Source organism: Aquibacillus albus (assembly GCF_016908325.1).
Taxonomy (GTDB): Bacteria; Bacillota; Bacilli; order Bacillales; family Amphibacillaceae; genus Aquibacillus_A; species Aquibacillus_A albus.
Genome location: NZ_JAFBDR010000027.1, coordinates 1 through 56,006 on the forward strand (window position 1 = coordinate 1; position 56,006 = coordinate 56,006).

Genomic DNA, 56,006 nt, shown 5'->3' on the forward strand with positions numbered 1-56,006 from the left:
GTTCCCATGCCGAACACAGTAGTTAAGCTCTCCAGCGCCAATGGTAGTTGGGGCTTTGCCCCTGCGAGAGTAGGACGTCGCCAGGCAATATGAAAAATAACCCAGTGAAGCTTTTGCTTTTCTGGGTTATTTTTTTGTTTACATTAATAAATCATACCTCTTAAATTAGCGACAATACTTGTCAGGTAAATAAGTACAACCAAATTTTTAACTGTACAAACAAGAAATATGTAGCTTTTTCATAGAATAAAATAAAGCTATTTTAAAAGTTTTATGTATAGTTTTCGTTAGATTAGGAGAAACTAAGCTAACGGAGGTGGAGAAAAAATGGAGTCGATGGAATTGAAGGAAATTTGTGGAATTTGTAATGAAGATAAAGATAAAGGAATTCATTTATATAATCTATTTATTTGTAGTGACTGTGAACAAAAAATTGTACAGACAGAGCCTAAGGAAGAAAAATATAAGCACTATGTAAATAAACTTAAACGGGTTAATCAACCAACTTTATACTCATAAAGGTTGTTCATTAAGTCATTATATATAGTAATAATGGATGTTGTTGAATATAAAACCCCTTTATCGTTTCCCCCTAGCGATAAGGGGGATATTTTTATTAATCAATAAGAGTTTAATATTAGCGACAAAAATCGTGGAGCTAGCCAAGTTTTCTCACAATCATGTATGATTAGATTCATAACATTTAAGATAAGTAAAAGGTAGGCCAGTATATATGAAAAAAGTTAATGAAGCCCCTCTGTTTGCGAAGCTACAACAGTTTGCACAGGCAAAGCCAATATCCTTTCATGTCCCAGGCCATAAAAGTGGGATGGTGTTTCCTGACATAGGGAGAAAATACTTTGAACCTATTTTACCGATCGATCTTACAGAATTAACTGGTTTGGATGATTTGCATGCATCTTCCGGTGTTATTGATGAAGCACAGAACCTGGCATCAAAATGGTTTGGATCAAACAATACATATTTTTTAGTTGGAGGGAGCACGGTTGGTAATTTGGCTATGATTTTAGCTAGGTGTTCGGCAGGTGATAAAGTTCTTGTTCAGCGTAATAGTCATAAATCTATCATGAATGGATTAGAGCTAAGTGGAGCAAAGCCGATATTTTTAACACCTGAATTTGAGGAGAGGGTTAACCGATATATAGCACCTAGTGTTGACACGGTAAAAAAAGCGGTGAAGTCTAATCCGGATAGTAAGGCACTTATCCTAACATACCCTGATTATTATGGAAGAGCTTATCCGATTAAAGAAATGATTGATATTGCCCATTCCTATCATATTCCAGTATTAGTGGATGAAGCGCATGGTGTTCATTTTTCTCTAGATGGGAATTTTCCACCATCAGCTTTAAAACTTGGAGCAGACGTCGTTGTTCAATCCGCACATAAGATGGCTCCAGCTATGACGATGGCTTCCTATTTACATATCAAATCATCCATTGTGCAAACAAACCACATCGAATTTTACTTACAAACGCTTCAATCTAGTAGTCCTTCTTATCCATTACTAGCAAGTCTTGATTTGGCGAGATATTATTTGGAAGGCCTAACAAAAGCGGATATTATGAAAGTTGAGAATAGTGCTAGGGAATTAAGACACTATCTAAATAACTGCAGTCTCTGGGATGTTCTACATCCTGAAATGGGAATAGATGACCCTTTAAAAATAACGCTTCAAGTAAAACAAAATGCAGATGTATCAACAATTGTTGCTTTTTTAGAAAGTGAAGGTGTATATCCAGAGTTATGGTCAGACAAACAAATTTTGTTTGTTCATGGACTAGCTCCCTTGCATGATTTTGATCGTATAAATCATATAGTAGAAATAATAAACCAACAATTAAAATTAAAGGCTAGAAGTGCTACAATAGATAGTGAGAATCAGTTATTTATAGAAAAAATTAAAAAATTACCTCTTTCCTATGAAGAAATGAAAAGAAGACAGGTTAAGCAAATGAGCTGGGATGTATTAGAAAATCATATAGCAGCCGAGGCAATAATACCTTATCCACCGGGGATACCTATGATCGTTAAGGGGGAGGTAGTGACAAAAAATCATATAAAAATGTTCCACAACTTAATGGAGCAGGGTATTCATTTTCAAAATCCAAAAATTAAGGATGGAATCAAGGTATTTTTACCTTAATCACACTTTACAAATTATTAATTTTATAGCATTTTTTTCTAAAAATGTTTTTAAGGAGAATGAATGGTGACAGGTTATTTTATAACGTTTGAGGGTGGGGAGGGTGCAGGAAAAACCTCCATACTGCAAGCAATTTCAGATAAGCTAAGTAATCAAGGCTTTGAAGTTATTGCAACCCGTGAACCAGGTGGGATTGAAATTGCAGAGAAGATTAGGCAAATAATATTAGATCGATCTCATACTAAAATGGATCCGCGGACAGAGGCTTTACTATATGCTGCAGCCAGACGTCAGCATCTAGTAGAAAAAGTGCTCCCCGCATTAGATCAGGGGAAGGTTGTTTTATGTGATCGTTTTATAGACAGCAGCTTAGCCTATCAAGGATATGCAAGGGAACTAGGAATAGACGAAATATACCATGTAAATGAATTTGCAATTGAAGGATGTATGCCGGATATTACGCTTTTTTTTGATATAATACCAGAAGAAGGATTAAATCGAATTACTGCAAATAAAGAGAGAGAGCAAAATCGCTTGGACTTAGAAAAACTACATTTTCATGAAAAAGTTTACGAAGCCTATCAATTGTTACTTGATAAGTTCCCTGAACGAATATATAAAATTGATGCAAGCTTAAGTTTAGCTGAAGTAGAGGCACTTGCGTATGAAAAAATTAGTACGTTTATTCATGAAAAAAAACAATAATCACCTAAGATGCACTCGTTTGCTATAACATTAATGAAGATAGTTGAATATAATAATAATATAGACCAATGAGGAGGAAGAAAATTGAAACTAATTTTAGCGGTTGTTCAGGACAAGGATAGCAATCGTTTGACTGATGCACTAGGTGAAAAAGAGTTTAAAACAACAAAATTATCGACAACAGGTGGATTCTTAAAAGAAGGAAATACAACGTTAATGATTGGGTGCGAGGATGATGAAGTGGACGATGCCTTGGGAATCATAAAGGAAAACTGCAGTCAAAGAGAACAGATGGTTGCTCCTATTTCACCAATGGGTGGAAACGCAGATTCCTATATTCCGAGACCAATTAATGTTGAAGTTGGAGGAGCTACTGTATTTGTCGTTCCTGTTGATTCTTTCTTTCAATTTTAAGTTAGTAAAGGGGCTAGAAAGATGAAGATAAATCAGGAATTGCGTTCCCAAATGGATATAGCACAAAAACGGCAACTGTTTCCCAAAAGCCCCTTATCATCCTTTGATTCTGTTATGGCTTCGCATACACAAAAAATGAAAGGACAAGCCTTAGAGCAACTTCTTCAACAAATATCGGTGCAAGGAGAAAAGGTAGTAAGACATCGTTCATTTAAGGATTTAGCGCGGTATAAACGAATGGTAAAGGGCTTTGTTGAAGAAGCTGTTAAGCATGGAATGAACTTAAAACACGGGCATAGTTGGAATATGGAACGCAACAATCGAAAACTTACCATTGTTGAACAAATCGATCAACGGTTATTAGAGTTAACTGACTTATTATTAAATCAAGAGAAAAAATCAATTACGGTACTAGATACAATCGGGGAAATTAAGGGATTATTAATTAATTTATACACGTAAAAAGGACGTTTTGATATGAAAACATGGACAGAGTTGTCTACTATTCAACCATTAGTTAGTAAAATGTTAAGGAATAGTATAGAAAGGGATCGTATTTCACATGCCTATCTTTTTCAAGGAGCCAAAGGAACAGGGAAATATGCATTAAGTATATTATTCGCGAAAAGCATCTTCTGTAGAAATAGACAATCAGCTGAGCCTTGTAACCAATGTAAGGAATGTCAACGAATTGAAACAGGTAATCATCCTGATGTTCATCAAATTATACCTGAAGGTCAATCGATCAAAAAGGAACAAATTTTACATCTACAGAAGGAATTTACTTATACTGGATTAGAATCAAACCGTAAAGTGTATATTATTGTTGATGCAGATAAGATGACTACAAATGCTTCTAATCGTCTGCTTAAATTTTTAGAAGAACCGAGTAAATTAACAACTGCAATGTTATTAACAGAGAACAGTCAAGCTATGTTACAAACGATTCGTTCCCGGTGTCAGACAATGGCATTACAACCATTAAACCCAAATAACCTCCAAAAAAAGTTACAACAGGAGGGAATATCTGGATCCAATGCTAAATTATTGGCAACTTTGACAAATAATATTACCGAGGCAATTGAAATAAATAATGATGAGTGGTTTGCTAATGCTAGAAAAATAGTGGTACAATTAATAGAAGTATTCCAAACAAAACCGGATGAAGCATTGCTCTATATTAATAATAGATGGATGCCTCATTTTAAGGATAGAGATCAACTGCATAGAGGATTAGATTTATTAATGGTTTGGTTTAAAGATATTGTTTATCATTCTATTGGAAATGAAGAGGCGATTATTTTTGATAGTGATAAAGAAAAAATAGTGGAAGCATCATTAAAATGGTCGAAGCAGCATGCGACAAATGTGTTATATGCTATTTTGGAAGCCAAACGAAAACTAAATCAAAATGTCCATCCTACTTTAGTAATGGAGCAGCTAACACTTCAAATACAGAGGTGAAATAGATGATAGAAGTAATTGGTGTCCGTTTTAAAAAAGCGGGTAAAATTTATTATTTTGACCCTGGTGATATTACCATTGCTAAAGATGATTACGTTATTGTGGAAACAGTAAGGGGAATCGAATTTGGCAAAGTGGTCATTTCAAATAAAAAAGTGGATGAAGAAGATGTTGTTCTTCCATTAAAGAAAGTGATTCGACTTGCTACTGAAAAAGATAAGTTATCTGTAGCTGAGAATCAAGAGAACGCTAAAGAAGCTTATCGTGTTTGCCAAGAAAAAATTAGAGAACATGATTTAGATATGAACTTAGTTGAAGTAGAATATACGTTTGACCGGAATAAAGTTATTTTTTACTTTACCGCTGAGGGTCGAGTGGATTTTAGAGATTTGGTGAAAGATTTAGCTTCTGTTTTTAAAACAAGGATAGAACTTCGCCAAATTGGTGTCAGAGACGAAGCAAAATTATTAGGAGGAATTGGTCCTTGTGGAAGAATGCTTTGTTGTTCTACATTTTTAGGTGATTTTGAACCAGTGTCTATTAAAATGGCAAAGGATCAAAACTTATCTTTAAATCCAGCAAAAATTTCTGGTCTGTGTGGTCGATTGATGTGTTGTCTAAAATATGAGAATGATGACTATGAGACAGCAAAGAAAGAGCTTCCTGATTTAGGTGAGGAAATGAATACACCATATGGATCAGGTAAAGTGGTTGGCCTAAATATATTAGAACGTATGATTCAAATAGAAATTCCCGAAAAAGAACGGGTAATTGAGTATACGCTGGACGAGCTTATCAATGAGGGAGTTATCAATACGCAAGCCACGGAATAATGGGGTGGGGATTAGCGTGAAAAAAAAAGAAGTATTTGAACAAGTTTCATATATGGAAGAACAGATTGGACAACTTTATCAGCAATTAGGTGATTTGAAAAACCATCTAAGTGAGCTGTTAGAAGAGAATCACAGGCTTGCTGTTGAAAATCATCATCTTAGAAATCGGTTGGAAGGAAGTAATGATGAAAATCAATCGAATTCAGATGGTGGTGCCGATAAGGACGTTACAGTCGGCGAGGGTTATGACAATTTAGCAAGGTTATACGAAGAAGGATTTCATATTTGTAATGTTCATTTCGGCAGCCCTCGGAAAGATGAAGATTGTTTGTTTTGTTTATTATTTTTAAATAAAACGAAATAAATAGAGAAGATTAATTATACGAAGGACTGATTTTCGAGGCTTGTACATTTGTACATGCTCTACAGAGTCAGTCCTTCTTTAATAGGAATTGTTGACGGAAGAGGGAGAATGGATGGTTGATTTAAAAGGCGATGAAAGACTGGATTATTTATTAGCAGAAGAAAATATGCGTATTATTCAAAGCCCTACTGTTTTTGCTTTTTCATTGGATGCAGTTTTACTAGCTGATTTTACTTATGTTCCGATTAAACGAGGGAAAGTTCTTGATCTTTGCACTGGAAATGGTGTTGTTCCGCTGTTAATAAGCAGAAGGTCTAAGGCGAAGATAACGGGTGTTGAAATTCAGGAACGATTATATGATATGGCAGTAAGGAATATACAAATAAATCATTTGGAAGATCAACTAGAAGTGGTGCATGGAGATTTAAAAGAAATGCCAAAGCGGTATGGGAATAATAAATTTGATGTAGTAACGGTAAACCCACCTTATTTTAAAACACCAAATAAAAGAGAGCAAAATCAAAATGATTACTTAACGATTGCACGACATGAAATTTCTTGTACCCTTGAGGATGTTGTCCTAGCGTGTAGTAAATTAGTCCGGTCAGGTGGAAAAGTTTCGATGGTTCATCGACCAGGCCGATTAGTTGAAATTATTACTTTGTTTAAAAAATATAAATTGGAACCTAAACGGATGAGGTTTGTTCATCCAAAAATTGGCAAGGAAGCAAATATGGTGTTAGTGGAAGGTGTCCGGGACGGTGGAGCGGATTTGAAATTGCTACCACCACTTTATGCATTTGATGATAATGGTACTTATTCCAAAGAACTAGAGGAGATATTATATGGAAGAGCAACCTAAATATTATGTGTATATTTTAAAGTGTAAGGATGGTACCTTTTATACAGGATATACAAATAATTTGAATCGAAGAATGGTCATGCATGATAGTGGGAAAGGTGCAAAATATACGAGAGGAAGAGGACCTTTTCAGCTTGTTTATTATCAAACGTTTCCTACGAAAGAGGAAGCAATGCAAGCAGAATATCAAATTAAACAGTTAGGAAGAAAGCAAAAAGAACAATTAGTGCAAACCTATCAAGAAGGGATAAAAAGTTCATGAAGACACAAAGTAGTTTTCAAAAACAAGTGGATACAGTTGGATTATTATATGTAGTCCCTACTCCAATTGGTAACCTGGAGGATATTACAATCCGAGCTTTGAATACACTAAAAGCTGTAGAGATAATTGCAGCTGAGGATACAAGAAATACCAAAAAATTATTACATTACTTTGAAATAGATAAGCAATTGATTAGTTATCATGAGCATAATAAACAAATGCGGGAAAATAAGTTAATCGAATTATTAAAACAAGGAAAAAATATTTCCTTGGTAAGTGATGCAGGCATGCCAGCAATCTCTGATCCTGGTTATGATATTGTGAAGGCGTGTGTCGAGGAAGATATTCCTGTCATTGTTTTACCTGGAGCGAGTGCTGCTCTTTGTGCATTAGTTGGATCAGGTTTACCTACGAATGAGTTTTATTTTTATGGATTTTTACCAAGAAAGAAAAAGGATAAAGAGAACGAACTGGAGCGCTTAAAGACAATCAAGGCAACGCTTTTGTTTTATGAATCTCCGCACCGCATTATAGAAACATTAGAATTTCTTCATACAAAGTTAGGCAATCGGCAAATTGCTTTAGCACGTGAATTGACGAAAAAGTTTGAAGAATATGTGAGAGGCTCCATTTCAGAAGTTTTAAACTGGGCTAGTACGGGTAATATAAAAGGGGAATTTTGTATCATTGTCGATGGAAATAATGGTGATGAATTAGAACAAGATTCTTGGTGGACAAACCTTTCAATCAACCAACATGTTAACCACTATGTAGAAATCAAGGATATGAAAAGTAAAGATGCCATTAAAAAAGTTGCAGAAGAAAGAAACCTTCCGAAAAGGGAAGTCTATCAAACGTATCATATTCACTCAAAAAAATAACCTTCGCAATTGCGAAGGTTATTGATTATTATTTTATACGAGATTGAATTTCATCAACTAAAGCTTTTGCACCTTCTTGACTTAGTACAATTCTACCGTTTGCAAGTGAAAGGTTGTTATCAGAAATTTCACCGGTAATATGGCAAGTCATATTTGGTTTATATTTTTTTAGAATGATACGATCATCGTCTACATAAATTTCTAAGGAATCTTTCTCGTTAATCCCTAATGTACGACGAAGCTCAATCGGAATAACTACGCGGCCCAATTCATCAACCTTACGTACAATCCCTGTGGATTTCATAATGGTCCCCTCCCTCCGTCAAGGTGTCTCGTCAATATTCGACATATCCTATTTGTAGTTTACCATTGTTTGCCATATATGTCAAACGATTTTCTTATTTTTTCACGAATTCAGGAAAGTTATTCGATTTAAACAGTGATTATCGATACAAAATTTGAACTACTTTCCTATGCTTGATTTTTTTGTTTGCGCAAAACGACAATAATCGACATAGATTACGTCTTGAAAGGAAGCTTACCTTGACACTAATAGCGGGAATCGATATAGTTTTACACAATTAGTGAATTAGGTTTGTTTTTGCTTAATAAATGGAAAAATGATAATAAAATCGCTACAATAAATACAGAATATCTTAACTGAAATGATGAAATGAATCCGCTAAAGATGTTTGTTTGATACATAAAGAGGAGGTAAAATATGTCAAAGGAAAAGAAATCGTTTTATATCACAACACCAATCTATTACCCAAGCGGTAATTTACACATTGGTCATGCATATACAACGGTGGCTGGGGATGCAATGGCTAGGTATAAGCGATTAAGAGGCTATGATGTTATGTATTTAACAGGAACCGACGAGCATGGTCAAAAAATACAAAAAAAAGCAGATGAGAAAGGTGTACAACCTCAGGCTTATGTTGATGAGATTGTTAGTGGTATTAAAGATTTATGGGAAAAGCTTGATATCTCGTATGTAGATTTCATTCGAACAACAGAAGATAGACACAAAAAAATCGTTGAAAAAATATTTGCGCAATTACTAGAGCAAGGTGATATTTATTTAGATGAGTATGAAGGTATGTACTGTACATCTTGTGAGTCTTTTTTTACAGAGAGACAATTGGAAAACGGAAACTGTCCAGATTGCGGAGGACCTGTTGAAAAAGTGAAAGAAGAATCATACTTTTTCAAAATGAGTAAATATGTTGATCGACTACTTGAATTTTATGATGAAAATCCTCAATTTATTCAACCAGAAAGTAGAAAGAATGAGATGATTAATAATTTTATTAAACCTGGACTTGAGGATTTGGCAGTATCCCGGACGACATTTGATTGGGGAATTAAAGTACCAGGAAACCCTAAACATGTGATCTATGTGTGGATTGATGCATTGTCCAATTATATCACTGCATTAGGATATGGAACGGAAGAGGATGAGCGTTATCAAAAGTATTGGCCAGCGGATGTTCATTTAATGAGTAAGGAAATTGTAAGATTCCACACGATTTATTGGCCAATTATGTTAATGGCTTTAGATTTGCCACTTCCAAAACAAGTATTTGCCCATGGATGGATTTTAATGAAAGATGGAAAAATGTCGAAATCAAAAGGCAACGTTGTGGATCCTATCTCATTAACGAATCGGTATGGTCTGGATGCACTTCGTTATTATTTACTTCGTGAAGTTCCTTTTGGTTCGGATGGAGTTTTTACACCAGAAGGTTTTGTAGAACGAACAAATTTCGATTTAGCCAACGATTTAGGTAACTTATTAAACCGTACTGTAGCGATGATCGAAAAATATTTTGAAGGAAAAATTCCTGCATTTAAGGCATCTGAGGATGAATTTGATGCTCAATTAGAAGCTCTTGGAAAAGAAACGGTTGCGAAGGTGGAAGATTCTTTAGATAATATGGGATTCTCTGTCGCATTAACAACCATTTGGCAATACATTAGCAGAACAAATAAATATATAGATGAGACGCAGCCATGGATATTGGCAAAAGATGATAGCAATAGGGAACGATTAGGAAATGTAATGGCACATCTTGTTGATTCACTTCGTCGAATTGCAATTCTATTACAACCGTTCTTAACGCAGACACCGGCAAATATTTTTGAACAAATAGGTGTGAAAGATGAAGCGGATAAAACATGGGAAAGCTTAAATAAAATGGGAGTTTCCGAAGGTGCCGTTGTAACAAAAAAGGATCCAATCTTTCCTAGATTAGATGTTGAAGAAGAAGTGAAGACAATAAAAGCAATGATGAAAAATCCAACGCAAGAAGAAAATGACAAGAAAAATTCCGAAGTAGATGAAATAACGTTTGATGATTTTATGAAGCTGGATCTTAGAGTTGCGGAAGTTGTAAAAGCTGAAAAGGTAAAAAAAGCAGATAAATTGTTGAAATTACAGCTGGACCTGGGTAATGAGAAGCGCCAAGTGATTTCCGGTATTGCAGAACATTATCAAGCAGATGATCTTGTAGGTAAAAAGGTGATTTGTGTAACAAATCTAAAGCCAGTAAAACTTAGAGGGGAATTATCACAAGGAATGATTCTATCAGGAGAAGATGAATCAGGAAAGTTAGCATTGGCTACTGTCGAACAAGATTTACCTAATGGATCAACGGTAAGATAATGAATGAAAGCAGGTAACTTATTAGGTCTACTAGTTAGATCTAACATTTACCTGCTTTTCCTTTGAGAGTATCAGATTCAAAGTTTGTACAATTAGTCGAAGTTTGTAGGATACCAGTTTTTTTATAAATTGGCTGTGTTAAAGTTCAGTGTTGATTTTTGGTGAAAAATTATGATGAATCTCAACACTATCCTTTAACAGAGCCTATAAATTAGGAGGGATAATTTTGTTATTTGATACACATGTTCACTTGAATGTAAGTCATTTCAATGAAGATTTAGAGGAAGTTATTAACCGTGCCGGTGATGCCGGGGTAGACTATATGGTTGTTGTAGGCTTTGACCATGAAACAATACCAAAGGCGATAGCACTTGCTGAAAAATATTCCTACATTTATGCAGCAGTTGGATGGCACCCTGTTGACGCTATCGATATGACGGATAAAGAATTAAACTGGATAGAAGAATTGTCCGAGCATCCAAAAGTGGTTGCTTTAGGGGAAATGGGTTTGGATTATTATTGGGACAAGTCCCCAAAGGATGTACAGAAAGAGGTATTTCGCAGACAAATACAGTTGGCAAAAAAAATTAATATGCCGATTATTATCCATAATCGAGAAGCAACAGAAGATATTATCCAGGTGCTACAGGAAGAAAAGGCAGAAACCGTAGGGGGAATCATGCATTGCTACAATGATTCTGCAACGTACGTTCAAACATTTTTAGATATGAATTTTTATATTTCATTGGGAGGTCCGGTTACCTTTAAAAATGCAACGTTACCAAAGGAAGTAGCTCAAATGGTTCCGTTAGAACGATTACTAATAGAGACAGATTGTCCTTTTCTTGCACCACATCCGAATCGAGGAAAAAGAAATGAACCTGCATATGTTAAATTAATTGCTGAAAAAATTGCAGAATTAAGAAATAGTTCCTTTGAGGAAATAAGTCATGCAACAACAAATAATGCCTTTAGATTTTTTGGTATAGAACAGAATTAGGCATCGATCCAGTGCCTTAGTAATATAAATGATAGCAGTATAACGCACTTATACTGTTATTTTTTTTGATTCATAGAAAAGTCAAATAATTATCCGTTAACACTGTAATGTATTTTTAATATAATTGAAATATTTTATTGAAAATGGCAATATCCCCTTTGTTATCAAGGCTTTCTTCTAATTTGGTTGTCCTAGATTACAATTGACAGCCCGAAAAAAATGTATATATAATACAACGACGGATATAAGGAGGCAAAAGAGCATGAAAATCTTTTCAAAGCTATTGTCGGTAATGAAGAAAAAAGTGGTTATATCTGTTGTTACGATTATTGCATTTGCTGCGTTTGTGGGTGTTGTTTCATATGAAATGACAAAAGCACAAGTAACTGTTAATAACAATGGAGAGGTTACTACTATTCGTACGCATGCCAAAACAGTTGGGGAAGTATTAGCTAACTTAAATATTGAGGCAACAGAGCATGATAAGCTTTCACATTCAAAGGATGACGAAATAACTTCTGAAATGGAAATATATTTTGAACAAGCAAAACAAATTACTGTATCGATAGATGGAAATGATCAGGATTATTATTCCACGGCGGAAACTGTGGGAGAATTTTTGAAGGAAAATGATTTTGACCTTAACGAGCATGATGAAATGTCAGTAAAAAAGGATGAAAGTTTGGAGAATGGCCTTGTTATAAACATCAAAAAGGCATTTCAAGTAACTGTGAACGATGGTGGTCAAGAGAAGCAGGTATGGACAACGGGAGGAACTGTTGGAGGTTTATTAAAGGATCAACAAGTAGAGCTGAATGAATTGGACCGACTAGAACCAAATACAGCTGCTAGCCTTTCTAGTGATACAACGATAACAATCACAAGAGTTGAAAAGGTTACTGATATCGTTGAAGAGCAAAAAGATTATTCCGTTATCACTAGAAATGACCATACGCTTGAAAAGGGAAAACGAAAAGTTGTTTCACCTGGAAAAGAAGGTGTTGTCGCCAAACATTATGAGGTTACACTTGAGAATGGGGAAGAAGTATCTCGAGAGTTAATCAAAGAAGAGGTTAAGCAAGATAGTGAAAAGCGGATTGTAGCTGTTGGTACTAAAGTCATTCAAAATACAGCTGCAACTACTGTTTCCCGTGGTGACGATAAGGTTGTTGAAACATTGTACATGGAGGCAACTGCTTATAATTGGAATTGTGCAACCTGTAGTGGTACAGGAAGAACAGCTACTGGTTATAATGTAAAGGCAAATCCAAACGGAGTCATTGCCGTTGACCCAAATGTAATCCCCTTGGGAACAAGGGTTTGGGTTGAGGGCTATGGCTATGCTGTTGCAAGAGATACTGGTGGGGCGATTAAAGGGAATAGAATAGATGTTCACTTACCTACAATGGGTCAAGCGAGAAGCTATGGTCGAAAGAAAGTACAGGTAAAAATACTTGAATAAGAACAATATCTAAAAAACGAGCGTAATGCTCGTTTTTTTGTCTTTAGATTGGCATTCCCATGCGTGCTTTTGTAAAATGACTGGGACTTTTTTTATCACGTTTGTATTTATCGTATTATTGGTGTTCATTCCATTACATCACTCTTCGATTTCTTTCTTCAATTGTTTAGATAAATACTCAATCTTTCTGTTTAATTTAGCTAGTTTTTTCTTTTGTTTTTCTTTAAGTGGGTACTTATTTTTGAGGGTACGTATTTGTTTTTGAATGGACTTGATATCATCATTCATATAAAAAGACTTATATTCTTTTTTACATTCAGGACATTCGATGTAGTATCGTTCTATGTTTTGACCTGAAACTTTAATATCCTCTTTCTTTAGTTCTTTTATCTCAAATTCCTTTTGACATCCTTCCTTACATGTTACCTTCATTCGTGATCACCACCATTATTATTCTTATGCATTTCATCAATATGCAGTGCATAGAAGACATCTTTATTTCTGGTCCTTCATATGGATGGTTCTCTACATCAAGATAAATGTTTGAAGAATATAACAACATGAACATTAGGTCATGCATTTTTGTAAATATAGTTGAAAATTAAAATCCTCTACCATATAGTTAGTAGGAATAGTGTGAATTGGTAAAAATATAAAAAGTGTAATGATGCATTTTACAATAAAACGGAGGATTCATTGATTGAAAATAAAAGAAATAATTGTAGTGGAAGGAAAAGACGATACAGCAAAAATTAAACAAGCTGTTGATGCTGATACAATTGAAACAAATGGTTCTGCAATAAACAAGGAAATTATAAATCAGATTAAGCATGCAAATGAAAAAAGAGGAGTCATCGTTTTTACTGACCCAGACTACCCCGGACAAAGAATAAGACATATTGTATCTAATGCAATCCCAGATTGTAAGCATGCCTTTTTAACAAAGTTAGAGGCTAAAGGGAAATATGATAAAGGGATTGGAATTGAACATGCTTCTGTAGAGGCAATAAAGAAAGCTTTATCAAGTGTGTATGAGTTAGTTACTGAGGTTGAAGGAGAAATAACAAGGGAAGATCTTTTAAGTTATGGTTTGTTAGGTGGGATAAGAGCTAAAGCTAGAAGAGAGAAGTTGGGAATGCGACTGAGAATTGGTTATGCAAATGGAAAACAACTGCTAAAGCGATTAAATATGTTTCAAATAACGAAAGAGACGTTTGAATCTACTATCAAGTCCATCATACAGGAGGAACAAGATGAGTAATAAAGCAATAGCAACGGCTAAGCGTACAAAAGAGATTTTAGAAAAATTCGGGTTTTCTTTTAAAAAAAGCTTAGGTCAAAATTTTTTAATTGATGTAAACATATTGGAAAAAATTATTGGATATGCAGAAATTAATAAAGATACAGCATCAATCGAAATTGGTCCTGGAATGGGAGCTTTAACAGAGCAGTTAGCTATTCATTCTGATAAAGTAGTAGCATTTGAAATTGATCAACGATTAGTACCGATTTTACAAGAAACATTAAGCAATTATCCTAATATTGAAATCATAAACGAAGATGTTTTAAAGGCCGATATTAAGAGTATCATTACCACACATTTTAAAGAGGATCAGGAAGTAAAAATAGTTGCAAATTTACCATACTATATAACAACTCCGATACTAATGAAGCTGTTAATGGATCGATTACCTATCTCTAGCATTACTGTCATGATACAAAAAGAAGTTGCTGACCGCATGGCTGCAAGCCCCAACACCAAAAGCTATGGTTCTTTATCAATTGCCGTTCAATATTATACAAATGCACGTGTCGTGATGAATGTACCGAAAACAGTCTTTATGCCTCAACCAAATGTAGATTCCTCGGTGCTTCATTTAAAGCTAAGAAAAGAACCACCTGTCCAAGTAGAAAATGAAGCGTATTTCTTTGATTTTGTTCAAGCGTGTTTTGGACAGCGGAGGAAGACATTAAGAAATAATTTAGTAAGACATTTTGATTCAATATTAACGAAACAACAAATAGAATCATTATTAACAGAATCAGAAATAGATGGGGGAAGGAGAGGGGAATCGTTAAATATCCATGAATTTGCAACCCTATCAAACACCTTCTATTCTGCAACTGTAAAATAATCGCAAAGAAGTTTGTTCTTAGAAATTGGAACACGTTAGTCATCTCTACATAGGCTATTTTATAACGATAATTATGAATAATGTAGAAAGGCCTATTGTGAGGTGGAAACATGAGTCTGAGCACTGGGGATTTAGTAACTAGAAAATCCTACAAAAATGATATAGTGTTTCGCATTATAAATATTAACAATAATACTGTCTTATTACACGGAGAGGATGTTCGATTAGAAGCAGATGCAAGCCTCGATGATTTAGAGAAATTAGAGGATAGAGAACTAAAGAAAAGAAGGCAAAAAATTAAAGAAAAAGAGGACTATTCTTTCCGTCTATTTCGACAAGATTATCAATTGATGAAGGAAAAAAGGGAGTATGAATCATCAGGTGGCTACCAGCAACCCATGAATTACTTCCAAATTCCTGCTCGTGTCCTGCATTTAGATGGCGATCGTTTGTATTTAAAAAAGTGTATTGATTTATATCAAAGAATTGGACTGCAGGTACATGGTGTTCATTTAAATGAGACAGAAATGCCAACAGAGATTAAAGGGTTAGTTGAAAAAATACAACCTGATATTATTGTGATAACAGGGCATGATGCTTTTTCTCGTAACAAAGGTAATAAAAAAGATATTCGAGCATATCGCCATTCTAAATATTTTGCTGAAACTGTACGAGAAGCTAGAAAAGTAGTTCCCAATCTGGATCAATTAGTTATATTTGCAGGCGCTTGTCAATCTCATTTTGAGTCCTTAGTAAGGGCGGGGGCTAACTTTGCAAGCTCTCCATCAAGGATCAATATTCATGCGTTGGATCCAGTCTACATTGCTGCGAAGATTGCTTATACACCATTTATGGAAAAGGTTGGAGTATATGATGCATTAAGAAATACACTTACTGGTGAAAAAGGGTTAGGTGGAGTGGAAACGAGAGGTTTATTAAGAACTGGTATGCCTTATATCGATCATGATGAATAAAAATTGTGCAGCCGTCTTCACTATTATAGTGAAACGGCTTGTTTTACTTAACAGAAGTTTAAAAGGTTGAGTCGATAAAAGTACAGAAAAATTAGTTTTTATCATAGAAAAATTCATACATAATTTTGAAAAAAATTGAGATAATAACCATTAGTTAATTAAAGTTGTTTTCAAAAAGTCAGCTAAGTTAAAGAAATGCTTTCAATCCCCATTGACGTATGCTTCAGATACAGGAAGGGATAATAATTTGGTGACTTTTTGATCACTCTTTTAATTATTTTTTGTTGACATTAAAAATACTATACTGTTATAATTATATATTTTATTTGACTACAAAACATGTCTGTGGTATAGTAAATATAGTGAGGTGGAGTGTATTGGCAAAAACATTAGTGGAAATCAAACAGGGTTTAGATGGTCAAATTGGGAAGCGCTTGAGGATAAAAGCTAATGGTGGGAGAAGAAAGACGGTAGAGCGTTTTGGAACTTTAGCTGAAACTTATCCTTCTGTGTTTATCGTTGAATTGGATCAACAAGAAAATGCGTTTGAACGTGTTTCTTATAGTTATGCAGATGTTTTAACTGAGACAGTAGAATTAAATTTCATCGACGATATGAGCAAAATGGTTCTTGGGGAGCAGTAAACATTGTTTGCTGCTTTTTTATACCCCCAGAATTTATAGATTATACAGGTTGAAAGTATAAGAAAAGCTTAGGCTCTTCTTCGTTAGTACTTAGTTTCATTTTCATTTTATGAAGAATTAATTAAATTATACACTCTTTTGAAAGCGTATTCAACAAAAATTTCAGCTAAGTTTAGAAAAAATAGTTAATAGTAAATGAACAGCAATAGGAAAGGATAAGAATGTCGTAAAAATAACCAAAGAAAGGGCTGGTCCTGTGGGTAGACGTAGAGGTATTATGTCAGACCAACTGAAAGAGGAAATTGCCAAGGAATTAGGTTTTTACGACACGGTTCAAAATGAAGGTTGGGGCGGAATTCGTGCACGTGATGCCGGTAATATAGTGAAACGTGCAATAGAAATAGCTGAAGAACAATTAAAAAGCGACAAATCCTAAATTTAGGGTTTGTCGCTTTTTTATCATGCGCAAAATGCTTAGGAAGAATAGATGTGTACTCAAAAGCAAAAAAGCTAAGGACCAGAAGCGCTTTGCAAGGTCATTTTTAAACCGATTTGCTCGTTTATGGAAGTTTGCATTATGGGTATGTTAAAATCTATGGGTATATCATTGAAGAAGGTGAACGTTAAAATGTATGTGCTTGAGAAGGCTCCAGCCAAAATTAACCTGTCTTTAGATGTTCTTTTTAAACGACCAGACCATTACCATGAAGTTGAAATGGTAATGACTACGGTTGATCTAGCTGACAGGATTGAACTAGTTGAAATAAAGGAAGACCAAATAATCATTGAATCAGAAAATCGTTTTGTTCCTAATGATGAAAGAAATTTAGCGTATAGAGCGGCAAGCTTAATTAAACATAAGCTAAAGATTAATCAAGGAGTTAAAATAAGCATTGAAAAAAATATTCCAGTAGCTGCTGGTTTAGCAGGTGGGAGCAGTGATGCTGCTGCTACGTTACGTGGTTTAAATAGACTTTGGTCATTAGCCTTAACAACAGAAGAATTGGCTGAATTAGGTGCAAAAATAGGATCAGATGTATCCTTTTGTGTTTATAACTCCACTGCGTTAGCAAAAGGCAGGGGCGAATGTATCACGGAGCTTCCTGCTCCCCCATCTTGTTGGGTGGTATTAGCGAAACCTCAAATGGGTGTTTCTACACAGCATATCTATCAGAAACTGATGCTTGAAAAAATTAACCATCCAAATACCACGGCGATGGTTGAGGCAATAAAGCAGGGTGATTATAAGCAAATGTGTCAAAATATAGGTAATGTTCTAGAATCTGTTACCTTGGGGATTCATCCAGAGGTTAATCAAATAAAAAGGTTAATGGAACAGTCCGGTGCAGATGCAGTATTAATGAGTGGAAGTGGACCAACTGTTTTTTCTATGGTTAAACAGGAAAGTAAAGCATATCGAATATATAACAGTCTTCGCGGGTTTTGTAATGAGGTTTATGTTGTACGCATGCTTGGATATCATCAAGCACTTGATTAAAACCGTATAAAATGATATATTTTACCTAAAATATTCGGTTTTTGAGGTGTAGAGATGAAAAGAAGTGATCGGTTGGTAGCGATGACTAACTATTTAATTGAACATCCAATGGAGTTAGTGTCATTACCTTTTTTTTCAACAACCTATAGTGCTGCTAAGTCATCTGTAAGTGAAGACTTAGCAATCGTTAATAAAATGTTTCAACAGGAAGGCATCGGTTACTTAGAATCTATTTCTGGAGCTGCAGGTGGGGTGAAATATATCCCAACGTACTCAAATGAGAATAGTGAAGTATTTGTAAGCAATCTTTGTAACCGTTTAGAGGATCCAGGTCGGTTACTTCCGGGTGGTTATTTATTTATGAGTGATTTGCTTGGAGATCCTCAAATGGTAAGGAATATTGGGCGATTATTTGCAACAGCTTTTTCAAGCAAGGACATAGATGTAGTCGTTACTGTTGCTACGAAAGGAATTCCTCTTGCTTATGCAGTAGCTTCTTTTCTTAATGTTCCGGTTGTGATTGTCCGTAGAGATCCGAAAGTTACAGAAGGATCTACTGTTAGTATTAACTATGTATCAGGATCTTCTAGAAAAATACAAACCATGGTATTGCCCAAAAGAAGCTTAAATGAAGGGGCAAAAGTTTGTATCATAGATGATTTTATGAAAGCCGGTGGGACGATAAACGGTATAAAAAATCTTCTTAAGGAGTTTAATGCAAAGGTTGCAGGGATCGGGGTATTGGTTGAAGCAGAAGATGAGGAAGAGGATCGAGTAGTTGATCAATATGTGTCTTTAATTAAAATTAATAATGTTGATGTTAAAAATAATCACATTGAAGTGAAAAAAGGCAATTTTTTAAATGAATAAACCTAAATAAAGCCGTAAAAACCACCTTAAAAAATATACCAAACAAAGAAAAAAGCCATAATTAGTTTTATTTTATAAAAAATTCCAACTAATTTACTTAATTTTCGAAAAAAATTCAAAAAAAAGAAGGAATTCACTTTATTTTGTTGAATTTAGTTAATAAGTTCTATTTAGGGAAAAGGTGGTGAGACATAATGGAAGTAACAGACGTGAGATTACGCCGCGTTAATACCGAGGGAAGAATGCGAGCAATTGCTTCTATTACGTTGGATCAGGAGTTTGTCGTCCACGATATTCGTGTCATTGACGGTAATAATGGTTTATTTGTTGCAATGCCTTCGAAAAGAACACCAGATGGTGAGTTTAGAGATATCGCTCACCCGATTAATTCTAATACTCGTGCTAAGATTCAAGATGCAGTATTAGAAGAGTATCACCGAGCTGGAGAAGTGGAAGTAGAATATGAAGAAGCTGGTGCTTCTTAAGTAATTTCAGCAGAGGTCTAATCTTAAAATGATTAGGCTTCTTTTTTTGTTAATCGAACTAATATAATCAAAAACATACACTCACCATAGCAACAACTGCTAAATAGATGTTGCTATTATTTGTGTGTTCGGTTGGTTATTATCGGGTATACTATCTTATTGTGAAGTGTCAGTGTTGAAATAGCCTTGTGTTTAGGATATATTCGTTAATGGATAAAATCTTTTAGGCTTCAATCATTATCTTATTTCCGTAGCAAATATAGCAGATAATTAAAAATATTTAAATAAATACGAATTATTTGGAGCCAGAATAGCACTTGAACGGAGGTTACTTCATGACTAATAGGTATGCTGTTGTATTAGCAGCAGGGCAAGGCACTCGAATGAAGTCCAAATTATATAAAGTTTTGCACCCTGTAATGGGAAAGCCAATGGTACAACATGTTGTCGATCAGCTAAATAGGTTAAAGCTAGAACAAATTATTACAATCGTTGGATTTGGAGCTGAGAAAGTTAAAGAACAATTAGGTAATGATTCCAGTTTTGTCATTCAAGAAGAACAGCTTGGTACTGGGCATGCGGTAATGCAAGCAGAAGAAATTCTTGGCAAGCAAAAAGGGACAACGATTGTTGTTTGCGGAGATACGCCATTACTTACAAATAAAACGTTAGAAGCCTTATTAAATCACCACGACAAAGAAGGTGCGAAGGCTACAATACTTACTGCAAAAGCACCGAACCCAACAGGATACGGTAGAGTCATTCGTAATGAAAATAATCATGTGGAACGAATCGTTGAGCATAAAGATGCAACGGAGAAAGAGTTATTGGTTGATGAGATTAATACCGGAACATACTGCTTTGATAATCAATTTTTATTTCAAGCATTAAAGAAAGTATCGAATGATAATGCACAGGGTGAATATTATCTACCAGATGTCATTCAAATTTTACAAGAAGCAAATGAAAATGTCAGTGCGTATACATCAGGGAGCTTTGATGAAACAATAGGTATTAATGATCGAGTTGCTTTATCACAGGCAGAAAAATTAATGAAGCAACGGATAAATGAGAACCATATGAGAAACGGAGTAACGATTATTGATCCAGACAACACATATATCGGCCCAGATGTAAAAATAGAACAAGATGTTACGATAAACCCGGGATGTGTTATCGATGGTGAAACATATATAAATACAAACGCCATAATCGGACCTCACACAGAAATTAGTAACTGTAAAATAGGTGCAGATGTTGTCATAAGGCAAAGTGTAGTAAAGGATAGCGAAATTGGTAATCGAGTTCAAATTGGACCATTCGCTCACATCCGTCCTGATTCTCATATTGGTGATGAGGTTAAAGTAGGAAATTTTGTAGAAATCAAAAAAGCATCCTTAGATACAAACAGTAAGGTTTCTCATTTAAGTTATATTGGAGATGCTGAGGTTGGAAAACGTGTAAATGTTGGCTGTGGAACGATTACTGTCAATTATGATGGTAAAAATAAGTATGTAACAAGAATAGAAGATGATGCGTTTATCGGTTGTAATTCTAATTTAATTGCCCCTGTTTCAGTTGGAAAGGGAGCCTATGTTGCAGCAGGTTCAACGATAAATAAGGATGTTCCAGATGAAGCCCTGTCTATTGCTCGTGCAAGACAGACGAATAAAGAAGATTATGTGAAGAAATTAAAGTCAAAATAATAGTACACTTATAAGTAATAACCCTTGGCTTGTTCTCACGTTGAAGAATGAATCGAGGTAATCATTTCTGGTGTTGGGGCAGTCCCATTCATAAAGGGTTAGGACCCAAGGACAGCCCCATGAATATGACGCTAAGTGAATTAAATAAAGGTTATGGAGGGTTCACCTGATGTCCACGGGATATAAAGACTCATCATTGAAAGTATTTACATTAAATTCCAACCCAAGTCTTGCTGAAGAAATAGTGGCAAATATTGGTATAGAATTAGGAAAATGCTCTGTTACATCCTTTAGTGATGGAGAAATTCAAATTAATATCGAGGAAAGCATTAGAGGCTGTGACGTCTATGTTGTTCAATCTACATCAGAGCCAGTAAACCAACATATGATGGAACTATTAATCATGATAGATGCACTAAAACGAGCATCTGCTAAATCAATAAACATCGTTATGCCATACTACGGCTATGCAAGACAAGATCGGAAAGCACGAGCTAGAGAACCAATTACTGCGAAGTTAGTAGCAGATTTGCTACAAACTGCTGGAGCTAACCGAGTAATTTCACTCGATTTACACGCTCCTCAAATTCAAGGATTCTTTAATATTCCGGTTGATCAATTGGTTGGTGTTCCGATATTATCGGATTATTGGAGCGATAAAGGCTTTGAGGATATCGTAGTCGTATCCCCCGACCATGGTGGCGTTACACGGGCTCGTCAATTGGCTGACCGTCTAAAGGCGCCAATTGCAATTATTGACAAACGTAGACCTCGACCAAATGTAGCAGAGGTAATGAACATAGTAGGGAATATTGAAGGGAAAACGGCAATTTTGATTGACGATATTATTGATACAGCCGGAACAATAACGTTAGGTGCAAACGCATTAATTGAAAATGGAGCAACAGAAGTATATGCTTGTTGTACACATCCCGTTTTATCTGGCCCAGCAATCCAACGTATCAATGATTCTAAAATAAAAGAATTAGTTGTTTTAAATACCATCGCACTAAAAAAAGAAAAGCAAATTGATAAAGTAACCCAATTATCTGTAGCACCACTAATTAGTGAAGCGATTATACGAGTACACGAACTACAATCTGTTAGTATCCTATTTGATTAAAAAATGTTTAAGGTAGCCAGTAAAGGGGAAATATAACAATTAAATTGTTAATTTCAGGAGGTTGATTGTCTTGACAGTAAAACTTAAAGCGGATAAAAGAGAGGATTTAAAAAAATCCTACACAAAAGAAATAAGAGAAGCAGGTCTTATTCCAGCTGTAGTGTATGGTCATAATAAAGATCCTAAAACTATATCTGTGAACAGTTTGGAGTTACTGAAGACGGTTCGTGAAGAGGGTAAAAATGCGATTATTTCATTAGTGGTAGATGGTGAATCCGTTGATGTCATGCTACATGATTATCAAGTAGATCCTTTAAAGGACGAGCTATTACATGCCGATTTCTATGTGGTGAATATGGCACAGGAAATGGATGTTGAGGTTTCCATTCATTTAGAAGGAGAAGCACAGGGTGTCAAAGATGGCGGTATATTACAACAGCCTTTCCACGACTTAGCTGTTAGAGCTAAGCCAGGTAATATTCCTGAGTATATCACAGTCGATGTTTCAAATTTAGAAATTGGAGACAGCATAGAAGTTGCTGACTTAAAGGTAAACAAGGATTATCAAATTTTAGAAGATGAAAATACAACAATTGTAACGATTTCACCTCCTGAGGCAGATACAACAGAAGAAGATGATACGGAAGAAGAAGCTGAGCCAGAAGTAATTAACCAAAAAGAAGAAGAGGAAGAATAATAGTAGAGCTTCTGTCATCCATGTAACCTGAGTATAATAAAGAAATTAGCACATAATATGAGTACGGTCCTCATGTATTCAGGCAGTAAGGGAACTTCTACTAGCTTACCTACTTTTTTTAAACAAGAATTAGAAGATGCAACCGAAAGTGGTTGCGTCTTTTTTCCATGTGGAAATTATAAAATGTCTGGCTTGTGGATAAATGGTGTAGGTTAGCGATGTCCAGCTCCAGCGCCCAGCGACTAGTGAGACTTCCCTCACCTCCGTACGATAAGTCAACATCGGTTCACTTTGTTCACCGTGTTTCCTTTATCTCCTGCGGTTCAGTCCAGTCCATACGTCGCTACCAGGGCGCTTGCGCTTTTGTTCTTTAATGTACATATACAAGAACGAAAAGAATGATAATAACTATTCCCTTTATTTTTTATGTTAAACAAAGTAAAATAATGAAAGTAATGAATTGTAAAGGAAGTTGTGGCTGTTTATGAAGTGTATTGTAGGTTTAGGAAACCCTGGGAAAAAATATGAACAAACGCGTCATAATATCGGTTTTATGATTATTGAAGAACTGGCGCAACGGTTTAATTGGAGTTTAAATAAAAATAAATTTCAAGGCAAATTTTCAGTGGAAATGGTGGAACAGGAAAAGGTTATTTTGCTTGAGCCACAAACATATATGAATTTATCTGGAGAATCTTTAAGACCACTTATTGATTTTTATAATGTTTCCGTTGAAGATATTGTAATCATTTATGATGATTTAGATTTACCTCCAGGAAAAATACGTTTACGACAAAAAGGTGGACATGGTGGACACAATGGAATACGTTCGCTTATTGATCATTTAGGTACAAAAGAGTTTAAGCGGATACGAGTTGGAATAGGTCGACCTACTACTCCTATGCCTGTGCCAAACTATGTCTTGGGCAAGTTTGAAGAAGAAGAAAAGCAAGCAATAAAAGATAGTATTACACGAGCAGCTGATGCTTGTGAATCATGGTTTAAAAAACCTTTTGAAGAAGTTATGAATGAATTTAATCAATAAGCCATAAACTTTAATACCGTATAAAATCCTCCTGAAATGGACAAAATAGAAATAATCTATTGTTGCCATAGGAGGGAAAATCATGGCGATTGTATATAATTGTAAACATTGTAATAGTCTAATTGGTCAGCTTGATCAACAGATGATTGATACGCAGGCACTAGGCTGGAATGATTTATCAGTAGAGGACAGAAATGAAATGATTCAATATAAAGGGAATGGCGATATTCATATTAAAACAATTTGTGAAGATTGCCAAGAATCGTTGGAAAAAAATCCAAACTATCACGAATTAGACTACTTTATACAATAGTGCAATGACAAAAAGCTTTGGTTGCTAGACCAAGGCATTTTTGTACTTGTTGGCTATTTCAATGGTCGAAGTAGGGGGAGGCAAAATGCAAGGGATTAAACATTACTTAAAAGACCAAGATGATATATATTCCATTATTGATGGAGTTTCCTCGGGTTTGACAGAACAGTTAGTGGCAGGCTTATCTGGGTCAGCAAGAGGTTTTTTAGCATCGATTATTAATGAGTCAGTGAATAAACCGATGTTGCTAGTGACACACCAACTAACACAAGCCCAGCAATTGTATGAGGATTTACTGGAAATCACAGAAAGAAAAAATGTTCACCTATACCCAGTAAATGAACTAATAGCTTCAGAAGTAGCAGTAGCAAGCCCAGAGTTGAAAAGTCAGCGAATTGATGCACTTACAAACTGGTTGAATATGGAAAGTGGTATATTAGTTACCCCTGTAGCTGCATTAAAAAGAGTGCTACCACCATTGTCATACTGGGAAAAGTATAGACTAGAGTTCAAGATTGGAGAAGAAATAGAAATTGATTCTTATTTATCTTCATTGATTGAAATGGGTTACGAGCGAGTAGAAATGGTTTCAACACCAGGTGAGTTTAGTGTCCGTGGCGGAATTATAGATATTTATCCAATCACCGAGGATCATCCAATTAGAGTGGAGCTATTTGATGATGAGATTGACTCCATTCGCTATTTTGACTCGGAATCACAACGTTCGTTAGACAAAATGAAGGAAGTTACAATCTCCCCTGCAACAGAGTTATTGTTAACGGAGGAAGATCTTGTTAGAGGTGCACAACAGCTCGAAGGAGAATTAGCTACTTCTTTACGAAAATTAAGTAAAAAGGAAGATAAGGAAAAATTATCAGAAGCTATTGGTCATGACATTGAACGTCTTCATCAGCAAGAACGGTTTCAGGAAATGTATAAATACGGAAGGTACTTCTATGATCAACCTAGTAGTTTGTTAGATTACTTGCCTAAAGATGGACTTGTCATTCTTGATGAAATGAGCAGAATTCATGAAACCGCTTCACGACTGGATGAAGAGGAAGCAGAGTGGTACCAATCTGTTTTAGAAGCAAAACAAATGGTTAGAAATCTATCTATTTCCTATGATTGGCACGATGTATGGACGAAAATGGAACAACCAAGAATATATTTATCTGTATTTATGCGTCACATTCCTAATACAAATCCACAAAATATTGTTAACATGTCATGTCGGGCCATGCAGCAATTTCATGGACAAATGAACCTTTTACAAAGTGAAATGGGTCGCTGGAAAAAAGCAGAGGATTCAATCATCATTTTTGCACCAGATGGGTCCAGAGCGGAAAAAATTCAATCTGTTTTGGAAGATTATGATATGCCTGCTGTTATTGGTGACCAAAACACATCGTTACCAACTAGCAGACCAACGATCATTATTGGTAATGTTAGTAGTGGTTTTGAATTACCAATGCATAAACTAGCAATTTTAACAGAGAGCGAATTATTTAAAACGAAAACAGTTAGACCAAAGCGAAGACAAAAAATATCGAATGCGGAAAGAATTAAAAGTTACCAAGAATTAAAGGTTGGAGATTATGTTGTTCATGAAAACCATGGTATTAGTAAGTATTTAGGAATTGAAACGCTAGAGGTAAATGGACTGCATAAGGATTTCATGGTGCTAAAATATTCTGGTGATGACAAGCTTTTTGTTCCAATTGATCAAATTGATTTAGTGCAAAAATATGTGGGATCTGAAGGGAAAGAGCCAAAACTTTATAAGCTTGGTGGTAGTGAATGGAAAAAGGTTAAAAGAAAAGTTCAGTCATCAGTAGAGGACATTGCGGATGATTTAATTAAACTCTATGCAGAAAGAGAAGCAGCAAAAGGATATGCTTTTGCTGAAGACACATTGATGCAGCAAGAGTTTGAGGATGCTTTTCCATATCAAGAAACGGAAGATCAGATTCGATGTATTGAAGAAATCAAAAAAGATATGGAAAGTTCGCGCCCAATGGATCGTTTATTGTGTGGAGATGTAGGATATGGGAAAACAGAGGTTGCCATACGTGCTGCATTTAAAGCAATTGCAGATGGAAAGCAAGTTGCCATTCTAGTACCAACAACAATTCTTGCTCAGCAACATTATGAAACGATAAGAGAGAGGTTTCAAGACTTCCCAATTAATATAGGTTTATTAAGTCGTTTTCGAACAAGAAAACAGCAGAACGAAACGTTAAAAGGGCTAGAAAAAGGACTTGTAGATATCGTGATCGGTACACATAGACTACTTTCCAAGGATGTTAAGTATAAGAATATAGGACTGCTCGTTGTCGATGAAGAGCAGCGTTTTGGTGTTAAACATAAAGAAAAAATTAAACAGCTAAAAACAGACGTGGATGTTTTAACTTTAACAGCAACACCAATTCCACGAACTTTGCATATGTCGATGTTAGGTGTAAGGGATTTATCGGTTATTGAAACACCTCCGGAGAATAGATTTCCGATTCAGACTTACGTTCTAGAATATAATCCTGTCTTTTTAAGGGAAGCAATTGAAAGGGAAATGGCACGAGGAGGTCAAGTATTTTTCCTCTATAATCGTGTGAATAATATAGAGCGGATGGCTCAAGAAATTTCAGCACTTGTAGAGGATGCTCGTGTAACATTTGCGCACGGACAAATGAATGAAACAGAGTTGGAAAACGTTATGTTCTCTTTTTTAGAAGGAGAATCCGATGTATTAGTTAGTACAACTATTATTGAAACTGGCGTTGATATTCCAAATGTGAATACGTTAATTGTTTATGACGCAGATCGAATGGGACTTAGTCAGCTCTATCAATTAAGAGGTAGAGTTGGGAGGTCTAATCGAGTTGCCTACGCTTACTTTACCTACCAAAAAGATAAGGTATTAACAGAAGTTGCAGAAAAAAGGTTACAAGCTATTAAGGAATTCACTGAATTGGGTTCTGGATTTAAAATAGCAATGCGTGATTTGTCTATACGAGGAGCGGGTAACCTATTAGGTGCACAGCAGCATGGGTTTATTGATTCCGTTGGATTTGACTTGTACTCAAAAATGCTTAAAGATGCTATTGATGCAAGAAAGGTAGGAAAGTCTTACGAAGAAGTGAAGCCAATCGAAGTGGAATTAAATGTCGAATTAGATGCTTACATTCCGGATACTTATATCTCAGATGGTAAACAAAAAATAGACATGTATAAACGATTTCATGCTATTGACTCTGAAGAGGACATTGCTGACTTGCGTGAGGAAATAATCGATCGCTTTGGTGACTATCCCGAAGAAGTGGAAAACTTGTTTCATGTGTCCGTCCTAAAGCTATATGCAAAACAAGAACGAGTAGAATCCATAAGTGAAAAGAAATATAAAATGGAGCTATTAGTAGAAGAAGAAGCCAGTCAAGAACTAGATGGTGCAAAGCTATTTGAGTTTGCTAATCAATATGGACGGATGATTCAGTTAGGAACTGAAAATAGGAAGTTAAAAGTTGTTTTTAATTGGAATAAGGAAACATATCATCATCGGTATGAATTTGTGCAAAAATTTATCCACGCTTTAAAGGATATGAAAAGAGTGCCAGTAGCTTAAGTTTTAGCTAATTGAGGAAAAAAAATAAATTTATGTATAGAACTTTCTGTGTGTTCCATACTAAACCCACAACTGGTTATTTCTGCTTGTATAAAAGGATGGTGGAAAGTTAGCCAGAAAAATCATCACAGAAAGTGAGGATCGCAGAATGAAAGCAACAGGAATAGTACGTCGAATTGATGATTTAGGCAGAGTTGTAATACCTAAAGAAATCAGAAGAACTTTGCGAATCCGTGAAGGTGATCCATTAGAAATATTTGTTGATCGTGAAGGGGAAGTAATTTTAAAGAAGTATTCCCCGATAAGTGAATTAGGTGATTTTGCAAAGGAATATGCTGATGCGCTTTTTGATTCTCTTGGTTACCCGGTTTTTATATGTGATCGTGATGAATTCATCGCTGTAGCGGGTGAATCTAAAAAGGATTACTTAGGAAAAAATATAGGAAAACAAATAGAAAAAGTAATGAATGAACGTTCTGTCATTTCTGAAACAGAAGCAACTACTATTGAAATTGTTGAGGGAGTGGAAGATAAAATTGCTTCCTATGTACTTAGTCCGATTATTGCCAACGGGGATCCTATTGGATGTGTTATGATTATGTCAAAAGAAGATAACAACATAGGAACAGTAGAACAAAAGGCTGTAGAAACAGCTGCTAGCTTTTTAGCAAGACAAATGGAGTAGATTAACGAACGGCTGATTAGGAAGATAACTCTTTCTGGTCAGCTTTTTTCATATGAAAGCCTATCTTATTGGATTGTCGGTGTACAAGTAGTGCTTAATGATATATTGTTTAGGTAACGGAGTTTCTTGTTCGTTTAGGGTTTTTTCTAAATAAAAAATTAGCTTTAAAAGTGTCGGAGGAAAACAATGAATCAGGAGATTGTTGTTGAGAAAGTGTTAAATAATAATGTAATCATAGCAGAGCACCCAATCTATAAAGAAGTAGTGTTAATTGGTAATGGGATCGGTTTCAATCGAAAAAAAGGGGATATCGTTCCTTTGAATAAAGCAGATAAAACCTTTTTGTTGAAGGATGAAAAAGAAAAGGAACAATATGTGGATTTATTAGATCATATTGATAGAGATACGCTAAGCTTCATGAATGAAATTATTATTTTTATTGAGGAAAAAATGGAACAAAGCCTTAGTGAGCATATCCACGTTGCTTTAACAGATCACTTAGCATTTGCTATCAAACGGGGACAACAAGGCATGCAGTTTTCTAATCCGTTTTTTTTAGAGATAGAAACGCTATATCCTCAAGAGTATCGGGTGGCGACGGATGTGGTTGCAAAAGTAGAAGATCGATTAGGTATTTCACTTCCAGAAGGGGAAGTTGGTTTCATCACATTACATATTCATAGTGCAGTGACAGATAAGTCGATCAGTGACATTAATAAACATCATCAGTTGATTTTAAAAATGGTGAAGGTTATTGAAGAAAATTTAGAAGTAGAACTTGATCGTGATCGAGTAAGCTATAATCGACTTGTTCAACATTTGCATAGAGCAATTGACCGAACGTATCAAGGTGAGAAATTGGGTCATCAAAAAAAACTAGCCGATATGTTGAAAATCACTTATCCAATATGCTATAATCTTGCTTGGAAATTAATCAAAGTAATGCAGAAACAATTACATAGGCCAGTAGATGAAACAGAAGCAATCTATTTGACGATTCATCTACAGCGATTAACCAATAAGATTTAGTTACGTGTTACTGATTCGATCAGGCATGAGTATGAAAAAGTTTTTTGGTTACCATAAGGGTGAAGTATATCCTTTGGTACCAAAACTTTATCTACTCATGTCTTTTTTTATTGTCGAAAACAATCAGTTTCATTTATTAAAACTGAGTTTTATAACACATACTAAGTTCATATGGAATGGTAATCTGCATGAAAAAACCTATAAGGAGGATGAGACATATGTCTAATTTATTTGGTACTTTGCAAAAAGTCGGTAAAGCGTTGATGCTTCCAGTTGCACTGTTACCTGCTGCTGGTATTTTGCTTGCTTTTGGTACAAGCTTTGCACAAGACCAATGGATTGATAGATTTCCGATGTTTGGAAATCCTGTTGTTTTAAAAGTGTTACAAGTGATGTCGGAAGCAGGTGGAGTTGTTTTTGATAATCTCCCATTGCTATTTGCAGTTGGTGTTGCAATTGGTTTAGCAGGAGGAGATGGCGTAGCTGGGCTTGCTGCAATTATTGGTTACTTAATTATGAATGTTACAATGGGCGTATTTGGTGAAATAACAGCCGATATGACTGCTGATCCTGCCTATGCATCAGTATTAGGAATTCCTACCTTACAAACAGGTGTATTTGGTGGAATTATTGTCGGGGTATTAGCTTCTTCTATGTATCGAAAATTTTTTAATATTGAATTACCACAATTTCTAGGTTTTTTTGCAGGAAAGCGTTTTGTTCCGATTATTACAGCCTTTTCTGCATTGATTCTAGGTATTATCATGTTCTTTATCTGGCCATTTGCTCAACAAGGGTTAAATGCTGTTTCACACTTTATGTTAGAGACAAATCGAACATTCTCAACCTTTGTCTTTGGAGTAGTTGAACGTGCGTTAATTCCATTTGGTTTACACCATATTTTCTATTCACCGTTTTGGTTTGAGTTTGGACAATATACAAATGCAGCTGGTGAAATTATTCGTGGTGACCAAACAATATTCTTTGAACAGTTAAAAGATGGTGTCGAATTTACGGCAGGTAACTTCATGACAGGTAAATTCCCGTTTATGATGTTTGGTTTGCCAGCAGCAGCACTAGCTATTTATCACACTGCAAAACCTGAGAAAAAGAAAGTTGTTGCGGGTATTATGTTCTCTGCTGCATTAACATCTTTCTTAACAGGTATTACAGAACCAATTGAATTCTCATTTCTATTTGTTGCACCACTATTATTTGCAATTCATACAATCTTTGCCGGATTGTCCTTTATGACTATGTATTTATTAGATGTGAAAATTGGAATGACATTCTCTGGTGGTTTAATTGACTTTATTCTGTTTGGAGTAATGCCAAACCGAACAGAATGGTTCTGGGTAATTGTAGTTGGTTTAGTATTCTCAGTTATTTACTACGTCGGTTTCCGCTGGGCAATATTGAAATTTAACCTAGCAACACCAGGACGTGAAGATGAAGCCGATGATGCAGATGATGATGGTGAAGTAGATGATCGTCCATACGAAATTCTTGCTGCAATGGGTGGAAAAGAAAACATTACAAATCTAGATGCGTGTATTACACGATTACGCGTGAGTGTAGAAGACAAAAATAATGTAGATAAGGGTCGTTTGAAGAAACTCGGTGCTTCTGGTGTCATGGAGGTTGGAAATAACATTCAGGCAATTTTTGGTCCAGTTTCTGATACGATTCGGGGTCAAATGCAAGATATCATCGATGGAAAAGCGCCGCGGGAAAAGCAAGAGGAACCAAAAGAGCAGGAAGCAAATGTAAGTGGAGAATTAAATTTTGTTAGCCCAATATCCGGTGAAATCTTAAATATAGAAGATGTACCAGACCAAGTATTTTCTCAAAAAATGATGGGCGATGGTTTTGCCATTAATCCGGAAGAAGGAAAGATCGTATCCCCAGTAAACGGTAAGATTTTAAACATATTCCCGACGAAGCACGCGATTGGTATTCAAGCGGATAATGGGATGGAGATTTTAATTCATATTGGTATAGATACGGTGAAATTGCAAGGGGAAGGGTTTACTGCAAAAGTTGAAGAGGGAGACGAAGTAAAGCAAGGTCAAGTATTAATGGAAGTGGATCTTGACTATGTTTCCGAACATGCGCCTTCAACGATTACACCAATTATTTTTACAAACTTAGAAGAAGGTCAGTCTGTACAGGTTAAAGCTTCAGGTAAAGTGAACCAAAGTGACGACCATGTAATAGAAGTGAAGTAAGCAAAAGCTTGGAGGTGAAGAGCCTCCAAGCTTTTTGCTGATTTTACGTACAATTTTTTGTAAAGACCGGTCAATTTTTCTATAGTAGATTTTCTGAATAAATAGTAATATATGGTATAATTGCATCAACTTTGACGGTGTTAACTGGAAAGAAAGGCGCTCAATATGGATAATCACTCGACAAAACAGCTGTTTAAGGGAGCAATGTTACTAACTTTAGCCGGTTTATTAAGTAAGATATTAAGTGCAGGATACCGAATTCCGCTCCAGAATATAACGGGGGATCTGGGTTTTTATATTTATCAACAGGTTTATCCCTTTTTAGGATTTGCGATGGTTCTATCCCTATATGGATTTCCTACGGCTATTTCAAAGCTTGTATCTGATCAAAGAGAGCAAGGGAGAGACTTATCTTTTGCACCTGTTTTTAGCTTATTGATCATTATAAATGTAACCTTTTTTTTAATTATGTACATAAATAGTAGTTATATTGCAAGGTGGATGGGCGATCAACAATTAAAAACACCGTTACAAACTGCGTCATTTATTTTTTTAATCGTACCATTTACATCCATGATACGAGGAGTTTTTCAGGGATTAAATAATATGAAGCCAACAGCAATTTCACAAGTTGTTGAGCAATTCATACGGGTTAGTATCATATTGATGACTGCAACTGTTTTTATTAGGCAAGGCAAAGATTTGTATGTTGTTGGTTCGGGTGCTGCGCTAGGCTCGATTCTAGGTTCCATCGTTGCATTCATCGTTTTAGTATATCTATGGTATAAAATAAGGCCAATCAAGAAGCGTGCATTAAAAATAAGGTGGACACCTTATGTAAGGATTTTTCTAGTTTACGGTTTTTTCATGAGTATGAATCATCTGATTTTATTATTGCTGCAATTGGCTGATGCATTTACATTAATCCCAAGCTTAATGAACTACGGTTTTAATAATATAGAAGCAAAGCAGTGGAAGGGTGTGTTTGATCGAGGTCAACCATTAATTCAGTTAGGGACAGTGGTAGGATCTTCTTTGGCACTGGCACTCGTTCCAAGCCTTACAAGAAAAAGATTAGAAAAATATCCAGAGTTATTACAGTCCCATATCCAAAGTTCCCTTAAATTAAGTTTGTTGTTATCGGTGGGAGCGGCAATTGGACTTGTTGGTCTGTTTTCGCATATAAATGTATTGCTTTTTCAAAACGATTACGGCAGCGCTAGTCTTCAGGTATTAATGATAGCGGTAGTATTTTCTTCTCTAGTCATAACTTCCGCAACTATCTTACAAGGCCTTGGTTATATAAAAATAACTGCAATCACTATTGCAATCGGAGTATTTCTAAAATGGATGTTAAATAGTTGGTTAACATCAAATTACGGAATTACTGGTAGTGCCGGTGCATCAGTGATAAGTTTGGTGGCTATTTTATTTTTAAATGTTGTTTGGCTAAAACGAGTTTTGGTTAAAAATAGACTATTGGTTCTTCCATTGTCATCCTTTTCATTGGCAATAGGAGGCCTAGTGATATGGCTATACTTTGTAAACAATTATCTGTTTGATTGGTTAATGATAACAACGAGGGTTGGCTATTTGTTCTTTGTTCTACTCGCTATTTTGGGAGGAGCAACGATTTATATCATTCTTTTTATTCGGCTTAACGGATTTAACAAAGACGAGTTATATGCATTACCTTGTGGGGAATGGTTATCGGCACAAGTTAAAAGGAGGAAGCAGTAATGAGACATACCATAAAAGTGATTGGGCTAGGGGCTGGTGATATCGAACAGCTTCCATTAGGGATCTATCGGACACTGATTGAAGAAAAACACCCTATTTTTGTACGTACGCTAGATCATCCAGTTGTAAAAGCATTACAATCAGAGGATGTCAGTTTTATTTCTTATGATAGTGTGTATCAACAGCATGATCAGTTTGAAGAAGTTTATCAAGCTATTGTTGATGACCTTATTAAAAACGCGAAGGAAAAAGGATCGATCATCTATACAGTTCCGGGACATCCGATGCTGGCGGAAAAAACAGTGCAACTGTTGTTAAATAGAGAAGATATTCATACAGAGGTGATTGGTGGTAAAAGCTTTTTGGATGATGTATTTTCTGCCTTACATATGGATCCGATTGAAGGGTTTCAATTTTTAGATGCGACGAATTTTAAACGAAATGAACTGGAGTATCGTCAACATAAGTTGTTTTGTCAGGTTTATGACTCTATGATTGCTTCGGAGGTTAAACTTACTTTATTAGAAGATTTGGGGCCAGACTTTCCGGTAACGGTATTAGAGGCTGTTGGAAGTGAAGAGGAGAAAAAAGTGACAATTCCACTCGTTGAACTAGATCAAACGGTAGAGTTAAGCAATTTGACAGCCGTATATATACCCCCTGTTACAGAGGACCATTTAAATCATACATTCTTCCGTCTAAGAGAAGTAATAGCAGAGCTAAGAGGTCCTAACGGCTGTCCATGGGATAAGAAACAAACCCATGAATCCTTACGAAAATACCTCATTGAAGAGTCTTATGAGTTTATAGAAGCCGTCAATAATCAAGATGACGATGCAATGATGGAAGAGATAGGCGACGTGTTATTACAAGTGATGTTACATAGTCAGATTGGAGAAGATGAAGGATTTTTTACGATAGACGATGTCATAAAAACGCTTACGAATAAAATGATTCGTAGACACCCTCATGTATTTGGAGAAATACAGGTAGAAAATGAAAAGGAAGTCATGGATAATTGGAATCAAATAAAACAACAAGAAAAAGGGAACAAAGATAAGTCTTTGTTGGATGGTATTCCAAACGAACTTTCGCAACTGTCAATCGCAGAAGAGTTACAAAAAGCAGCAGCCAAGGTTGGATTTGACTGGAGCGATCCAGAACCTATTTGGGATAAAATTAACGAAGAAGCACAGGAAGTTAAAAGTGCTATTCAATTAAATAATCAAAACGAACTAGAAAGTGAAATAGGTGATTTTCTTTTTGCTGTTGTTAATTTGGCTAGATACTATAAAATTAATCCAGAACTTGCTATTCATCGTACGAATTCAAAATTTAGAAGTAGGTTTCAATTTATTGAAACAAAAGTAAAGGAAAACAATTTTAAAATAGAAGATATGACGTTAGAACAACTCGACCACTATTGGAATCAAGCAAAAACGAATGAATAAAAACGAAAAAAGGAGTGATTGTTTTACTATGCGACTGGATAAATTTTTAAAAATCTCGAGATTGATTAAGAGAAGAACCCTTGCCAAGGAAATAGCTGATCAAGGCCGAATAACAATAAATGGAAATAAGGCCAAAGCTGCCTCTAATGTTTCCGTAGGCGATACTTTAACCATTCAATTTGGTCAAAAATTAGTAACGATTGAAATAGCTTCATTAAGGGAAACGGTAAAGAAGGATGAAGCAGCTACTTTATATAAAGTGAAAAGTGAAGAAGCGGTAAATGAGTAAAAAGCGTGTATAACAAAGAAAAAAGAATAGTTCTAATCTTGTCCCTCCCCTCATAGTATATAACGATAAAGGGAGGGCTGTATAATGAACTATTATGAGAGAAATCCTTCTTCGATAAGTGGACAGGCAGAGCATCACGTAACAATGAAAAATAGAAAATTACTAGAAATTACTGGTGTGAAAGAAGTTGATAGCTTTGATAGTGAGGAATTTCTTTTACAAACAGTGATGGGTTATTTGATTGTACGTGGTGAAAATTTGCAAATGAAAAACTTAGATGTTGAAGAAGGTAATGTTTCAATAAAAGGAAAAATTTATGAGCTTTCTTACTTAGACGAGCAGGGGGATAAAGCTAAAGGATTCTTTAGCAAGCTGTTTAAATGACGTTAACTACTCAGTTCCTGACAATTATCTCAATGATTGCTGGAGGCATATACTTAGGTGCTGCAGTCGGAACATTTCGTCGTTTTTCTCGAATCTGGAAAAAGCGCTTGGTTTTTTCTTTCTCAATCGAAATATGCTTTTGGCTGTTACAAACACTTATCTTATTTTATATTCTTTATTTAGTAAATCAGGGAGAGCTTCGTTTTTATATTCTGTTAGCTATCCTATGTGGGTTTGCCATGTATAAAAGTTTATTGGAACGTGTATACCTCCTTTTTTTGGAAAAGGTGATTTCTGCTGTTATATCTATTTATCGTTTTTTTTACCGCTTGGTGCAAGCCGTTATAGTTAAGCCGATTCTGGGCTTGATACGATTAACGATTGCATTACTTTTATGGATTTGGGGTATTGTCCTTTGGATAGGATGGTTAGCGATAAAAATCATTTGGTATCCATTTTCGTTAATTTTTCGTTTAATTTGGCGTCTGATGCCGCAAAATGCGAAAAAATACTTTACCCATTTAGCAGGATTTTATAGTAAAATAAAGAATAAAATAAACAAATGGTGGAAATTTCTTCGAGAGAAAAGGGGGTAGCCGGTCGTTGATGGGACAAGCACGTAAGATTGCAAGAATAGAATCAAACTATATGAAACAGTATGATGCACAAATGAAAAGGCAGGAGAAGAAAAAGAAGCGCTTATTTCGCCGTTTAGTGTTGTTCATGATCGTTGCTATCATTACTTTTGGAAGTATTGCCACCTATCATATGAAGCAACGGGCGGTTTATGCAGAAAAGGAACAGCAGTACGAGCAATTAGAGGAAAAAATGGCTTCCCTAAAAGCAGAGGAAAAAGACTTGAGGCAGGAAGTCGAATTGTTAAAAGATGAGGATTATGTACTACAAATAGCAAAAACAAATTATTTCTTTTCAGATGAAGGCGAAATCATTTTTAAGCTACCTGAAGAAGACCCATCTTATTGACACGCTTTTTATTGCTTATATATAATATATGAGTATGATATCTTTTTCAAAATTTTAAGGAGGAGCATTTTTTTTATGTCAATCGAAGTAGGCAGCAAGTTGGAGGGAAAGGTAACTGGAATCACTAATTTCGGAGCATTTGTTGAATTACCAGGTGGTACAACAGGTTTAGTGCATATTAGTGAAGTTGCCGACAACTATGTAAAAGACATTAATGAACACTTAACAGTTGGTGATAAGGTAACTGTAAAAGTAATTAATGTTGAGAAAGATGGAAAGATAGGATTATCTATTAAAAAGGCGAAAGATAATCCAAATCAAGGACGTCGTAACAATAGTGGGAAAAACAAACGAGATCGTACCGAATCCTTTGAAGCAAAAATGAACAAATTCCTTAAAGACTCTGAGGATCGTTTAGCATCACTTAGAAAAAACACCGAATCTAAACGCGGAGGTCGAGGTGCTAAAAAAGGATAACTTGCTGTCTATCGAATCGTGAATGTAACAAAAGTAGAAATACTGTTAATAATAAGTAAGGCTGATTCCTTTAAAGGAATCAGCCTTTTGTTGTTGCACGTTAAGAAAGTATAAAATAATACTTACATCTTTTTTCCCAATTCTTCTTCTGTGTCGATTATGATAGCGGCGGAGGGAATCGAACCCACGACCTTACGGGTATGAACCGTACGCTCTCGCCAGCTGAGCTACGCCGCCACATTCCAAATAATAGCGATTATGGAAATTACAGATGTTATAATACAATAGCATAGGAAGTGTGTCAATAGCCATAAAAGGGGGAGTTCAATTGATTTGCCTAATTCGCCACGGAGAAACTGATTGGAATTATAATGGAATGCTGCAAGGAAAGACAGATATCCCATTGAATGCAACAGGACGACAGCAAGCGGAGGAATGTCGCGTTTTTTTGGAGGATTCTGAGTGGGATGTTATTGTAACAAGTCCATTAATAAGAGCAAGACAAACTGCAGAAATCATTAACAAAAATTTAAATCTGTCCATCGTAGAAATGGAAGAATTTCAAGAAAGATCATTTGGTGATGCAGAAGGAACAACGAAGGAAGAACGAAATAAAAGGTATCCAGATGGAAACTATCCTGGAATGGAAACGCGTGAATTCGTTACGGCTCGTGTGATGAATGGAATGGAACAAATCATAGAAAAGTTTGGCAATAAAAAAGTATTGTTAGTGGCACATGGGGCTGTTATTAACTCGATTTTGTCTTCCATTTCTAATGGAGAAATCGGTTCAGGTAAGACAACCTTAATTAATGCGTGTATTAGTAATGTCCAATTTTTTGAAGGGCAATGGAAGGTTCATAATTACAATCAAATTAATCATTTAACGAAATATAATCATTAGTTAGGGGGGTAAATGTGGAGTATGTTGATATATTTGACCAACATCGGAACAGGATTGGAAAAGCAACGAGAGAAGAGGTACATAAAGAAGGTTTTTGGCACCAAACATTTCAGTGTTGGGTTGTTATGATTGAACAAGGTAAAATTTATCTCCTATTTCAACACCGACATCCCCAAAAAGATCTGTTCCCAAATTTACTTGATATATCTGCTGCTGGTCACCTGTTATCAGGGGAAACACCGGAAGACGGTGTACGAGAAGTAGAAGAGGAATTAGGTTTGAAAGTGGAGTATTCTGACCTAATTTCGGTCGGTATTTTTTCCGAGCAGCTGGTGGGAGAAGCCTATAAAGATTTTGAGCATTGTCACGTTTTCCTATATGAATTTGAAGGTTCAATCCATAGCTTCGATTTACAGGAAGAAGAAGTAACTGGTCTAGTAAAGATACCATTTTGGGAGTGGAAGGAGCTAATAGAGGGTCGAAAACAACAAATGAGAGTTACGGGGTTTCAAATCAAAGATAATCAAAAAATAGTAAAGGATTTTACCGTTAAGAAACAAGATTTTGTTCCACACCAAGCTGAGTATTACCAAATGATATGTGATGCAGTGGAAGCAGAGTTTGCTAAATAATTGTTTGTGATATTATTTGTTGTTCATTTCCATTTGAGTTAAAAATATGCTAAAAATCAACATTATCCTTTAAAAGAGCCAAATAAATAAAGGCTCTTTTCGTATTCTTCGTTTTTTACTACACAGTTGACACATAATGCGACATAACATTATCGTGACTACTTCCATCCTATATAAGATGAGTGCTAATCTAAGCTGCGGAAAAACACTCGCTTTCCATGGGGAACGCTTCAGCCTCCTCACGAGCAAAAAGCGCTCGCTGCGGGGTCTTCAGACTGTTCCTTTCCCATAGGAGTCTCGCATTTTTCCGCAGCTTAGATTATTATTATGGGGAAAAATGTCTGACTTCTATTTATATATCACTATACATCGGAGGAAATACACGTAAAGTCCCCTAAATTATTTCCTCCCCCCCATTCGCCTAAAAATCAAAGTTAGGGATGAACTATCGACAGGAACCTAAAAGTAAATCTGCTTTTTATGTTGAAAAGGGTGTGCTTGCCTAGAAACTAGTCGAACATTTTTGTACGGCACTTCTGTTGTTTTGACAAAAAAATAAGGACAAGTATGTTTTAATGGTCAACAAGAAGGAGTGGTGTAGAATGATGGGTTCAGCAACAGGGAACGAATCCAAATCATTAGTTGTTCATGACAATAATGTACGGACTTGGAAGAAGAAGCTTGGAGACAAGGTAAAGCTACTTTTCATCGAAAAAGGCTGGCTTATGTTCGTTGTCGGCTTTTTATTAGGACGAGCAGTTGTCCTTTCCTCGTTATCACCATTTGCACTCGCTTTTTTAGCATCTGTGTGGTTTATGCGAAGAGATAAGGCGTTAAAATTAATGCTTGCGACATTCGCAGGCGCATTAACCCTTAACTTTCAACATGGCGGTTATGTGATAACGACAATGATAGTCTTTGTATTTTTAGCATCGTTTGTCAAACATATGAGTCATCAGCAAAAAATTATTCCGATACTTGTGTTTTTTTCAAGTTTTCTCACTCGTTTGCTTACTTACTATGTAACAACTCAGTTAACTTCCTATGAATGGATGCTTGCTGCAGTAGAAGGTGTATTAAGCTCGGTGTTAGTACTTATCTTTATGCAAAGTATTCCATTATTATCACCAAAAAGATATAAACCAACACTAAAAAATGAAGAAATTGTTTGCATGATCATTCTACTTGCTTCTGTATTGACCGGTACAATAGGTTGGGAAATTCAAGGGGCATCTATCGAACAAATTTCATCACGGTACTTAGTGTTGTGGCTCGCTTTCGTAGGAGGAGCTGCTATTGGTTCAACAGTAGGGGTAGTAGCTGGGTTAATTTTAAGTCTCGCAAATGTGGCAAGCTTGTATCAAATGAGTTTACTAGCTTTTTCAGGTCTATTAGGAGGTCTGTTGAAGGATGGCAAAAAAATTGGAGTAGGATTAGGTCTGCTCGTTGGTACGCTTCTCATTGGTATCTATGGAAAAGGGCTAGAAGCTCTACTTCCATCAGTAATGGAATCAATGATTGCTATCATTTTGTTTTTCTGTACGCCAGAAAGCTGGATTAAAACTCTATCTAGGTATATTCCAGGAACGATTGAACATTCAAAAGAGCAAGAACAGTATTTACAAAAGGTTCGTGATGTCACTGCAAATCGTGTAAAACAATTCTCCAATGTCTTTCATGCTTTATCTGACAGTTTCACTTTAGAACAGAAAACGACATTAAAAGAGGAAAATGATAGAGAGACGGATTACTTTCTAAGCAATGTAACGGAAAAAACTTGTCAAAGCTGCTTTAAGAAAGAGTGGTGTTGGGCACAAAATTTTGATAAAACCTATGATATCATGACAAATTTAAAAGGAGATTTAGAAGAGGGTAATCATCCAAATAAAGTGTTACAACGGAATTTTGAAAACCATTGTGTAAAATCAAAAAAAGTACTTGATACGATGAAACAGGAGCTCTCCTTTTTTCAGGCTAATCAAAAGTTAAAGAAACAAGTTAGTGAGAGTAGACAATTTGTTGCAGATCAATTGCTTGGTGTTTCACAGGTAATGGGTGATTTTGCTCAAGAAATATTAAAGGAAAGAGAAAATCATGAGCAACAGGAGGTTGAAATAGTTGCTGCATTAAATCATATGGGAATCGAATTGGAAAAGTTAGATATATATAGCTTGGAAAAAGGCAACATTGATATAGAAATGAATTTATCCTTTTATAACTATCACGGAGAAGGACAAAAATTAATAGCACCAATGCTATCTGATATATTAAAAGAAACAGTAATTGTGAAGGAAGAGGAAGTATCACCAGTTCCAAATGGGTATTGCTATCTATCGTTTGGATCTGCGAAGAAGTTTATTGTTGAAACAGCTGTATCGCATGCTGCAAAAGGTGGTGGTTTAGTTTCTGGTGATAGTTACTCTACGATTGAGCTGGGCGCAGGAAAATATGCGATGGCCATTAGTGATGGAATGGGAAATGGAGAACGAGCACACGAAGAAAGCACAGAAACGTTACGGCTATTACAACAAATCCTGCAATCAGGAATTCAAGAGCAGGTTGCGATTAAGTCCATTAATTCAATTTTATCACTTAGAACAAGTGATGAGATTTTTTCAACATTGGATTTGGCGATGATTGATTTACACAATGCCGCTGTTCGATTTTTAAAGATTGGATCTATTCCTAGTTTTATTAAACGAGGGAACAAAATTATTAAAATAGAAGCTAGTAATCTACCGATTGGAATTATACAAGAGTTTGATGTAGAGGTGGTAAATGAACAGTTAAAAGCTGGCGACTTATTGATTATGATGAGTGACGGTATTTATGAAGGGCCGAAAAATGTGGAGAATGTAGATATGTGGTTGAAGCGGAAAATAAAAGAGGTGGAATCAGAAGACCCACAAGATATGGCTGATCTTATATTAGAGGAGGTAGTTCGTACTAGAGCAGGAGAAATTGAAGATGATATGACGGTATTGGTTGCGAAAATAGAAAAGAACAACCCGAAATGGGCAGCAATTCCTACCTACTCCAAAAAGGCTAATTAGTAACGGTTTATTTCATCTATTAACATATAAAACAGGTATAACTCTTCCTTTTATTGGCGACAATGTTGATAAAGCATATTCGCTTTGAGACGGATGCTCAACGTGATTAGGGATAATAAGAGGAGGAGTTATACCATGAAAAAAGGAACGTTAAAGCAAATTCTATTAATTACAGATGGTTGCTCGAACAAAGGCGAAGACCCATCGGCTGTTGCTACATTAGCTGCCCAACAAGGTATTACCGTAAATGTTATTGGTGTATTAGAGGATAATCAGAGTGAAGATTCCATGGGCTTGCAGGAAGTAGAAGATATTGCCATGTCAGGTGAAGGGGTTAGTCAAATTGTTTATAAAAAAGCATTATCTCAAACGGTTCAAACCGTCACGAAACAAGCAATGACACAAACACTACAAGGTGTTGTTAATCAGGAGTTAAAGCAGATACTGGGACCAAATCAAACACTGGAGGAGCTACCACCAGAACAACGAGGAGAAGTGATGGAGGTAGTGGAAGATTTAGGGGAAACAAGTGATTTAGAGGTGCTTGTATTGGTTGATACTAGTGCAAGCATGCATAATAAACTACCGACTGTTCAAGAGTCTCTGATTGATTTGTCGGTTAGTATGAATGCAAGAATTGGCCGAAATCGTTTTGCTATCTATGCTTTCCCTGGGAAGAAAAAAGCAATTGATAAAGTTCTCGATTGGTCACCAAAACTAGATTCAATCTCCTCCATATTTCCGAGGCTAACCAGTGGAGGAATAACGCCAACAGGCCCTGCAATTAAAGAAGCGATGTATCAATTTGGTAAATCAAGCTTAAAAAGGAGCTTTATGAGAGAAGATGCGCCAGATATCGAAGAAGCAGGGTATTAATTTAAGACCTGGAATCAAGGTTACGGGTAAATGGCACCAAAAAGAATACATCATTAAAAAGAAATTAGGAAGTGGAGCAATTGGTTCTGTTTATTTGTGTGAACAACAGGATGGAAAGCCTGCTGCCTTAAAAATCAGTGAAAAAGGATCCTCCGTAACAATGGAAGTTAATGTACTAAAAACCTTTCAAAAGGTCCAGGGAAATCGCCTTGGACCTTCTTTGTTAGATGTCGATGATTGGATTGATCCACAGGGAAATCGCTATTCCTTTTATATCATGGAGTATTTAAGGGGAAAGCAATTATCAACGTTTGTTTCTAGCCATGGAGAAGAATGGCTAGGCATACTGATGCTACAACTATTAGATGACTTGGAACAACTACATCAAACAGGGTGGGTATTTGGGGATCTAAAAACAGAAAATTTAATTGTTACCTATCCTCCACCACGTATCAGGTGGATAGATGTTGGTGGTACGACACAAATAGGAAGGTCTATTAAAGAGTATACAGATTTTTATGATCGTGGTTATTGGAATATGGGGTCTAGAAGGGCGGAGCCATCCTATGATCTTTTTGCTTTAGCTATGATAATGATTCAATTTTATTACCCAAATCGCTTTGAGCGGGGAACAGATCCTAAAAAAACATTATTCCATAAGTTGCGACAAACCCCACCATTAAAAAAGTATGAACCGAGTATAATAAAAGCACTGAAAGGACAATATACATCCAGCATAGAAATGAAAGCAGAGCTAGCAGCCCTTATCATGAAGCAACCATCGTCTTTTTTACAGACAAAACAAAGAAATCATGCGAATCCTTCTATGACTCAGAAAAAATCACGCAAATATCAGAAAAGGAAGCGTACTAAACATCATTCTGTTTTAGAGGGTGTAGGAATATTCGTCGTCGTTTTATTGTTTTATTTTATCTATCTTATCCTGCAGTAGGGTTATGATATAAAGTCTGTTCCTTCTATTCATTTTTTTGTAGTATAGTAGAAGAATGATAGGATAAAAATCTGCACCTATAACCAAAACGGAGTGGGGAAATGATGGATAAAGAAGTTCTGAAATTTATAAAAAGACATAGCTTATTACATCGGAACGCAACTGTTTTGGTCGGTGTTTCGGGTGGTCCGGATTCGATGGCCCTCCTCCATTTTTTGTATACCATAAAAGAAGAATATAACCTGCGTTTGGTCGCATTATCTATCGATCACGGTTTAAGAGGGAATGAATCGAAGGAAGATGTTCGCTATGTAGAAAAGGTTTGTAATAAGTGGAAAATAGAATTTATTGAAACTTTTCTTGACGTTCAATCGTATAAGGATAAAGAGCGGAAAGGAACACAACTCGCAGCAAGGGAACTACGTTATCAGTTTTTTAAGGAAAAAATGGAAGCGTACCAAGCTGATTACTTGGCATTGGGGCACCATGGAGATGATCAAGTAGAAACGATACTCATGAAGGTGATTCGTGGTGCTAATCCACAAGGTGTAACTGGAATAACTGTAAAGCGCCCTTTTTCAAATGGTTTTCTTGTGAGGCCATTGTTATGTGTGTCGAAACAAATAATTGAAGAATATTGTTCGGAAAATGAAATAGATCCGAGAAGGGATCCATCTAATAAAGAAACTATCTACACTCGAAACTATTTCCGCATTCATATTCTACCGTTGCTAAAACGGCAAAATCCTAGCTTACATAAAACATTTCAACGTTTAAGTGAAGCAGCGTTACATGATCAACGTTATTTAGAAGAACAAGCAAGGCAGCTCATTGATGAAATTGTTCATTTTAATGATGAAAAAGGAGAAGTTAGTTTTGAATGGATACGGTTTGTGGAATATCCATTTGCTTTACAAAGACGCTCCTTTCATCTAATATTGAACTATCTATACGATGAGGTTCCTGATGACTTATATTATGTGCACGAAGATCTGTTTTTTGATTTAATACATAATGAAAAGGCGAATGTAAGTGTGGACATGCCAAAGAACCTAAAAATGGTGAAAGCCTATCAAACCATTTTGTTTTATTTCGAAGATCAATCAAATCAAACCAGTTATCGTAATTGGTTACAAATTCCAGGTAAAGTTGTTCTACCGGACGGAGCATCGATTATTGCCTCTATTACGGATAATCCAGAAGAAGATTCGAAGTTTGTGATGAGTCTTCCATTCAATGACAATATCAAACCACCTTTAATCGTAAGGTCTAGACAAGCTGGTGATAAGTTGAAGGTTAGAGGGTTAAACGGAAGTAAAAAGGTGAAAGATATTTTTATTGATGAAAAAATCCCAAGACAATTAAGAGATAGCTGGCCGTTGGTTGTTGATCAAGAAGGAAATATTCTATGGTTGGTTGGAATAAGAAAAGGTTATTCAAGTAATAATTCTAAGTCAAGGGACTATCTTCGATTACAATATGTAAAGGCAACATAGGAGGACCAGGGATGGATAAAGACATCGAAAAAGTGTTAATTACCAAAGAGGAAATTGAAAAAAAGTGTAAAGAACTAGGTGCAGAATTAACAAGGGAATATGATGGCAAATTTCCATTAGCAATTGGAGTGCTAAAAGGTGCAATGCCTTTTATGTCAGATGTGCTTCGCTATACGGAAACCTATTTAGAAATGGATTTCATGGATGTTTCTAGCTATGGTAATGAAACGAGATCCTCTGGAGAGGTTAAAATTGTAAAAGACCTAGATACGAAGGTTGAAGGCCGTGATTTACTCATTATAGAGGACATTATTGACAGCGGACTGACATTAAGTTATTTGGTTGATCTATTTAAATATAGAAAGGCAAATTCGGTTAAAATCGTAACTTTACTCGACAAGCCGGAAGGACGCACTGTGGATATTAAAGCAGATGTTGCCGGATTTAAAGTACCGAATGAGTTTGTTGTCGGTTATGGTTTAGACTATCAAGAAAAATATCGGAACCTTCCATATATAGGCGTATTAAAGCCTGAAGTTTATAGTGGAAGTTAAAATTATTAATAATTTTCAGTAATTAGTCGTAAAATTGTAACATATCTTAAAAGGGTAACTGTATTAGTTGTAATCGTCCTTTTTAATATGATACTATTTACTATAGTTTTCTCGCTTGGGAGGAGGTAGGCAATGAATCGAATTTTTCGTAACGTAATTTTTTATTTTCTAATATTCCTAGTAGTTATTGGAGTTGTCGGAGTATTTAATGGACAAAATAATCAAGCAGAGCAACTCAAAGTAAACGAATTTTATCAAGCGCTTAGTAATGGTGAAATCGAAGATATGACCTTACAGCCCTCCAATGGGGTATATCGGATTACAGGTGAATTAACCGGGGGAACCTCGTTTATTTCACAAGTACCAGATAACCCAGATGTTGTAGCAAGTATTACTGAAACGGCATCTGATCAAGGAATATTAAGTGTTGAAGAGGAAGAACAACCAAGCGGATGGGTAACCTTTTTAACTACCATGATTCCGTTTGTTATTATATTTATTTTATTCTTCTTTCTTCTTAACCAAGCTCAGGGCGGCGGTAGTCGTGTCATGAACTTTGGTAAAAGTAAAGCTAAAATGTACAGCGAAGACAAGAAGAAGGTACGATTTAAAGATGTAGCAGGGGCGGATGAAGAGAAGCAAGAGCTAGTCGAGGTTGTTGATTTCTTAAAGGATCCACGTAAGTTTGCTGCCATCGGTGCAAAAATCCCTAAAGGGGTCCTATTAGTAGGTCCTCCAGGTACAGGTAAAACCCTTCTTGCACGTGCAGTTGCTGGTGAAGCAGGTGTGCCATTTTTCTCCATTAGTGGTTCCGATTTCGTGGAGATGTTTGTTGGGGTAGGTGCCTCTCGTGTTCGTGATTTATTTGAAAATGCGAAAAAGAATGCACCTTGTATTATTTTTATTGATGAAATTGATGCAGTAGGTAGACAACGTGGCGCTGGTGTTGGTGGGGGTCATGATGAACGTGAACAGACGCTTAACCAGTTGCTAGTTGAAATGGATGGTTTCGGTGAAAATGAAGGTATCATTATTGTAGCAGCAACGAACCGTCCGGATATATTGGACCCTGCATTACTACGTCCTGGACGTTTTGACCGTCAAATTACTGTAGATCGTCCGGATTTAAAGGGACGAGAAGATGTGCTTCAAGTACACGCTCGTGACAAGCCTTTAGCCGATAATGTTGAATTAAAAACGATTGCGATGCGTACACCAGGTTTTTCTGGTGCAGATTTAGAAAACTTGTTGAATGAAGCTGCTCTAGTTGCAGCTAGAGGAGACAAGAAAAAGATTGACATGGATGATGTCGATGAAGCAATAGACAGAGTAATTGCTGGTCCTGCTAAGAAAAGTAGGGTGATTTCCAAAAAGGAAAGAAACATTGTTGCTTATCACGAAAGTGGTCATACGGTCATTGGAATGGCATTAGATGATGCTGATATGGTACATAAGGTAACGATTGTACCTAGAGGTCAAGCTGGTGGATACGCCGTTATGCTTCCAAAAGAAGATCGATATTTTATGACTAAACCGGAATTATATGATAAGATTACTGGCCTGCTAGGTGGACGTGTTGCCGAAGAAATTATCTTTGGTGAAGTTAGTACGGGTGCTCATAATGACTTCCAACGAGCAACAGGAATTGCACGTAAAATGGTTACGGAGTATGGTATGAGTGATAAGATTGGTCCATTACAGTTTGGAAATACAAGTGGTCAAGTATTCTTAGGTCGAGATATGCAAAATGAACAAAATTACAGCGATGCTATTGCGCATGAAATTGATAAAGAAATGCAGAAAATCATAAATGATTGTTATGGGCGAGCCAAGGAAATTCTAACCGATAAGAAGGATAAGTTAGAGCTTATTGCTTCAACATTATTGGAAGTAGAGACCTTGGATGCAAAACAAATCAAATCACTTTTTGAGGATGGAGTAATGCCTGAGCCAAAGGTTGTTGAAGCAGATGAACAGCCTAAAACAGAAGGCACATCGGATAAAGATGTAAAAGTAAACATTCAAACAAGATCAGAGGAAGAAACTTCTGAAGATAACGATCAAAAAGATCAGGATAAAAAAGAATGAGTAAAAGCCTTCTCACATTGTGGGAAGGCTTTTTATAATTAAATATGATATGATGTACGAGAAAATTAAGAGAAATGGTGGAAAAGATATGATATTTGTTTTGGATGTAGGAAATACCAATACTGTGTTAGGTGTTTTTAACCAAGAAGAATTGAAGTACCAATGGCGAATAAATACGGATCGGCATAAAACGGAAGATGAATATGCAATGCTAATCAAATCACTGTTAGAAAATGATGGCTTGTCCTTTAATGATATTGAAGGGATTATCATTTCTTCTGTTGTACCCCCAATCATGTTTGCTTTGGAACGGATGTCTCAAAAATATTTTCATTTGGATCCATTAATTATAGGTGGCAAAATGGTCGATCATTCATTAAAAATGGTTTATCCAAATCCAAGTGAACTAGGGGCGGATAGAATCGTTAATGCAGTGGGGGCTATTGAGGAGTATGGCGTTCCTTTGGTTATTATTGATTTTGGAACCGCTACTACGTATTGTTATATAAATGAACATGAGGAATACGTAGGTGGAGTAATCGCGCCAGGAATTAATATTTCTTTAGAAGCTCTTTATTCCAAGGCAGCAAAGCTACCAAAAATAGAAATCAAAAACCCGGGAAATATACTTGGGGAAACAACAGTAGAAGCCATGCAAGCAGGTGTTTACTTTGGTTATGTAGGTCAAGTGGATGAAATTGTTCGTAGACTTCAGGTGGATGCGGTTCAAACGCCAAAAGTTATTGCAACTGGAGGGTTGGCAACTCTAATATCTAGTGATTCAAAGACGATTGATATCGTTGATCCATCACTAACTTTAAAAGGCTTATATAAAATTTATAAAAAGAATAAAAAATAATGATAACCGGTAAGGAGTGGATGGAGACATCATGAGTGATTATCTTATTAAAGCAACAGCATTTAATGGAACAGTAAGAGCATACGCCATTCAATCAACGGAAACGGTAGAAGAGACAAGAAGGAGACAGGACACATGGGCGACAGCCTCTGCGGCAATTGGACGCACGGTTACTATTGCTGCCATGATGGGCTCGATGCTAAAGGGAAAAGATAAGATAACTGTAAAACTGGAGGGTAATGGCCCAGTTGGTGCAATTATTGCTGATGCAAACGCTGTAGGTGAAGTAAGAGGATATATTTCAAATCCACATGTTGATTTCGATCTAAATGAGAAAGGTAAGCTAGATGTAGCTAGGGCTGTTGGAACACAAGGTAACTTAAGTGTTGTGAAAGATCTTGGTCTAAAGGATCATTTTACAGGACAGGTTCCTATTGTTTCAGGGGAAGTAAGTGAAGACTTTACCTATTATTTTGCAAATTCGGAACAAATACCTTCGGCTGTCGGTGCAGGAGTATTGGTGAATCCTGACCACTCGATTCTTGCTGCAGGCGGCTTTATCGTTCAGGTGATGCCAGGAGCGGACGATGAGACAGTTGATGTAATTGAAACAAGAATTAATGAAATACCTCCAATTTCAAGTCTAATTAGAGAAGGAAACACACCGGAAGAGATTTTAGATCGTTTATTGGGGAAAGACAATTTGAAAATTCTTCAAAAGCAAGAAGTGATATTCTCCTGTCATTGTTCAAAAGAACGGATTGAAAATGCCATCCAAAGTCTTGGCAATGATGAAATTGATTTAATGATTAAAGAAGATAAAGGTGCAGAGGCAACGTGTCATTTCTGTAATGAGGTTTATACGTTGAACGTGGAAGATCTACAGGCTTTAAAATCCGAGTGAGGAGAGGAACTGGGGGATGACTAGGAAGTTTCTGTTTGGAGTAATCATTAGTCTCCTGATAACAAATTTAACAACAATAGGTGTCTGGATGGTAGAAAGAAATCAAGATCTAAGTGAAAATTTTAGTGTTCAGGTTAATAAAAATGAAGCTGTAGCAACGATTAATAATAAGGAAATTTTCTATGACGATTGGATAGGAGCATTAGAGGGTAACTTTGGTGAACAAGTGTTGAAGGATTTAATCAATAAAGAAGTGGTCTTTCAATTAGCAAAGGAGCAAGGAATCGATATTAATCAGAAGTTAATCGATAGAGAATTGTCGTTACTGTTTACAATGGCTGGTGTTTTAACTCATGATGAAATTGAGCCCCAAATAGAAAAGTGGGAGCAACGATTACTTTATCGACTGTATATGGAAGAGTTATTAACCCAGGATATTTCCGTGGATGAAGGTGCTATCAGGAAGTATTATGAAAATCATGGTGGACAGTATGAATTTGACGAATCGATCCAATTATCCCATATTATTGTGAACGATAGAGAAACGGCAATACAAATAACAGATGAGTTAAATGCTGGTGCTTCCTTTGCTGCGCTGGCAAGAGAATACTCGATAGATGAGAACACTAAAAGTGATGGAGGATATTTAGGCTTTTATACTGAAACGACCGAATTTTTACCTTCTGATTACTTCTCAAAAGCAATTGAACTGGAAGAGCATACCTATAGTGAACCTTTTGTAACCAGTAACGGTATTGCCATTCTCTATTTGCATCGCCGTTTACCATCAATCTCCTTTTCTTATGAAGAGCTTAAGCCCCATATGAAGCGAGAATTAGCATTAGAAGAGATTGAAACAGTCATTTCAGCTGATTTGTTGTGGGACAAAGTAGATGTAGATTGGATTTATGGGAATTATTAAAATTTTCCAACTAAATTGGTTGACTTTTTACCTAGTTATAGCGTACATTGGATATAAATCCAATAAAAATACTAGGGATTGGAGTGTGGGGAAAAAATGAAAGTTGCGCAATCAATTGCAGATTTAATTGGTAATACTCCGATAGTGAAATTAAACAGAACAGCAGACGCAGAGGGTGCAGAGATTTATGCTAAATTAGAGTTTATGAATCCAGGCAGCTCTGTAAAAGACCGTATTGCTCTAGCCATGATAGAAGCAGCAGAAAAAGATGGTAAACTAAAAGAAGGCGATACCATTATTGAACCAACTAGTGGGAATACGGGAATCGGGCTAGCATTAGTAGCTGCAATAAAAGGTTATAAAACAATACTAGTCATGCCTGATACGATGAGTATGGAGCGTCGTAACCTATTGCGTGCATATGGTGCAGAGTTAGTTCTAACACCTGGTGCAGAGGGAATGAAGGGCGCAATAAAGAAAGCGACAGAACTTCAAGAAGAGCATGGATATTTCATGCCTCAGCAATTTAATAATGAAGCGAATCCTGAGGTACATGCTCGTACAACAGGTAAGGAAATAGTGGAACAAATGGGTGATCAGTTAGATGCATTTGTTTCTGGAATTGGAACTGGTGGTACTATAACCGGTGCAGGAAAAGTATTAAAAGAACATTATAAGGACATAAAACTTTATGCTGTTGAGCCAGAAGCTTCTGCAATATTGTCTGGAGGAAATCCAGGTCCACATAAAATACAAGGGATTGGAGCAGGTTTTGTTCCTAGCATACTTGATACGGAAATTTACGATGAAGTCATTGCAGTGAGTAATGAAGATGCATTTGCTACAGCTCGTGAAGCAGCGAAAAAGGATGGCCTTCTAGGTGGAATTTCATCAGGTGCTGCCATCTATGCGGCTAAGAAAGTAGCAAAAGAATTAGGCAAAGGGAAAAAGGTATTGGCTGTAATCCCAAGTAATGGAGAACGTTACTTATCTACACCTTTGTATCAGTTTGAAGACTAAAAATAAATGTAAGGTGATAGGGTTGACCTTTATAGAGGTCAGCCCTATTTTTTTCATACATAGAGTTTTTCTTAAGTTCTAATTTTTTTAGCCAATCCATGAAGAAATAAAAGAAATGGTGTAGAATAAGGAATAAATGAACAAAGATGAAGGCGGAGTTTTACATGAACAAATGGTTACGGACCGACGTAAAAAATTACAACTTAAAAGATAGAACACTAATTATGGGTATTTTAAATGTGACACCGGATTCTTTTTCCGATGGTGGTAGTTTTACAGATGTAGAAAAAGCTGTGGAACAAGCAATCTCCATGGAACGTGATGGTGCAGATATTATAGATATTGGGGGAGAATCAACAAGACCAGGTCATGAACCAGTCTCTTTAGATGAAGAGATAAACCGAGTAATTCCAATTATTAGAGCAGTAAAACGGGCAGTACATATCCCGATTTCGATTGATACGTATAAAGCTGAAACTGCAAAACAAGCAGTAAAAGCTGGAGCATCGATTATCAATGATGTTTGGGGAGCTAAAAAGGAACCAGAAATTGCCCGTGTTGCCGCTGATATGCAGGCACCAATTGTTCTAATGCATAATCGAGATAATAAAGACTATGTATCACTAATCGATGATATGAAATCAGACCTTCAGGAATCGATTGAAATCGCTGTTCGTGCCGGTGTACAGAAATCTAATATCGTTTTAGATCCAGGAGTTGGTTTTGCTAAAACAGTGGAGGACAACCTTATGGTGATGCGGAACCTTGATCAGCTAACTGAATTAGGCTATCCGTTACTACTAGGAACTTCTCGTAAATCAATGATTGGTAAAGTGTTAGATTTACCCGTTGACCAAAGAGATGAAGGAACGGGTGCAACAACTTGTTATGGGATTACAAAAGGTGTCGATATTGTCCGTGTACACAATGTATCCTTAAACGTAAGAATGGCGAAAATGATGGATGCAATGATTGGAAAAGGAGATACTACAATTGGATAAGATTTATTTAAACAAAATGGAGTTTTACGGCTATCATGGGCTATTTCCCGAAGAAAACAAATTAGGACAACGTTTCTATGTTGACTTGGCATTAGAGTGTGACTTAAGTATAGCGGGGAAAACAGATCGTATGGAGGACTCCATTGATTATGGTATGATTTATCAAAAAACAAAAGCAGTTGTTGAAGGAACTGCTTTGCATTTAATAGAAGCAGTTGCTGAGAACATTGCTAATCAGTTACTTGGAAATTTTAACAAGCTTTATGCGTGTAAAGTAACGGTTTATAAACCAGATCCACCAATTCCTGGTCACTATCAGTCTGTTGCGGTGGAAATTTATCGGGAGCGAAAGAAATGAATACAGCATATGTTGCGTTAGGATCTAACATCTCACCTCGCTTTACTTATCTACAGAAAGCGATTGATCTCTTATCGACTTATGAAGAAATAGAGGTCATTCAACAGTCTTCGATTTATGAAACAATTCCTGTCGGTTATGCAGAACAAGGAAATTTTTTAAATATGGTTGTAAAAATCAGGACAAGTCTGGACCCGTTGGTATTACTAAGCTACTGTCAATCAATTGAGAAAAAACTTGGAAGAAAACGGGAAATTAAATGGGGGCCTAGAACAATAGACCTTGACATTTTACTCTATAATGAAGAAAATATTAAAACGGAGCAATTAACAGTTCCTCATCCTAGAATGCATGAGCGGGCCTTTGTGTTAATACCATTATGCGATATAGACCCGTCAATAAATATCCCTTTTTTAAACAAAACTGTAAAGGACGTTCTGGATGAGGTGTCATCTCAGGAAAAAAAGGGAGTTATCAAATGGGTGCGATCGAATGGGGAAGAAGAATAAAGGCTTATCGTAAGTTGAAGGGATACACACAAATTCAATTTGCTCAAAAGCTAGGAATTTCAGTTTCCATTGTTGGTGAAATCGAACGAGGAAACCGAATGCCTGCCAATGAATTAATCCATCTAATTACGGATGTTTTAGATATCTCTATTGAAGAGTTACGCCCTGAAGACTGAAAAGGATGCTCATTTATATTTGACATAGAGGGTATTCTAATCAGTAGTACTTGCACCAATGGCAGGAGTTAGTTAGAGGCGAAGGCTAGAGTATCTTAAAAGGGATATCCGTTGACACTCCTCCTGTCGTTTTCTATACTAATCCATGAGTGAGATACTGCCAGTGCTTTACTGGCAGTTTTTCTAATTACATAAGAACTATAAGGATCTTTTTAGTTTTGAGTTTAAATATATACAAATAATATGATTGGAGTGAGCGATCGTGGCTGAAGAGTTAAATGAACAGATGCAGGTGCGCAGAGATAAATTAGAATCCTATTTGCAAAAAGGATTAGATCCATTTGGTGATAAATTCATTCGCACCCACTTAGCGGAACAATTAAGAGAAGCGTATGACCAATTCTCGAAGGAAGAACTAGAAGAGAAAGCAATTGAAACTACCATTGCTGGTAGAGTGATGACAAAGCGCGGAAAAGGAAAAGCTGGTTTTTCTCATATTCAAGATTTGAGTGATCAAATTCAATTGTATGTTAGAAAAGATGCAGTTGGAGAAGAAGCTTACGAGCTTTTTAACACAACAGATTTAGGTGACATTGTTGGAGTTACTGGTACGGTGTTTAAAACAAAAGTAGGTGAACTATCTGTAAAAGTAACAGATTACCAGGTTTTAACCAAATCATTACGTCCGCTTCCTGAAAAGTTTCATGGTTTAAAAGATGTAGAACAACGCTATCGTCAACGCTATCTGGATTTAATTACAAACCCACAAAGTAAAGAAACATTTATTACACGCAGTAAGATCATACAATCCATGCGCCGATATTTAGATGATAAAGGCTTCCTTGAAGTAGAGACACCAATGATGCACGGAATTCCAGGCGGTGCTTCTGCTCGACCATTTATTACGCACCATAATGCACTTGATATTCCTTTATATATGAGGATTGCAATTGAGTTGCATCTGAAGCGGCTAATTGTTGGTGGTATGGAGAAGGTTTATGAAATAGGTCGTGTGTTTCGGAATGAGGGAGTATCCACCAGACATAATCCTGAGTTTACAATGTTAGAGCTATATGAAGCATATGCTGATTTTCATGATGTAATGTCATTAGTAGAAAATATGGTTGCACATATTGCTAATGAAGTAGTAGGAACTACAACGATCTCTTATGGTGATGATCAGGTAGATTTAAACCCTGAGTGGAAAAGAGTTCACATGGTTGATGCAGTAAAAGAAGTGACAGGTGTAGACTTTTGGAAGCAAATGAGTGACGAAGAAGCAAAAGCTTTAGCAAAGGAACATGGTGTTGAAATTCAGAACACGATGCAATTTGGTCATGTTGTTAATGAGTTTTTCGAACAAAAAGTGGAAGATACATTAGTGCAGCCGACATTCGTTTATGGTCACCCTGTTGAGATATCTCCACTCGCTAAGAAAAATAAAGAAGATGATAGGTTTACGGATCGATTTGAATTGTTCATTGTTGGTCGAGAACACGCAAATGCATTTTCTGAGTTAAATGATCCAATTGATCAACGTGAAAGATTTGAAGCTCAAGTCAAAGAAAAAGAACAAGGAAATGATGAAGCGCATGAGATGGACGAGGATTTCCTTGAGGCTTTAGAGTATGGAATGCCGCCAACAGGTGGTTTAGGAATTGGTATTGATCGTCTAGTTATGTTATTAACCAACGCCCCGTCGATTCGCGACGTGTTGCTGTTCCCACAAATGAGAAATCGAGAATAAAGTGAAAGAATAAGGAAACTTTCGTGTAAAAGCGGAGGTTTCTTTTCTTTTTGATAACAAGAGCATATGTATAATGGAGCGTATTTTCGATAGCATTTTAGGCAAAACTCTTCATTAAAAATGGGAAGGTGTCACTTTTTCTTGATTCATGTTTAAAATGAGTTGTAATGGGTAAAGATAAATTAATGGCTATAAGTCGTCATCCATTTATTGGTTCTAAAAATTTATTGATTTAGGAAATAAACCATGATAAAGTAATAAACGTTGTCAAAAAACAGACACGAATATCATTTATTCAATTATTTTGTTGACTATGTTTTATAATGGTGATATATTAGAAAAGTCGCAATTAAGAGTCGACAAAAAAATTTCTAAAAAGTTATTGACTTCCACGAAACAACTTGTTATACTATAAAAGTTGTCGCGTTAAAGAACAACAAACATTTGATCTTTGAAAACTGAACAAAACAACCAGTATGTTAAATAGAAAGCGTAGG

General features: G+C 36.1%; 58 protein-coding genes, 1 tRNA gene and 1 rRNA gene. 57 read left to right on the forward strand and 3 right to left on the reverse strand.

What is annotated here, in order from left to right:
- The 12 genes from rrf to rsmI form a co-directional block, all read left to right on the forward strand.
- A 5S ribosomal RNA gene (gene rrf, locus JOC48_RS17910) occupies positions 1-86 on the forward strand; the annotation flags it as partial.
- A 241-nt stretch (positions 87-327) separates the two neighbouring features.
- On the forward strand, positions 328-519 hold the full coding sequence (locus JOC48_RS17915) for a sigma factor G inhibitor Gin (RefSeq protein WP_204501791.1): 192 nt from the start codon (positions 328-330) through the stop codon (positions 517-519).
- Positions 520-733: 214 nt separating this feature from the next.
- Positions 734-2,167, forward strand: coding sequence for an aminotransferase class I/II-fold pyridoxal phosphate-dependent enzyme (locus tag JOC48_RS17920; protein WP_204501792.1), 1,434 nt, complete (start codon positions 734-736; stop codon positions 2,165-2,167).
- Positions 2,168-2,233: 66 nt separating this feature from the next.
- On the forward strand, positions 2,234-2,872 hold the full coding sequence (tmk, locus tag JOC48_RS17925) for a dTMP kinase (RefSeq protein ID WP_204501793.1): 639 nt from the start codon (positions 2,234-2,236) through the stop codon (positions 2,870-2,872).
- Between the two features lie 84 nt (positions 2,873-2,956).
- Positions 2,957-3,286, forward strand: a complete 330-nt coding sequence (locus JOC48_RS17930; RefSeq protein WP_204501794.1) for a cyclic-di-AMP receptor — start codon at positions 2,957-2,959, stop codon at positions 3,284-3,286.
- Positions 3,287-3,307: 21 nt separating this feature from the next.
- The gene (locus JOC48_RS17935; RefSeq protein WP_204501795.1) at positions 3,308-3,748 is read left to right on the forward strand and encodes a YaaR family protein; all 441 of its coding nucleotides are present in this window, start codon (positions 3,308-3,310) and stop codon (positions 3,746-3,748) included.
- A 15-nt stretch (positions 3,749-3,763) separates the two neighbouring features.
- Complete coding sequence (gene holB / locus JOC48_RS17940; RefSeq protein WP_204501796.1) at positions 3,764-4,750, forward strand: DNA polymerase III subunit delta'; 987 nt, start codon at positions 3,764-3,766, stop codon at positions 4,748-4,750.
- Between the two features lie 5 nt (positions 4,751-4,755).
- Entirely contained in the window at positions 4,756-5,583 is an 828-nt protein-coding gene (locus JOC48_RS17945) for a PSP1 domain-containing protein (RefSeq protein ID WP_204501797.1), read from the forward strand.
- Positions 5,584-5,599: 16 nt separating this feature from the next.
- Entirely contained in the window at positions 5,600-5,947 is a 348-nt protein-coding gene (gene yabA / locus JOC48_RS17950; protein ID WP_204501798.1) for a DNA replication initiation control protein YabA, read from the forward strand.
- A 112-nt stretch (positions 5,948-6,059) separates the two neighbouring features.
- Positions 6,060-6,809 carry a tRNA1(Val) (adenine(37)-N6)-methyltransferase gene (locus JOC48_RS17955; protein ID WP_204501799.1) on the forward strand — a complete coding sequence of 250 codons (750 nt, stop codon included), beginning with the start codon at positions 6,060-6,062 and terminating at the stop codon, positions 6,807-6,809.
- Positions 6,793-7,071 carry a GIY-YIG nuclease family protein gene (locus tag JOC48_RS17960; RefSeq protein ID WP_204501800.1) on the forward strand — a complete coding sequence of 93 codons (279 nt, stop codon included), beginning with the start codon at positions 6,793-6,795 and terminating at the stop codon, positions 7,069-7,071. The genes JOC48_RS17955 and JOC48_RS17960 overlap by 17 nt, the downstream gene beginning before the upstream one ends.
- The gene (gene rsmI, locus JOC48_RS17965; RefSeq protein ID WP_204501801.1) at positions 7,068-7,952 is read left to right on the forward strand and encodes a 16S rRNA (cytidine(1402)-2'-O)-methyltransferase; all 885 of its coding nucleotides are present in this window, start codon (positions 7,068-7,070) and stop codon (positions 7,950-7,952) included. The genes JOC48_RS17960 and rsmI overlap by 4 nt, the downstream gene beginning before the upstream one ends.
- Before the next feature lie 28 nt (positions 7,953-7,980).
- On the opposite strand, the gene JOC48_RS17970 is transcribed toward rsmI, so the two are convergent.
- Positions 7,981-8,256 carry an AbrB/MazE/SpoVT family DNA-binding domain-containing protein gene (locus JOC48_RS17970; RefSeq protein ID WP_204501802.1) on the reverse strand — a complete coding sequence of 92 codons (276 nt, stop codon included), beginning with the start codon at positions 8,254-8,256 and terminating at the stop codon, positions 7,981-7,983.
- A gap of 417 nt (positions 8,257-8,673) precedes the next feature.
- Between JOC48_RS17970 and metG the strand changes: the two genes are divergently transcribed.
- The 3 genes from metG to JOC48_RS21610 all read left to right on the forward strand — a co-directional run bounded on the left by metG (position 8,674) and on the right by JOC48_RS21610 (position 13,082).
- Positions 8,674-10,620 (forward strand): methionine--tRNA ligase, encoded by a 1,947-nt coding sequence (metG, locus tag JOC48_RS17975; protein WP_204501803.1) that lies wholly within the window; start codon positions 8,674-8,676, stop codon positions 10,618-10,620.
- A gap of 226 nt (positions 10,621-10,846) precedes the next feature.
- Positions 10,847-11,620, forward strand: a complete 774-nt coding sequence (locus JOC48_RS17980; RefSeq protein WP_204501804.1) for a TatD family hydrolase — start codon at positions 10,847-10,849, stop codon at positions 11,618-11,620.
- A gap of 262 nt (positions 11,621-11,882) precedes the next feature.
- Positions 11,883-13,082 carry a G5 and 3D domain-containing protein gene (locus tag JOC48_RS21610; RefSeq protein WP_204501805.1) on the forward strand — a complete coding sequence of 400 codons (1,200 nt, stop codon included), beginning with the start codon at positions 11,883-11,885 and terminating at the stop codon, positions 13,080-13,082.
- A gap of 138 nt (positions 13,083-13,220) precedes the next feature.
- Here JOC48_RS21610 and JOC48_RS17990 read toward each other — a convergent pair whose 3' ends face one another.
- Positions 13,221-13,514: a hypothetical protein gene (locus JOC48_RS17990; RefSeq protein WP_204501806.1), complete on the reverse strand. Its 294-nt coding sequence runs from the start codon at positions 13,512-13,514 to the stop codon at positions 13,221-13,223.
- 268 nt (positions 13,515-13,782) lie between these two features.
- Here JOC48_RS17990 and rnmV point away from each other — a divergent pair, with 268 nt between their 5' ends.
- The 25 genes from rnmV (at position 13,783) to JOC48_RS18115 (ending at position 37,458) form a co-directional block, all read left to right on the forward strand.
- Positions 13,783-14,343, forward strand: coding sequence for a ribonuclease M5 (gene rnmV, locus JOC48_RS17995; protein ID WP_204501807.1), 561 nt, complete (start codon positions 13,783-13,785; stop codon positions 14,341-14,343).
- A complete protein-coding gene (rsmA, locus tag JOC48_RS18000; RefSeq protein WP_204501808.1) occupies positions 14,336-15,217 on the forward strand; it encodes a 16S rRNA (adenine(1518)-N(6)/adenine(1519)-N(6))-dimethyltransferase RsmA in 882 nt (293 codons plus the stop codon). Before rnmV ends, rsmA begins: the two co-directional genes overlap by 8 nt.
- Before the next feature lie 110 nt (positions 15,218-15,327).
- Positions 15,328-16,191 (forward strand): sporulation peptidase YabG, encoded by an 864-nt coding sequence (gene yabG, locus JOC48_RS18005; protein WP_204501809.1) that lies wholly within the window; start codon positions 15,328-15,330, stop codon positions 16,189-16,191.
- Between the two features lie 377 nt (positions 16,192-16,568).
- Positions 16,569-16,835: a biofilm formation stimulator Veg gene (veg, locus tag JOC48_RS18010; RefSeq protein WP_204501810.1), complete on the forward strand. Its 267-nt coding sequence runs from the start codon at positions 16,569-16,571 to the stop codon at positions 16,833-16,835.
- A gap of 256 nt (positions 16,836-17,091) precedes the next feature.
- Positions 17,092-17,271 (forward strand): small, acid-soluble spore protein, alpha/beta type, encoded by a 180-nt coding sequence (locus tag JOC48_RS18015; protein ID WP_204501811.1) that lies wholly within the window; start codon positions 17,092-17,094, stop codon positions 17,269-17,271.
- Positions 17,272-17,463: 192 nt separating this feature from the next.
- Positions 17,464-18,333, forward strand: coding sequence for a 4-(cytidine 5'-diphospho)-2-C-methyl-D-erythritol kinase (ispE, locus tag JOC48_RS18020; RefSeq protein WP_204501812.1), 870 nt, complete (start codon positions 17,464-17,466; stop codon positions 18,331-18,333).
- A 54-nt stretch (positions 18,334-18,387) separates the two neighbouring features.
- Positions 18,388-19,203, forward strand: coding sequence for a pur operon repressor (gene purR / locus JOC48_RS18025; RefSeq protein WP_204501813.1), 816 nt, complete (start codon positions 18,388-18,390; stop codon positions 19,201-19,203).
- Positions 19,204-19,397: 194 nt separating this feature from the next.
- The gene (spoVG, locus tag JOC48_RS18030) at positions 19,398-19,688 is read left to right on the forward strand and encodes a septation regulator SpoVG (protein WP_077623896.1); all 291 of its coding nucleotides are present in this window, start codon (positions 19,398-19,400) and stop codon (positions 19,686-19,688) included.
- A 335-nt stretch (positions 19,689-20,023) separates the two neighbouring features.
- Positions 20,024-21,394 (forward strand): bifunctional UDP-N-acetylglucosamine diphosphorylase/glucosamine-1-phosphate N-acetyltransferase GlmU, encoded by a 1,371-nt coding sequence (gene glmU / locus JOC48_RS18035; protein ID WP_204501814.1) that lies wholly within the window; start codon positions 20,024-20,026, stop codon positions 21,392-21,394.
- 169 nt (positions 21,395-21,563) lie between these two features.
- A complete protein-coding gene (locus JOC48_RS18040; protein ID WP_204501815.1) occupies positions 21,564-22,517 on the forward strand; it encodes a ribose-phosphate diphosphokinase in 954 nt (317 codons plus the stop codon).
- Between the two features lie 70 nt (positions 22,518-22,587).
- Positions 22,588-23,214 (forward strand): 50S ribosomal protein L25/general stress protein Ctc, encoded by a 627-nt coding sequence (locus JOC48_RS18045; RefSeq protein ID WP_204501816.1) that lies wholly within the window; start codon positions 22,588-22,590, stop codon positions 23,212-23,214.
- Between the two features lie 57 nt (positions 23,215-23,271).
- Positions 23,272-23,430 carry a hypothetical protein gene (locus JOC48_RS18050; protein WP_204501817.1) on the forward strand — a complete coding sequence of 53 codons (159 nt, stop codon included), beginning with the start codon at positions 23,272-23,274 and terminating at the stop codon, positions 23,428-23,430.
- Positions 23,431-23,698: 268 nt separating this feature from the next.
- Positions 23,699-24,259: an aminoacyl-tRNA hydrolase gene (pth, locus tag JOC48_RS18055; protein ID WP_204501818.1), complete on the forward strand. Its 561-nt coding sequence runs from the start codon at positions 23,699-23,701 to the stop codon at positions 24,257-24,259.
- Positions 24,260-24,341: 82 nt separating this feature from the next.
- The gene (locus JOC48_RS18060; protein ID WP_204501819.1) at positions 24,342-24,572 is read left to right on the forward strand and encodes an anti-sigma-F factor Fin; all 231 of its coding nucleotides are present in this window, start codon (positions 24,342-24,344) and stop codon (positions 24,570-24,572) included.
- An 85-nt stretch (positions 24,573-24,657) separates the two neighbouring features.
- On the forward strand, positions 24,658-28,191 hold the full coding sequence (gene mfd, locus JOC48_RS18065; RefSeq protein WP_204501820.1) for a transcription-repair coupling factor: 3,534 nt from the start codon (positions 24,658-24,660) through the stop codon (positions 28,189-28,191).
- Positions 28,192-28,339: 148 nt separating this feature from the next.
- Complete coding sequence (gene spoVT / locus JOC48_RS18070) at positions 28,340-28,876, forward strand: stage V sporulation protein T (RefSeq protein WP_204501821.1); 537 nt, start codon at positions 28,340-28,342, stop codon at positions 28,874-28,876.
- 186 nt (positions 28,877-29,062) lie between these two features.
- Positions 29,063-29,905 carry a glucose PTS transporter transcription antiterminator GlcT gene (gene glcT, locus JOC48_RS18075; protein WP_204501822.1) on the forward strand — a complete coding sequence of 281 codons (843 nt, stop codon included), beginning with the start codon at positions 29,063-29,065 and terminating at the stop codon, positions 29,903-29,905.
- Positions 29,906-30,123: 218 nt separating this feature from the next.
- Entirely contained in the window at positions 30,124-32,133 is a 2,010-nt protein-coding gene (ptsG, locus tag JOC48_RS18080) for a glucose-specific PTS transporter subunit IIBC (protein ID WP_204501823.1), read from the forward strand.
- A gap of 165 nt (positions 32,134-32,298) precedes the next feature.
- Positions 32,299-33,873, forward strand: a complete 1,575-nt coding sequence (locus JOC48_RS18085) for a putative polysaccharide biosynthesis protein (protein ID WP_204501824.1) — start codon at positions 32,299-32,301, stop codon at positions 33,871-33,873.
- A complete protein-coding gene (gene yabN / locus JOC48_RS18090; protein WP_204501825.1) occupies positions 33,873-35,324 on the forward strand; it encodes a bifunctional methyltransferase/pyrophosphohydrolase YabN in 1,452 nt (483 codons plus the stop codon). The genes JOC48_RS18085 and yabN overlap by 1 nt, the downstream gene beginning before the upstream one ends.
- A gap of 28 nt (positions 35,325-35,352) precedes the next feature.
- The gene (locus JOC48_RS18095; RefSeq protein ID WP_204501826.1) at positions 35,353-35,613 is read left to right on the forward strand and encodes an RNA-binding S4 domain-containing protein; all 261 of its coding nucleotides are present in this window, start codon (positions 35,353-35,355) and stop codon (positions 35,611-35,613) included.
- 84 nt (positions 35,614-35,697) lie between these two features.
- Entirely contained in the window at positions 35,698-35,997 is a 300-nt protein-coding gene (yabP, locus tag JOC48_RS18100) for a sporulation protein YabP (RefSeq protein ID WP_204501827.1), read from the forward strand.
- Positions 35,994-36,593, forward strand: coding sequence for a spore cortex biosynthesis protein YabQ (yabQ, locus tag JOC48_RS18105; RefSeq protein WP_204501828.1), 600 nt, complete (start codon positions 35,994-35,996; stop codon positions 36,591-36,593). Before yabP ends, yabQ begins: the two co-directional genes overlap by 4 nt.
- Before the next feature lie 10 nt (positions 36,594-36,603).
- On the forward strand, positions 36,604-36,981 hold the full coding sequence (locus JOC48_RS18110) for an FtsB family cell division protein (RefSeq protein ID WP_204501829.1): 378 nt from the start codon (positions 36,604-36,606) through the stop codon (positions 36,979-36,981).
- 75 nt (positions 36,982-37,056) lie between these two features.
- Entirely contained in the window at positions 37,057-37,458 is a 402-nt protein-coding gene (locus tag JOC48_RS18115) for a S1 domain-containing RNA-binding protein (protein WP_204501830.1), read from the forward strand.
- Positions 37,459-37,621: 163 nt separating this feature from the next.
- Here JOC48_RS18115 and JOC48_RS18120 read toward each other — a convergent pair.
- Positions 37,622-37,695, reverse strand: a tRNA-Met gene (locus JOC48_RS18120).
- 91 nt (positions 37,696-37,786) lie between these two features.
- Between JOC48_RS18120 and JOC48_RS18125 the strand changes: the two genes are divergently transcribed.
- From JOC48_RS18125 to lysS, 17 genes are all read left to right on the forward strand, one after another.
- Positions 37,787-38,362 (forward strand): histidine phosphatase family protein, encoded by a 576-nt coding sequence (locus tag JOC48_RS18125; RefSeq protein WP_275580775.1) that lies wholly within the window; start codon positions 37,787-37,789, stop codon positions 38,360-38,362.
- 14 nt (positions 38,363-38,376) lie between these two features.
- The gene (locus JOC48_RS18130) at positions 38,377-38,994 is read left to right on the forward strand and encodes an NUDIX domain-containing protein (protein WP_204501831.1); all 618 of its coding nucleotides are present in this window, start codon (positions 38,377-38,379) and stop codon (positions 38,992-38,994) included.
- Positions 38,995-39,596: 602 nt separating this feature from the next.
- Complete coding sequence (gene spoIIE, locus JOC48_RS18135) at positions 39,597-42,047, forward strand: stage II sporulation protein E (protein WP_420829230.1); 2,451 nt, start codon at positions 39,597-39,599, stop codon at positions 42,045-42,047.
- 93 nt (positions 42,048-42,140) lie between these two features.
- A complete protein-coding gene (locus tag JOC48_RS18140; RefSeq protein ID WP_204501832.1) occupies positions 42,141-42,923 on the forward strand; it encodes a VWA domain-containing protein in 783 nt (260 codons plus the stop codon).
- On the forward strand, positions 42,892-43,875 hold the full coding sequence (locus JOC48_RS18145) for a protein kinase domain-containing protein (protein ID WP_204501833.1): 984 nt from the start codon (positions 42,892-42,894) through the stop codon (positions 43,873-43,875). The genes JOC48_RS18140 and JOC48_RS18145 overlap by 32 nt, the downstream gene beginning before the upstream one ends.
- 104 nt (positions 43,876-43,979) lie before the next feature.
- Entirely contained in the window at positions 43,980-45,371 is a 1,392-nt protein-coding gene (gene tilS / locus JOC48_RS18150) for a tRNA lysidine(34) synthetase TilS (protein WP_204501834.1), read from the forward strand.
- Positions 45,372-45,382: 11 nt separating this feature from the next.
- On the forward strand, positions 45,383-45,925 hold the full coding sequence (hpt, locus tag JOC48_RS18155; RefSeq protein WP_204501835.1) for a hypoxanthine phosphoribosyltransferase: 543 nt from the start codon (positions 45,383-45,385) through the stop codon (positions 45,923-45,925).
- A gap of 132 nt (positions 45,926-46,057) precedes the next feature.
- On the forward strand, positions 46,058-48,013 hold the full coding sequence (gene ftsH / locus JOC48_RS18160) for an ATP-dependent zinc metalloprotease FtsH (protein WP_204501836.1): 1,956 nt from the start codon (positions 46,058-46,060) through the stop codon (positions 48,011-48,013).
- Positions 48,014-48,101: 88 nt separating this feature from the next.
- A complete protein-coding gene (locus JOC48_RS18165) occupies positions 48,102-48,872 on the forward strand; it encodes a type III pantothenate kinase (protein ID WP_204501837.1) in 771 nt (256 codons plus the stop codon).
- A gap of 31 nt (positions 48,873-48,903) precedes the next feature.
- Complete coding sequence (gene hslO / locus JOC48_RS18170; protein ID WP_204501838.1) at positions 48,904-49,776, forward strand: Hsp33 family molecular chaperone HslO; 873 nt, start codon at positions 48,904-48,906, stop codon at positions 49,774-49,776.
- Between the two features lie 16 nt (positions 49,777-49,792).
- Entirely contained in the window at positions 49,793-50,698 is a 906-nt protein-coding gene (locus JOC48_RS18175; RefSeq protein WP_204501839.1) for a peptidylprolyl isomerase, read from the forward strand.
- A 96-nt stretch (positions 50,699-50,794) separates the two neighbouring features.
- Positions 50,795-51,718, forward strand: a complete 924-nt coding sequence (gene cysK, locus JOC48_RS18180) for a cysteine synthase A (RefSeq protein ID WP_204501840.1) — start codon at positions 50,795-50,797, stop codon at positions 51,716-51,718.
- A gap of 164 nt (positions 51,719-51,882) precedes the next feature.
- The gene (folP, locus tag JOC48_RS18185; protein ID WP_204501841.1) at positions 51,883-52,719 is read left to right on the forward strand and encodes a dihydropteroate synthase; all 837 of its coding nucleotides are present in this window, start codon (positions 51,883-51,885) and stop codon (positions 52,717-52,719) included.
- Entirely contained in the window at positions 52,712-53,077 is a 366-nt protein-coding gene (gene folB / locus JOC48_RS18190) for a dihydroneopterin aldolase (protein ID WP_204501842.1), read from the forward strand. Before folP ends, folB begins: the two co-directional genes overlap by 8 nt.
- Positions 53,074-53,586, forward strand: a complete 513-nt coding sequence (gene folK, locus JOC48_RS18195) for a 2-amino-4-hydroxy-6-hydroxymethyldihydropteridine diphosphokinase (protein ID WP_204501843.1) — start codon at positions 53,074-53,076, stop codon at positions 53,584-53,586. Before folB ends, folK begins: the two co-directional genes overlap by 4 nt.
- Positions 53,556-53,762 carry a helix-turn-helix domain-containing protein gene (locus JOC48_RS18200; RefSeq protein ID WP_204501844.1) on the forward strand — a complete coding sequence of 69 codons (207 nt, stop codon included), beginning with the start codon at positions 53,556-53,558 and terminating at the stop codon, positions 53,760-53,762. The genes folK and JOC48_RS18200 overlap by 31 nt, the downstream gene beginning before the upstream one ends.
- A 262-nt stretch (positions 53,763-54,024) precedes the next feature.
- Positions 54,025-55,509: a lysine--tRNA ligase gene (gene lysS, locus JOC48_RS18205; RefSeq protein ID WP_338024345.1), complete on the forward strand. Its 1,485-nt coding sequence runs from the start codon at positions 54,025-54,027 to the stop codon at positions 55,507-55,509.
- Positions 55,510-56,006: the final 497 nt, after the last annotated feature.

Bases quoted from the DNA above. Each gene is read 5' to 3' on its own strand.
- JOC48_RS17915 (WP_204501791.1), top strand. From the start codon at position 328: ATGGAGTCGATGGAATTGAAGGAAATTTGTGGAATTTGTAATGAAGAT.
- JOC48_RS17920 (WP_204501792.1), top strand. From the start codon at position 734: ATGAAAAAAGTTAATGAAGCCCCTCTGTTTGCGAAGCTACAACAGTTT.
- JOC48_RS17935 (WP_204501795.1), top strand. From the start codon at position 3,308: ATGAAGATAAATCAGGAATTGCGTTCCCAAATGGATATAGCACAAAAA.
- holB (WP_204501796.1), top strand. From the start codon at position 3,764: ATGAAAACATGGACAGAGTTGTCTACTATTCAACCATTAGTTAGTAAA.
- JOC48_RS17945 (WP_204501797.1), top strand. From the start codon at position 4,756: ATGATAGAAGTAATTGGTGTCCGTTTTAAAAAAGCGGGTAAAATTTAT.
- JOC48_RS17955 (WP_204501799.1), top strand. From the start codon at position 6,060: ATGGTTGATTTAAAAGGCGATGAAAGACTGGATTATTTATTAGCAGAA.
- JOC48_RS17960 (WP_204501800.1), top strand. From the start codon at position 6,793: ATGGAAGAGCAACCTAAATATTATGTGTATATTTTAAAGTGTAAGGAT.
- rsmI (WP_204501801.1), top strand. From the start codon at position 7,068: ATGAAGACACAAAGTAGTTTTCAAAAACAAGTGGATACAGTTGGATTA.
- JOC48_RS17970 (WP_204501802.1), bottom strand. From the start codon at position 8,256: ATGAAATCCACAGGGATTGTACGTAAGGTTGATGAATTGGGCCGCGTA.
- metG (WP_204501803.1), top strand. From the start codon at position 8,674: ATGTCAAAGGAAAAGAAATCGTTTTATATCACAACACCAATCTATTAC.
- JOC48_RS21610 (WP_204501805.1), top strand. From the start codon at position 11,883: ATGAAAATCTTTTCAAAGCTATTGTCGGTAATGAAGAAAAAAGTGGTT.
- JOC48_RS17990 (WP_204501806.1), bottom strand. From the start codon at position 13,514: ATGAAGGTAACATGTAAGGAAGGATGTCAAAAGGAATTTGAGATAAAA.
- rsmA (WP_204501808.1), top strand. From the start codon at position 14,336: ATGAGTAATAAAGCAATAGCAACGGCTAAGCGTACAAAAGAGATTTTA.
- yabG (WP_204501809.1), top strand. From the start codon at position 15,328: ATGAGTCTGAGCACTGGGGATTTAGTAACTAGAAAATCCTACAAAAAT.
- ispE (WP_204501812.1), top strand. From the start codon at position 17,464: ATGTATGTGCTTGAGAAGGCTCCAGCCAAAATTAACCTGTCTTTAGAT.
- purR (WP_204501813.1), top strand. From the start codon at position 18,388: ATGAAAAGAAGTGATCGGTTGGTAGCGATGACTAACTATTTAATTGAA.
- spoVG (WP_077623896.1), top strand. From the start codon at position 19,398: ATGGAAGTAACAGACGTGAGATTACGCCGCGTTAATACCGAGGGAAGA.
- glmU (WP_204501814.1), top strand. From the start codon at position 20,024: ATGACTAATAGGTATGCTGTTGTATTAGCAGCAGGGCAAGGCACTCGA.
- JOC48_RS18040 (WP_204501815.1), top strand. From the start codon at position 21,564: ATGTCCACGGGATATAAAGACTCATCATTGAAAGTATTTACATTAAAT.
- JOC48_RS18050 (WP_204501817.1), top strand. From the start codon at position 23,272: ATGAGTACGGTCCTCATGTATTCAGGCAGTAAGGGAACTTCTACTAGC.
- pth (WP_204501818.1), top strand. From the start codon at position 23,699: ATGAAGTGTATTGTAGGTTTAGGAAACCCTGGGAAAAAATATGAACAA.
- JOC48_RS18060 (WP_204501819.1), top strand. From the start codon at position 24,342: ATGGCGATTGTATATAATTGTAAACATTGTAATAGTCTAATTGGTCAG.
- mfd (WP_204501820.1), top strand. From the start codon at position 24,658: ATGCAAGGGATTAAACATTACTTAAAAGACCAAGATGATATATATTCC.
- spoVT (WP_204501821.1), top strand. From the start codon at position 28,340: ATGAAAGCAACAGGAATAGTACGTCGAATTGATGATTTAGGCAGAGTT.
- glcT (WP_204501822.1), top strand. From the start codon at position 29,063: ATGAATCAGGAGATTGTTGTTGAGAAAGTGTTAAATAATAATGTAATC.
- ptsG (WP_204501823.1), top strand. From the start codon at position 30,124: ATGTCTAATTTATTTGGTACTTTGCAAAAAGTCGGTAAAGCGTTGATG.
- JOC48_RS18085 (WP_204501824.1), top strand. From the start codon at position 32,299: ATGGATAATCACTCGACAAAACAGCTGTTTAAGGGAGCAATGTTACTA.
- yabN (WP_204501825.1), top strand. From the start codon at position 33,873: ATGAGACATACCATAAAAGTGATTGGGCTAGGGGCTGGTGATATCGAA.
- JOC48_RS18095 (WP_204501826.1), top strand. From the start codon at position 35,353: ATGCGACTGGATAAATTTTTAAAAATCTCGAGATTGATTAAGAGAAGA.
- yabP (WP_204501827.1), top strand. From the start codon at position 35,698: ATGAACTATTATGAGAGAAATCCTTCTTCGATAAGTGGACAGGCAGAG.
- yabQ (WP_204501828.1), top strand. From the start codon at position 35,994: ATGACGTTAACTACTCAGTTCCTGACAATTATCTCAATGATTGCTGGA.
- JOC48_RS18110 (WP_204501829.1), top strand. From the start codon at position 36,604: ATGGGACAAGCACGTAAGATTGCAAGAATAGAATCAAACTATATGAAA.
- JOC48_RS18115 (WP_204501830.1), top strand. From the start codon at position 37,057: ATGTCAATCGAAGTAGGCAGCAAGTTGGAGGGAAAGGTAACTGGAATC.
- spoIIE (WP_420829230.1), top strand. From the start codon at position 39,597: ATGATGGGTTCAGCAACAGGGAACGAATCCAAATCATTAGTTGTTCAT.
- JOC48_RS18140 (WP_204501832.1), top strand. From the start codon at position 42,141: ATGCTCAACGTGATTAGGGATAATAAGAGGAGGAGTTATACCATGAAA.
- JOC48_RS18145 (WP_204501833.1), top strand. From the start codon at position 42,892: ATGCGCCAGATATCGAAGAAGCAGGGTATTAATTTAAGACCTGGAATC.
- tilS (WP_204501834.1), top strand. From the start codon at position 43,980: ATGGATAAAGAAGTTCTGAAATTTATAAAAAGACATAGCTTATTACAT.
- hpt (WP_204501835.1), top strand. From the start codon at position 45,383: ATGGATAAAGACATCGAAAAAGTGTTAATTACCAAAGAGGAAATTGAA.
- ftsH (WP_204501836.1), top strand. From the start codon at position 46,058: ATGAATCGAATTTTTCGTAACGTAATTTTTTATTTTCTAATATTCCTA.
- JOC48_RS18165 (WP_204501837.1), top strand. From the start codon at position 48,102: ATGATATTTGTTTTGGATGTAGGAAATACCAATACTGTGTTAGGTGTT.
- hslO (WP_204501838.1), top strand. From the start codon at position 48,904: ATGAGTGATTATCTTATTAAAGCAACAGCATTTAATGGAACAGTAAGA.
- JOC48_RS18175 (WP_204501839.1), top strand. From the start codon at position 49,793: ATGACTAGGAAGTTTCTGTTTGGAGTAATCATTAGTCTCCTGATAACA.
- cysK (WP_204501840.1), top strand. From the start codon at position 50,795: ATGAAAGTTGCGCAATCAATTGCAGATTTAATTGGTAATACTCCGATA.
- folP (WP_204501841.1), top strand. From the start codon at position 51,883: ATGAACAAATGGTTACGGACCGACGTAAAAAATTACAACTTAAAAGAT.
- folK (WP_204501843.1), top strand. From the start codon at position 53,074: ATGAATACAGCATATGTTGCGTTAGGATCTAACATCTCACCTCGCTTT.
- JOC48_RS18200 (WP_204501844.1), top strand. From the start codon at position 53,556: ATGGGTGCGATCGAATGGGGAAGAAGAATAAAGGCTTATCGTAAGTTG.